The organism is Achromobacter sp. 2789STDY5608621 (assembly GCF_001299375.1).
In the GTDB taxonomy this organism is placed as follows: Bacteria; Pseudomonadota; Gammaproteobacteria; order Burkholderiales; family Burkholderiaceae_B; genus Achromobacter; species Achromobacter insuavis.
This window is the reverse complement of sequence record NZ_CYTU01000017.1, coordinates 56,250-97,913: the sequence shown is the minus strand read 5'-3', so window position 1 is coordinate 97,913 and position 41,664 is coordinate 56,250. Positions and strand designations below refer to the sequence as shown.

42 protein-coding genes (1 of these 42 cut by a window edge) are annotated in these 41,664 nt (G+C 69.5%); 31 read left to right on the top strand and 11 right to left on the bottom strand.

The features are described 5' to 3' along the window. Together AOZ53_RS17590 and tet are read right to left on the bottom strand one after the other, a co-directional pair. Positions 1–756, bottom strand: a 756-nt coding sequence (locus tag AOZ53_RS17590) for a LysR family transcriptional regulator (RefSeq protein WP_054488742.1), incomplete at its 3' end; no start/stop codon positions are given. A gap of 124 nt (positions 757–880) precedes the next feature. Continuing rightward, the gene (gene tet, locus AOZ53_RS17585) at positions 881–2,077 is read right to left on the bottom strand and encodes a Tet(A)/Tet(B)/Tet(C) family tetracycline efflux MFS transporter (protein ID WP_054488740.1); all 1,197 of its coding nucleotides are present in this window, start codon (positions 2,075–2,077) and stop codon (positions 881–883) included. A 78-nt stretch (positions 2,078–2,155) separates the two neighbouring features. On the opposite strand from tet, the gene tetR reads away from it, so the two are divergent. From tetR to AOZ53_RS17565, 4 genes are all read left to right on the top strand, one after another. Beyond that, a complete protein-coding gene (gene tetR / locus AOZ53_RS17580; RefSeq protein WP_054488738.1) occupies positions 2,156–2,749 on the top strand; it encodes a tetracycline resistance transcriptional repressor TetR in 594 nt (197 codons plus the stop codon). Positions 2,750–2,784: 35 nt separating this feature from the next. Beyond that, on the top strand, positions 2,785–3,231 hold the full coding sequence (locus AOZ53_RS17575) for an NUDIX hydrolase (RefSeq protein ID WP_054488735.1): 447 nt from the start codon (positions 2,785–2,787) through the stop codon (positions 3,229–3,231). A gap of 48 nt (positions 3,232–3,279) precedes the next feature. Beyond that, a complete protein-coding gene (locus AOZ53_RS17570; protein WP_054488733.1) occupies positions 3,280–4,089 on the top strand; it encodes an aminoglycoside phosphotransferase family protein in 810 nt (269 codons plus the stop codon). 183 nt (positions 4,090–4,272) lie between these two features. Continuing rightward, complete coding sequence (locus tag AOZ53_RS17565; protein ID WP_054488730.1) at positions 4,273–4,524, top strand: hypothetical protein; 252 nt, start codon at positions 4,273–4,275, stop codon at positions 4,522–4,524. Between the two features lie 82 nt (positions 4,525–4,606). Here the strand turns inward: AOZ53_RS17565 and AOZ53_RS17560 are convergent, their stop codons facing one another. Next, positions 4,607–5,365, bottom strand: coding sequence for an AraC family transcriptional regulator (locus AOZ53_RS17560; protein ID WP_054488728.1), 759 nt, complete (start codon positions 5,363–5,365; stop codon positions 4,607–4,609). A 138-nt stretch (positions 5,366–5,503) separates the two neighbouring features. Between AOZ53_RS17560 and AOZ53_RS17555 the strand changes: the two genes are divergently transcribed. Further along, positions 5,504–7,660 (top strand): TonB-dependent siderophore receptor, encoded by a 2,157-nt coding sequence (locus AOZ53_RS17555; RefSeq protein WP_054488726.1) that lies wholly within the window; start codon positions 5,504–5,506, stop codon positions 7,658–7,660. Between the two features lie 119 nt (positions 7,661–7,779). Further along, positions 7,780–9,174 (top strand): GntP family permease, encoded by a 1,395-nt coding sequence (locus AOZ53_RS17550; RefSeq protein ID WP_054488724.1) that lies wholly within the window; start codon positions 7,780–7,782, stop codon positions 9,172–9,174. On the opposite strand, the gene AOZ53_RS17545 is transcribed toward AOZ53_RS17550, so the two are convergent. Continuing rightward, entirely contained in the window at positions 9,153–10,073 is a 921-nt protein-coding gene (locus AOZ53_RS17545) for a LysR family transcriptional regulator (RefSeq protein ID WP_054432179.1), read from the bottom strand. The two genes, AOZ53_RS17550 and AOZ53_RS17545, sit on opposite strands and share 22 nt — an antisense overlap. Positions 10,074–10,183: 110 nt before the next feature. On the opposite strand from AOZ53_RS17545, the gene AOZ53_RS17540 reads away from it, so the two are divergent. The 3 genes from AOZ53_RS17540 to AOZ53_RS17530 all read left to right on the top strand — a co-directional run bounded on the left by AOZ53_RS17540 (position 10,184) and on the right by AOZ53_RS17530 (position 12,676). Further along, positions 10,184–10,927, top strand: a complete 744-nt coding sequence (locus tag AOZ53_RS17540) for an SDR family oxidoreductase (protein ID WP_054488722.1) — start codon at positions 10,184–10,186, stop codon at positions 10,925–10,927. Between the two features lie 26 nt (positions 10,928–10,953). Next, the gene (locus AOZ53_RS17535; protein WP_054488720.1) at positions 10,954–11,850 is read left to right on the top strand and encodes an SDR family NAD(P)-dependent oxidoreductase; all 897 of its coding nucleotides are present in this window, start codon (positions 10,954–10,956) and stop codon (positions 11,848–11,850) included. Positions 11,851–11,959: 109 nt separating this feature from the next. Then, complete coding sequence (locus tag AOZ53_RS17530; protein WP_156333425.1) at positions 11,960–12,676, top strand: YiiX family permuted papain-like enzyme; 717 nt, start codon at positions 11,960–11,962, stop codon at positions 12,674–12,676. 60 nt (positions 12,677–12,736) lie between these two features. Here the strand turns inward: AOZ53_RS17530 and AOZ53_RS17525 are convergent, their stop codons facing one another. Beyond that, positions 12,737–13,618, bottom strand: a complete 882-nt coding sequence (locus tag AOZ53_RS17525) for a dienelactone hydrolase family protein (protein ID WP_180180045.1) — start codon at positions 13,616–13,618, stop codon at positions 12,737–12,739. A gap of 204 nt (positions 13,619–13,822) precedes the next feature. Between AOZ53_RS17525 and AOZ53_RS17520 the strand changes: the two genes are divergently transcribed. The 4 genes from AOZ53_RS17520 (at position 13,823) to AOZ53_RS17505 (ending at position 17,923) form a co-directional block, all read left to right on the top strand. After that, positions 13,823–14,617: an enoyl-CoA hydratase gene (locus AOZ53_RS17520; RefSeq protein ID WP_054488766.1), complete on the top strand. Its 795-nt coding sequence runs from the start codon at positions 13,823–13,825 to the stop codon at positions 14,615–14,617. Continuing rightward, positions 14,614–15,765 (top strand): CaiB/BaiF CoA transferase family protein, encoded by a 1,152-nt coding sequence (locus AOZ53_RS17515; RefSeq protein ID WP_054432183.1) that lies wholly within the window; start codon positions 14,614–14,616, stop codon positions 15,763–15,765. The genes AOZ53_RS17520 and AOZ53_RS17515 overlap by 4 nt, the downstream gene beginning before the upstream one ends. A 73-nt stretch (positions 15,766–15,838) precedes the next feature. Beyond that, the gene (locus AOZ53_RS17510) at positions 15,839–16,783 is read left to right on the top strand and encodes a LysR family transcriptional regulator (RefSeq protein ID WP_054432184.1); all 945 of its coding nucleotides are present in this window, start codon (positions 15,839–15,841) and stop codon (positions 16,781–16,783) included. A 159-nt stretch (positions 16,784–16,942) separates the two neighbouring features. Beyond that, positions 16,943–17,923, top strand: a complete 981-nt coding sequence (locus AOZ53_RS17505; protein ID WP_054432185.1) for a Bug family tripartite tricarboxylate transporter substrate binding protein — start codon at positions 16,943–16,945, stop codon at positions 17,921–17,923. Positions 17,924–17,941: 18 nt separating this feature from the next. On the opposite strand, the gene AOZ53_RS17500 is transcribed toward AOZ53_RS17505, so the two are convergent. The 3 genes from AOZ53_RS17500 to AOZ53_RS17490 all read right to left on the bottom strand — a co-directional run bounded on the left by AOZ53_RS17500 (position 17,942) and on the right by AOZ53_RS17490 (position 20,879). Beyond that, on the bottom strand, positions 17,942–18,235 hold the full coding sequence (locus AOZ53_RS17500; RefSeq protein WP_231690632.1) for a helix-turn-helix domain-containing transcriptional regulator: 294 nt from the start codon (positions 18,233–18,235) through the stop codon (positions 17,942–17,944). A 7-nt stretch (positions 18,236–18,242) separates the two neighbouring features. Beyond that, positions 18,243–18,596 (bottom strand): type II toxin-antitoxin system RelE/ParE family toxin, encoded by a 354-nt coding sequence (locus AOZ53_RS17495; protein ID WP_054488716.1) that lies wholly within the window; start codon positions 18,594–18,596, stop codon positions 18,243–18,245. A gap of 183 nt (positions 18,597–18,779) precedes the next feature. Continuing rightward, positions 18,780–20,879 (bottom strand): TonB-dependent receptor, encoded by a 2,100-nt coding sequence (locus AOZ53_RS17490; protein ID WP_054488715.1) that lies wholly within the window; start codon positions 20,877–20,879, stop codon positions 18,780–18,782. Between the two features lie 435 nt (positions 20,880–21,314). On the opposite strand from AOZ53_RS17490, the gene AOZ53_RS17485 reads away from it, so the two are divergent. Next, complete coding sequence (locus AOZ53_RS17485) at positions 21,315–22,199, top strand: crotonase/enoyl-CoA hydratase family protein (RefSeq protein WP_054432189.1); 885 nt, start codon at positions 21,315–21,317, stop codon at positions 22,197–22,199. 21 nt (positions 22,200–22,220) lie between these two features. Here the strand turns inward: AOZ53_RS17485 and pdeR are convergent, their stop codons facing one another. Both pdeR and AOZ53_RS17475 read right to left on the bottom strand, forming a co-directional pair. Continuing rightward, complete coding sequence (gene pdeR, locus AOZ53_RS17480; RefSeq protein ID WP_054432190.1) at positions 22,221–24,218, bottom strand: cyclic di-GMP phosphodiesterase; 1,998 nt, start codon at positions 24,216–24,218, stop codon at positions 22,221–22,223. A 304-nt stretch (positions 24,219–24,522) separates the two neighbouring features. Next, positions 24,523–25,518 carry a tripartite tricarboxylate transporter substrate binding protein gene (locus tag AOZ53_RS17475; protein WP_054488712.1) on the bottom strand — a complete coding sequence of 332 codons (996 nt, stop codon included), beginning with the start codon at positions 25,516–25,518 and terminating at the stop codon, positions 24,523–24,525. A 220-nt stretch (positions 25,519–25,738) separates the two neighbouring features. Here AOZ53_RS17475 and AOZ53_RS17470 point away from each other — a divergent pair, with 220 nt between their 5' ends. Next, positions 25,739–27,514 carry an IlvD/Edd family dehydratase gene (locus AOZ53_RS17470; RefSeq protein WP_054488710.1) on the top strand — a complete coding sequence of 592 codons (1,776 nt, stop codon included), beginning with the start codon at positions 25,739–25,741 and terminating at the stop codon, positions 27,512–27,514. Positions 27,515–27,529: 15 nt separating this feature from the next. Continuing rightward, entirely contained in the window at positions 27,530–28,213 is a 684-nt protein-coding gene (locus tag AOZ53_RS17465; protein WP_054488708.1) for a GntR family transcriptional regulator, read from the top strand. Positions 28,214–28,259: 46 nt separating this feature from the next. Here AOZ53_RS17465 and AOZ53_RS17460 read toward each other — a convergent pair whose 3' ends face one another. Then, positions 28,260–29,168, bottom strand: coding sequence for a LysR family transcriptional regulator (locus AOZ53_RS17460; RefSeq protein ID WP_054432257.1), 909 nt, complete (start codon positions 29,166–29,168; stop codon positions 28,260–28,262). A gap of 195 nt (positions 29,169–29,363) precedes the next feature. Here AOZ53_RS17460 and AOZ53_RS17455 point away from each other — a divergent pair, with 195 nt between their 5' ends. The 15 genes from AOZ53_RS17455 to AOZ53_RS17385 all read left to right on the top strand — a co-directional run. Next, positions 29,364–30,326: a 3-hydroxyacyl-CoA dehydrogenase family protein gene (locus AOZ53_RS17455; RefSeq protein ID WP_054432258.1), complete on the top strand. Its 963-nt coding sequence runs from the start codon at positions 29,364–29,366 to the stop codon at positions 30,324–30,326. After that, complete coding sequence (locus AOZ53_RS17450; RefSeq protein WP_054488706.1) at positions 30,323–31,177, top strand: beta-keto acid cleavage family enzyme; 855 nt, start codon at positions 30,323–30,325, stop codon at positions 31,175–31,177. The genes AOZ53_RS17455 and AOZ53_RS17450 overlap by 4 nt, the downstream gene beginning before the upstream one ends. Positions 31,178–31,913: 736 nt before the next feature. Next, positions 31,914–32,072 carry a periplasmic nitrate reductase, NapE protein gene (napE, locus tag AOZ53_RS17445; protein WP_054432195.1) on the top strand — a complete coding sequence of 53 codons (159 nt, stop codon included), beginning with the start codon at positions 31,914–31,916 and terminating at the stop codon, positions 32,070–32,072. Between the two features lie 23 nt (positions 32,073–32,095). Beyond that, the gene (locus AOZ53_RS17440; RefSeq protein WP_054488704.1) at positions 32,096–32,416 is read left to right on the top strand and encodes a chaperone NapD; all 321 of its coding nucleotides are present in this window, start codon (positions 32,096–32,098) and stop codon (positions 32,414–32,416) included. After that, complete coding sequence (gene napA, locus AOZ53_RS17435) at positions 32,400–34,895, top strand: periplasmic nitrate reductase subunit alpha (protein WP_054432196.1); 2,496 nt, start codon at positions 32,400–32,402, stop codon at positions 34,893–34,895. Before AOZ53_RS17440 ends, napA begins: the two co-directional genes overlap by 17 nt. Before the next feature lie 20 nt (positions 34,896–34,915). After that, entirely contained in the window at positions 34,916–35,392 is a 477-nt protein-coding gene (locus tag AOZ53_RS17430; protein ID WP_054488702.1) for a nitrate reductase cytochrome c-type subunit, read from the top strand. 16 nt (positions 35,393–35,408) lie between these two features. After that, a complete protein-coding gene (locus AOZ53_RS17425) occupies positions 35,409–36,041 on the top strand; it encodes a cytochrome c3 family protein (protein ID WP_054432198.1) in 633 nt (210 codons plus the stop codon). Next, positions 36,028–36,765 carry a heme ABC exporter ATP-binding protein CcmA gene (ccmA, locus tag AOZ53_RS17420; protein WP_082385669.1) on the top strand — a complete coding sequence of 246 codons (738 nt, stop codon included), beginning with the start codon at positions 36,028–36,030 and terminating at the stop codon, positions 36,763–36,765. The genes AOZ53_RS17425 and ccmA overlap by 14 nt, the downstream gene beginning before the upstream one ends. After that, positions 36,731–37,396 carry a heme exporter protein CcmB gene (gene ccmB / locus AOZ53_RS17415; RefSeq protein ID WP_054488701.1) on the top strand — a complete coding sequence of 222 codons (666 nt, stop codon included), beginning with the start codon at positions 36,731–36,733 and terminating at the stop codon, positions 37,394–37,396. The genes ccmA and ccmB overlap by 35 nt, the downstream gene beginning before the upstream one ends. Positions 37,397–37,408: 12 nt before the next feature. Next, positions 37,409–38,182 carry a heme ABC transporter permease CcmC gene (gene ccmC / locus AOZ53_RS17410; protein WP_054432200.1) on the top strand — a complete coding sequence of 258 codons (774 nt, stop codon included), beginning with the start codon at positions 37,409–37,411 and terminating at the stop codon, positions 38,180–38,182. Continuing rightward, complete coding sequence (gene ccmD / locus AOZ53_RS17405) at positions 38,179–38,340, top strand: heme exporter protein CcmD (RefSeq protein ID WP_054432201.1); 162 nt, start codon at positions 38,179–38,181, stop codon at positions 38,338–38,340. The genes ccmC and ccmD overlap by 4 nt, the downstream gene beginning before the upstream one ends. Further along, complete coding sequence (gene ccmE / locus AOZ53_RS17400) at positions 38,337–38,792, top strand: cytochrome c maturation protein CcmE (RefSeq protein ID WP_054432202.1); 456 nt, start codon at positions 38,337–38,339, stop codon at positions 38,790–38,792. Before ccmD ends, ccmE begins: the two co-directional genes overlap by 4 nt. Next, complete coding sequence (locus AOZ53_RS17395) at positions 38,789–40,792, top strand: heme lyase CcmF/NrfE family subunit (RefSeq protein ID WP_054488699.1); 2,004 nt, start codon at positions 38,789–38,791, stop codon at positions 40,790–40,792. Before ccmE ends, AOZ53_RS17395 begins: the two co-directional genes overlap by 4 nt. Next, positions 40,792–41,313, top strand: a complete 522-nt coding sequence (locus tag AOZ53_RS17390) for a DsbE family thiol:disulfide interchange protein (RefSeq protein ID WP_054475906.1) — start codon at positions 40,792–40,794, stop codon at positions 41,311–41,313. Before AOZ53_RS17395 ends, AOZ53_RS17390 begins: the two co-directional genes overlap by 1 nt. Further along, a protein-coding gene (locus tag AOZ53_RS17385; protein WP_231690631.1) for a cytochrome c-type biogenesis protein crosses the window boundary here: on the top strand, positions 41,310–41,664 show its 5' portion. 212 nt of this gene lie beyond the right edge of the window; 355 of the gene's 567 nt are visible here — the first part of the coding sequence; it begins with the start codon at positions 41,310–41,312; the stop codon falls past the right edge of the window. The genes AOZ53_RS17390 and AOZ53_RS17385 overlap by 4 nt, the downstream gene beginning before the upstream one ends.

The following is a 41,664-nucleotide window of genomic DNA, read 5'->3' as shown; positions in this document are numbered from 1 at the left end:
CTTGCGCAGGCCGTAGTCGGTCAGCAGCTTTTGCGGGATACGCGATGGCAGGATACAGGCGCCCACCCCCGAGGACACCAGCTTGAGCATGGCGTCGATGGTCTCGGCCTCGGCCACGAATTCCGGCTGCAGGCCGGCGCTGTGGATCATCTTGCGCAGCGCATAGTGCGAGGGAAAGCCCACCAGCCGCAGCGCCATCGCGCCCAGGTCGACGCCATCCTCGGCCGCGACGCCGTCGCGCACGATCAGGCACATGTCGTCGTCGAACAGCGGCGTCGAGGCCAGCGCATCCGACGCCACGGCGGCGTCGTAGACGAAACCGATGTCGGCCTTGCCGCTTTCCACCAGCGTCACCACCTCGGGCGAACTGCGGCCCATGACCGACAGATTGACGTGCTCGCGGCTGCTGACGAACTGCGCCACCACGTCGGCCATGAAGTAGTAGCTGAGCGTGTGGACGGTGGCCAGCCGCACCGATCCCTGCGTCACGCCCTCGCGCTGGCGGACGGCTTCCAGCGCCTGGTCGATGGCGCGGTAGGCCGGCTGGATGCCCTCCAGCAGCCGCGCGCCCGCCTCGGTCAGTTCGACCCCGCGGCCGGTGCGCACGAACAGCGGCTTGCCCACGTGGGCCTCCAGCGCGGCCAGCTGGCGGCTCAGGCCGGACTGGGTCTGGTCCAGGTCCTCGGCGGCGCGCGAGAGCGATTTCAATTCGGCAATGCGCACGAAATAGCGCAATTGCCGGTCCGGCGTGTCCATGCGGCTTCCCCAGCGGGCCCGCGCGGGCCCTGTCGTTATCCATCGCGCCCATGGCGGGCGCCTGCGACAGTGTGCACCAAGGCCCCGGCGGCCACTACCGGGATTTGCGCTAGGCGGGGCGGCGCTAGCGCGCCTGGGCCGCCGCGTCGCGGCGCGGGTCCGGCCGGGCCAGCACCGGCACGCACAACAGGTAGAGCGCGGCGCCCGCCACCCACGGCCAGCCGGTCCAGCCGCCCAGGCTGGCCGCGTACAGCGCGGTGAACGCCAGCGGCCCGGCAATGGCGGCGGCGCTGGCCAGGCTGTTCATGGCGCCCTGCAATTGCCCCTGGCTGCCCGCGCCCGCGCGCGCCGACAGCAGCGCCTGCAAAGCCGGCGCGCCGACGCCGCCCGCCGCCAGCAACAGCATCAGCGGCGCCACCATCCAGTTGTGCGTGGCCCAGGCCAGCAGCACATAGCCCGACGCATCCGCCGCCATGCCCACCGCCAGGGCGCCGCGCTCGCCCAGCCGCGCGCTCAGCGGCCCCGGCAGCGTCGCCTGCATCAACGCGTGCAAGGCGCCGAACCCCGCCAGCGACAGGCCCACCGCCGCCGCGTCCCACTGGAATCGGTCCTGGCCGTAGAGCACCCACAGCGACCCCGGCACCTGCCCCGCCACCTGCATCACCAGGAACACCCAAAGCAATCCGCCCAGGCCCTTGCCGCTCAGCGCCTGACGCAGCCCCGCCACCGGATTGAGCGTGCGCCACGACCAGGGCGGCCGCTCGCCCTGGCGCGATTCCGGCAGCCACGCCAGCGCCAGCAGGCAGGCCACGCCGTTGGCCAGCGCCGCGGCCACGAACGGCATGCGCGCGCCGGCCAATCCCGCCAGCCCGCCCAGCGCCGGACCGACGATCAAGCCCAGGCCGAAACAGGCCGACAACTGACCGAAATGGCGGGCGCGCCGCGACGGATCGCCGGCATCGGCGATGCTGGCGGCGGCCACCGCGCCGGTGGCTCCCGTGATGCCCGCCAGGATGCGGCCCGGATACAGCACCCACAGCGCCGGCGCGGCCGCCATCACCACGTAGTCGACGGCCGCGCCCGCCAGCGACGCCAGCAGCACCGGCCGGCGCCCGTAGCGGTCGGACAGCGCCCCCAGCACAGGCCCGGCCACGCATTGCGCCAGCGCGTACAGCGACAGCAGCAGGCCGTAGTGGGCGGGGGTCGAGGCCGGGTCGCTCAACTGATCGAGCAGGCCGGGCAACACCGGCATGATGAGTCCGATCCCGGCAGCGTCCAGGGTGACGATGAAAAGCAGCAAAGCGATGGCGCGGTCCGGCATGAGGATGGAATTTATCAATGATAAGTTTTCGCATGATAAATTGATCACTGATAAATTATCAAGCCGGATCGGAGTTCCATGGCCAAATTGCAACGCGACGCCGTCATCGCCAGCGCGCTCGAACTGCTCAATGAAGTGGGCGTGGACGGCCTGACCACCCGCAGGCTGGCCGAGCGCCTGGGCGTGCAGCAGCCGGCGCTGTACTGGCATTTCAAGAACAAGCAGGCGCTGCTGGACGCGCTGGCCGATGCCATGGCGCGCAACCACGTCCATTCGATGCCCCCGCCCAGCGCGCCCTGGAAGGACTTCCTGTACGCCAACGCGCGCAGCTTCCGCCAGGCGCTGCTGGCCTACCGCGACGGCGCCCGCATCCACGCCGGCACCCGCCCCACCGAGCCCCAGTACGATCGCGTCGAGGCGCAATTGAAGCTGCTCTGCGACGCCGGCTTCAAGCCGCTGCAGGCGGCCAACGCCCTGGTTGCCATCGGCCACTACGTGGTCGGTTCGGTCATGGAACAGCAGGCCGCCGAAGCCGCCGCGCCCGAACGCGACGCCCCGCCCACGCCGCCGCCCGCCCTGGCCCGCGCCATGAAAGCGCTGGACAGGCAGGGACCGGACGCCACCTTTGAATACGGCCTGGCGATGATGCTAAACGGCCTCGCGCCCGACTGAATGCCGCCGGCCCACGCCCCCAAGGACACCCCGACATGACCACCCCACCCTCGCGCCCCATTCCCGCCACCATCGCCGCCGTGGTGCGCGACGGCCAGGTGCTGCTGGTGCGGCGCGCCAACCCGCCCGACCAGGGCCGCTGGGCCTTTCCCGGCGGCAAGATCGAGGCCGGCGAACGGCTCGAGGATGCCGCCGCGCGCGAACTGTTCGAGGAATGCGGCGTGCGCGCCGAGCCGCTGCGCGTCTTCGACGCCGTCGACGTGTTCGACCACGACGAGACCGGCGCGCTGCGCCGGCACTACATCCTGATCGCGGTGCTGTGCCATTGGCAGGCCGGCGACCCGGTGGCCGGCGACGATGCGCTGGACGCGCGCTGGGTGCCGCTGGCCGAGCTGGAGGACCAGGCCCTGGCGACCAGCTTCGGCGTCGCGGCGCTGGCGCGCAAGGCGGCGGCGCTGGCGGCCGACGCGGGCGTTCTCTGATACCGTAACCGTTCCCCACCCTGGCGGGCCAGGCCTGCCCCCGCGCCCATGTTCGAACCCTACCTGTCCCGCTGGAACCTCGTGCCCGACGGCGCCCCCATCACGACCCACGCCGCCCGGCTGCTGCCGGTGCGCCAGGCCGGCGTGCCCGCGATGCTGAAGGTCGCGGTCGAGGAAGACGAGCGCCAGGGCGGCGTGCTGATGACCTGGTGGGACGGCCACGGCGCCGCGCGGGTGCTGGCGCACGAAGGCGACGCCATCCTGCTCGAACGCGCCACGGGCGCGCGTTCGCTGGCCGAGTATGCCCGCAACGGCCGCGACGACGAGGCCACCCGCATCCTTTGCGGCGTGCTGCGCGAACTGCACGCGCCGCGCGCCAGACCGCTGCCGCCGCTGCGGCCGCTGGAGGAATGGTTCGTCGAGCTGTGGCCGATGGCGCGGGCGCGCGGCGGCATCCTGGCGCACAGCGCGCGCCACGCCCGCGCGCTGCTGGACGATCCGCGCGACCCGGTGGTGCTGCACGGCGACGTGCACCACGACAACATCCTCGACTTCGGCGCGCGCGGCTGGCTGGTGATCGACCCCAAGCGGCTCCACGGCGAGCGCGCCTTCGACTACGCCAACATCTTCTGCAACCCCGATCTGGCCGACCCGGAGCCGCCCGTGGCCATCGTGCCGGGCCGTTTCGAGCGCAGGCTCGGGATCGTGCTGGAGGAATCGGGACTGGACCGCCGCCGCCTGCTGCAATGGGTGGTGGCCTGGTGCGGGCTGTCGGCGGCGTGGTTCATGGGCGACGGCGACGACGCCGCCATCGACCTGGAGATCGCGCGGCAGGCGCTGGCGCTGCTCGACGGCTAGCGTGATGGCCCGCCAGCGGCGCCGCGCCGGCGCGAACCGCATCGCCGGCCGCCGGACCGTGCCGGCGCGGAAATACCGTGATACGACGGGCCGGTGGGATCCGCCTCGTATTGCGAGTAAGGTAATGAATAATGCGGCCTGGATCGACGGGCATGTCGACCGCCGCCAGCGGAAACCCAAATCATGAAGACCCTTTGTTCAATCCTGCGGCCGAGCCTTGCCGCCCTCGCCTGCGCGTCGATCGCCGCCTGCGCCAGCCAGCCGCCCACGCAAACCGACCTGCAGTACCGCAGCCGGCCCGCGCCCCAGGCGCAGGGCGCGAACGGCGCCCCGGGTTCGTCGGACCGGCGCCTGACCATCCAGTCCGGCGAAGGCGAACGGCTCAACCTGCCCTGGTTCATCCGCGACACGCAGGAATGGATCAACACCAACTGATCCCGGCCCGCCTGCCCGCGCCGGCCTGAGGCGCGCACCGGCCACGCCCGTTCACGCGCAGCGCCGCCGTCTTCTCTCAGGCTCATGCGCCCGCGATCTGCTCCAGATACCGCGTCGGCGACACCCCCATCACCTTGCGGAACATATAGACGAAGGCGCTGGCGCTGGCATATCCCAGCGCCCGCGCCACGTTCACCACCGGCTGCCCCTGCAGCAGGCGGCAGATGCCTTCGTCGATCCGCACCTGCAAGCGCCAGTTGTGAAAGCTCATGCCGGTCTCGTCCTTCATGCGCCGCGCCAGCGTGCGCGCGCTGGCGCCCATGCGCTCGCCCCACTGCTCCAGCGTGTCGTCGTTGCCGGGCGACTGCAGCACCGCCGCGCAGACCTTGCGCAGGCGCCGGTCGAACGGCAGCGGCAATTGGCGATGCTGCCGCTCGGTGCCGGCCAGCAGGTTCAGCAGCAGCTCGGCGCTCAGCCGCTGCACCGGCCCGTGGCGCGCCACCGGCTGGTTCAGCGCCAGGATCAGTTCGCGCATCAGCGGCGCCACGTCCAGCGCGCAGGTATCCTTCCACAGCCAGGGCGCGGCGTCGGGCGCGATGAAGGCCGAGCGCATCGTCACCTGGCCGACCATGCGCACCTCGTGGGCCACGCCGGGCGGAATCCACAACGCGCGCATCGGCGCCAGCAGCCAGGCGCCGTCCTCGGTCATGACGCGCATGATGCCGGTGGGCGAATACATCAGCTGGATGCGCTCGTGCGAATGCGGCTCTTGCCGCTGGCCATCTTCGTAGTGGAACGAGCGCGCCACCACCGGCGGCGCCTCGACGGGAAACTCATGCATTGGCGGGATTTCGATAGCAAGGGTTGAAAGAACCGCGATCCAGCCAGTTATGTCCGTTTTTCGACATTTTCTGTCCAGCAAACAGGGAACTTGCTTTTTATCATTAATGCAAATGATTCCCATTGTTTTCAAAAGAAAATGACGCCCGCCGTATCCTCCCCTGTCGCATTTGTCCCACGCCACCCCTTTTCGTTCCGCCTGACTCTCGCCGCCGCCCTGCTGGTCCAGGCCTGCGCGCCCCTCGTGGCGCGGGCCGACGACGTCCCGCAGCTGAGCCCCGTGCGGGTCACCGGCGCGGCCGAGAAACTCTCCGACCCCGGCCAGACCGAGGGCTCGCAGTCGTACACCGCCAATACCGTCACCGTCGGCAAGACCGGCGCCAATGTGCGCGACATCCCCAACTCGGTGTCGGTGGTGACGCGCCAGCGCATGGACGACCAGAACATGGTCACGGTGGAAGACGCGCTGCGCGAAACCACCGGCGTCAGCGCCATGACCTACGGCGACGGCACCGCCTACTTCACTGCGCGCGGCTACGAGACCGACGTGCAGTTCGACGGCGTGCCCGCCAACGGCGCGCTGCAATACCTGCCCCAGTTCGACCTGGCGCTGTACGACCGCGTCGAGGTGCTGCGCGGCCCGGCCGGCCTGCTGCAGGGCTTCGGCAGCCCCGCCGGCACCGTCAACCTGGTGCGCAAGCGGCCGCTGGACACCTTCAGCCTGACCGGCGCGGTGATGGCCGGCTCGTGGAACAACTACCGCACCGAACTGGACGCGACCGGCCCGATCACGGCCGACGGCCGGGTGCGCGCCCGCGCCGGCTTCGCCGCGCAGGACCGCGACTTCTTCTTCGACAAGGCCCACAACCGCCAGGGCCTGGCCTACGGCTCGCTCGAATTCGACCTGAGCGCCAATACCACCCTGACCCTGTCGGCGGCCTACCAGCGCCAGCACGAGGCGCCGTTCGACTACGGCCTGTCGATCTACTCGAACGGCCACATCATCGATTCGCCGCGCAAGGGCTTCTACGGCACCGACTGGTCGCGCGGCGACACCACCATGTCGGAAATCTATTCGGAACTGAGCCACCGCTTCGCCAATGGCTGGACCGGCCAGGTGTCGATGAACTACCGCTCGACCGACATGGACAGCCGCTACGGCTACGTCAACGGCCCGGTCAATCCCGTCAACGACCGCGCCGGCTACCGCCTGCAGGTGCAGAAGGACCAGATCCGCTGGATGGGCTTCGACACCCATGCCTCGGGCCCCTTCAGCCTGCTCGGCCGCACCCACCAGGCCATGATCGGCGCCAACTACGCCGAGCGGCGCCAGGACAGCCGCTCGGGCGGCATGAACCTCAGCAGCGTGTCGATCTACGACATCGACGTGCCCAACCCCGACCTGCCCTACACCTCGGGCGACGACTCCAAGACCAGCCAGATGGGCGTCTACGGCCAGTTGAGCTTCAACGTGGCCGACCCGCTGACGCTGATCGTGGGCGGGCGCCAGAGCTGGTACCGCACCTCCACCCAGGCGATCCTGCCGGTGGCCGGCGACACGCGGCGCGATCCCGAGGTGCGCAAGTTCGTGCCCTACTACGGCGCGGTGGCGCAGTTGAACTCGTGGCTGTCGGCCTATGCCAGCTATTCGGACATCTACGCCTTCTCGGAAGCCTGGCAGATGACGGCCGACGGCAAGCCGCTCAAGCCGCGCACCGGCAAGCAGTACGAGATCGGCCTGAAGGGCCAGTTCCTGGACGGCGCGGCCAACGCCTCGCTGGCGCTGTTCCGCATCCGCGACAAGGACCGCGCGGTGCCCGACGACGCCAACCCGGGCCGCTACCTGGCGCAGGGCGAGGCCCAGAGCCAGGGCGTCGAGGCCGAGATCAGCGGCCGCCTGCTGCCCAACTGGGACCTGTACGCCGGCTACACCTACCTGCAGACCCGCTACCTGTCCGACCCGACGCAGGAAGGCCAGATCGTCAACCCGGAAACGCCCAAGCACCTGTTCAAGGTCTGGACCACCTACCGCTTCACGCCCGACGTGCTGCCGGGCTGGCGCGTTGGCGGCGGCGTGCGCACGCAGAGCCGCACCAGCCGCAACAACGTCTCGTGGCAAGGCGGCTACGCGGTGGTCGACGCGCAGATCGGCTACAAGGTGAACCGCAACCTGGACGCCTCGCTGACGCTGAACAACGTCTTCGACCGCCACTACTACGCCCGCGTGCCGTCCAACTTCTACGGCATCTACGGCGAGCCGCGCAACGTGATGCTGACGCTGCGCGCCACGTACTGAGGCGCGCGTGGGGTCCGGTCCGACAACGGGCCGGCGCCCCGTCCTGTCAAACGGACGCCGGGATCGATCGGTTAAGGTGTAGCCCCACACCCCTTAACCCTTCATTCCTGGAGTAATGAATGACCGGATTGATTATCGTGGTGGCGGCGCTGGCATTCCTGATGCTGGCGGCGTATCGAGGCTACAGCGTCATCCTGTGCGCGCCCATCGCGGCCATGGGCGCGGTGCTGCTGACCGACCCGTCGGCGCTGGCGCCGGTGTTCTCGGGCATCTTCATGGAGCGCATGGCGGGCTTCGCCAAGCTCTATTTCCCCGTGTTCCTGCTGGGCGCGGTGTTCGGCAAGCTGATCGAGCTGTCGGGCTTCTCGCGCGCCATCGTGCGGGCGGTGCTGCGGCTGATCGGCGCCGAGCGCGCCATCGTCGCCATCGTGCTGGTGTGCGCGGTGCTGACCTACGGCGGCGTGTCGCTGTTCGTGGTGGTGTTCGCGGTCTATCCGTTCGCGGCCGAGATGTTCCGCCAGGGCGGCATCCCCAAGCGGCTGATGCCGGGCGCGATCGCGCTGGGCGCGTTCACCTTCACCATGACGGCGCTGCCGGGCACGCCGCAGATCCAGAACATCATCCCCACCACCTTCTTCGAGACCACCACCTGGGCCGCGCCCTGGCTGGGGCTGATCGGCGCGGCCTTCACGCTGAGCGTCGGCGTGGCCTACCTGGAATGGCGCCGCAAGCGCGCCGCGCTGGCGGGCGAAGGCTACGGCACCGAGCTGCGCAACGAGCCGGACACGCCGGCCGGCGGACGCGAGCATCACCCGTTGGTCGCGCTGCTGCCGCTGGTGGTGGTGGGCGTGGCCAACTACCTGCTGACGCGCTGGATTCCCGGCTGGTACCCGGCCGGCTCGCAGGTCGACCTGCCCGGCCTGCCGCAGCCCATGCCGGTCAACGCCCAGGACCAGGTGGCGCTGTGGGCGGTGATGGGCGCGCTGATCGCCGGCATCGTCACCATCCTGCTGTTCTCGTTCTCGCACATCAAGGCGCACTTCGCCGAAGGCAGCAAGAGCGCGGTCTCGGGCGCGCTGCTGGCGTCGATGAACACCGCGGCCGAATACGGCTTCGGCGGCGTGATCGCGGCGCTGCCCGGCTTCCTGATGGTGGCCAGCGCGCTCAAGGCGATTCCCGACCCGCTGGTGGGCGAGGCGGTGGCGGTGACGTCGCTGGCCGGCATCACCGGCTCGGCCTCGGGCGGCATGAGCATCGCGCTGGCGGCCATGGCGCAGACCTTCATCGACAGCGCCCAGGCGGCCGGCATTCCCATGGAAGTGCTGCACCGCATCGCCGCCATGGCCAGCGGCGGCATGGACACGCTGCCGCACAACGGCGCCGTCATCACCCTGCTGGCCGTCACCGGCCTGACGCATCGCCAGTCCTACGGCGACATCTTCGCGATCACGCTGATCTCGACACTGTCGGTGTTCCTGGTGATCGCCGTGTACTACCTGACCGGCATCGTCTGACCGGCCGGCCCGAAGGCCTGGCCGAAGATCTCGGCCAGCCACTGGCTGAACACCCGCACCCGCGCCGACACCTGGCGGTTCTGCGGGTACAGCACCGACACCGGCATCGGCGCCGGCGGCAGGTCGGGCAGCACCACCCGCAACCGGCCCGACGCCAGTTCGTCGGCGACCCGGTAGCGCGGCACCTGCGCCAGCCCCAGGCCGGCCAGCGCCGCGCTGGCGTAGAGTTCGGCGCCGTTGACGCTGACCACCGAGCCGGGCCGCGCCAGCACGTTTCGGCCATCCACCATGAAGTCCAGCGGCAGGCTGCGGCCGGTCGATGACGAGATGTAGTCCACCGCCCGGTGGCCGTCCAGGTCGTCCAGCGTGGCCGGCTCGCCGAAGCGCGCCAGATAGGCCGGGCTGGCCACGGTGACCTGCGGCATCAGGGCGATCTGCCGCCCCACCAGCGACGAGTCCTGCAGCGTGCCGGCGCGCAGCACGCAGTCCACGCCCTCGCGCACCAGGTCGATCAGCCGGTCGTCTTCGCCCAGGTGCAGCACGATGTCGGGATAGCGTTCGAGAAAGGCCGGCAGGCCCGGCATGACGAACACCCGCGCCAGCGTGCCTTGCAGGTTGACCCGCAGCAGGCCCTTGGGCGCGGTGTTCAGGAAAGCGCCATCCGCCTCCTCCAGGTCGGCCAGCAGGCGCACGCAGCGCCGGTAATAGGCCTCGCCGTCATGGGTCAGCCGCACCTGGCGCGTGGTGCGTTCCAGCAGGCGCGCGCCCAGCCGTTTTTCCATGCGCTTGATCAGGTTGGTCACGGTGGCGCGGGGAATCTGCAGGTCCTCGGAGGCCTTGGAGAAACTGCGCCGTTCGGCGATGCGCACGAACACCTGCATTTCCTGGAAGCGGTCCATGCGCCCCCCTATTATTAACGTAGATGAAACTATGTTAGCAAAAACAGAATAATTATCTTTTGTTTGGAATAGTCCATGATTCGTCTCACCCACTCACCCAAGGACAATCCATGACTTCCCAAGCTTCCCAACGCGTCGCCCTGGTCACCGGCGCCTCGCGCGGCATCGGCGCCGCCATCGTCCGCCGCCTGGCCGTCGACGGCTTTGCCGTCGCCATCAACTATGCCTCCAGCGCCGCCGAGGCCGACGCCCTCGCCGCTGAACTCCGCCAGGCCGGCGGCCGGGCCCTGGCGGTGCGCGCCGACGTGTCCAAGGCCGCCGAGGTGCGCGCCATGTTCGACCAGGTCGAAGCCGGCCTGGGCCGCATCGACGTGCTGGTCAACAGCGCCGGCGTGCTCAAGCTGCAGACGCTGGCCGAAACCAGCGACGCGCTGTACGACCAGACCTTCGACATCAACACCCGCGGCACCTTCAACACCCTGCGCGAGGCCGGCACGCGGCTGGCCGACGGCGGCAGCATCGTCAACGTCTCCAGCACCACGCTGGCGCTGAACATGCCCACCTACGGCATCTACATCGCCAGCAAGGCCGCGGTGGAAAGCTTCACCCGCGTGTTCGCCAAGGAACTGCGCGGCCGCCGCATCACGGTCAACGCCGTGGCGCCCGGCCCCGTCGCCACCGAGCTGTTCAAAACGGGCAAGAGCCCGGAACTGATCGAGCATTTCGCCAAGATGCCGCCGCTGGAGCGCCTGGGCGAACCCGAGGACATCGCCGGCGTGGTGTCGTTCCTGGCCAGCGCCGACGGCGGCTGGATCAATGGCCAGGTGCTGCGCGCCAACGGCGGCCTGGCCTGAGCGCCGACCCGTTTCCGGAGACTTCCATGGCATCCGTCATCCTCATCACCGGCGCCGGCAGCGGCATCGGCAAGCTGTCCGCCGAAACCCTGGCCCGCGCCGGCCACACCGTCTACGCCACCATGCGCGACATCGCCGGCCGCAACGCCGGCCGCGCCCAGGCCATGCGCGACTGGGCCGCGGCCCACGGCGCCGATCTGCATCCGCTGGAACTGGACGTGCTGTCGCAGGCGTCCGCCGACGCCGCGGTGGCCGCCATCGTCCAGGCCCAAGGCCGGCTCGACGTGGTCATGCAGAACGCCGGCCACCTGGTGATCGGCCCGACCGAGGCGTTCACCGCCGAAGACATGCAGCACGCCTTCGACACCAACTTCTACGGCGCCCAGCGCGTCAACCGCGCCGCCCTGCCGCAGCTGCGCCGGCAGCAGTCGGGCCTGATGCTGTGGATCAGCAGCACCACCACCAAGGGCGGCTTCCCGCCGTTCATGGGGCCGTACGGCGCGGCCAAGGCGGCGATGGATTCGCTAGCGGTGAGCCTGTCGTACGAACTGGCGCGCTTCGGCATCGAGACCTCGATCGTGGTGCCGGGCGCCTTCACCCGCGGCACCGAGCACTTCCCCAGCGCCGGCAAGCCCAGCGACCAGGCCCGCGTGGCGGCCTATGCGCGCTACGACGGCGTGATGGACCAGGTCGGCGTGCGCCTGAGCGCGCTCACCCCCGACGACGCCACGCCGCAGGCGGTGGCCGACGAGATCGCCCGCATCGTCGGCCTGCCGGCGGGCAGCCGGCCGGCGCGCTCGGTGGTCGACTTCGTCGGCGATGGCGCCGAGGAAGTGCTGGCGCTGGCCGAGGAACTGCGGATCGCGTTCGCCGAGCGCATCGGCATCGCCGACCTGCTGCATCCGTCGACGCCGCGCGCTTGAAAAAAGCGGCGCCCTTGCCGCGCGGCAACCCGGGCGGGAACGGTAGAATCCGCCATCCCTCGCGCTCGCTCGACGACGCGCGACGAATGGCTTTTCATGGGGAACCGCCATGCCCGCACCGCAGCCTTCAGCATTGCCGCAAGACCGCCGCGCCGCGCGCGACGGACGCCAGCAACAAGCTCCCGCGTGGACACGCGTCGGACGACGCAAACCGGCCGGCGCGTGGGCCGGCGCCTTCGCCGCAGCCGCGCTGTGCGCCGCGTCCTGGACCGCCCGCGCCGCGCCGGACGTGCAGACCGGCGACCTGATCTTCCAGCAATCCCGCTCCGCCCAGAGCCAGGCGATCCAGCAGGCCACCCACTCGCCCTACAGCCACATGGGCATGATCGTGATGCGCCAGGGCGCGCCCTACGTGCTGGAAGCCGCCGCCACGGTCAGCTACACGCCGCTGGCCCAGTGGACGGCGCAGGGCGAAAACGGAAAATACGTCGTCAAGCGCCTGCGCGATGCCTCGCGGCTGACGCCCGAGACGCGCGAACAGCTGGCCCGCACCGGCGCGCGCTATCTCGGCAAGCCCTACGACGCGGCCTTCGGCTGGTCGGACGACCGGATCTATTGCTCCGAGCTGGTCTGGAAGATCTACCAGCGCACGCTGGGCCTGCAGATCGGCGCGCTGCAACCCCTCAAGCAGTTCGACCTGAGCTCGCCCACCGTGCGCGCCACGATGCAGGCGCGCTACGGCAAGGACATCCCGTGGGAGGAACCCATCATCTCCCCGGCCGCGATGTTCGACTCGCCGCTGCTGGCCACGGTCCCGGACCGCTGACGCGGCGGGCGGCGCTACCGGTCGCGCAATCGGCGGCGCCGCCGGCCGCTCGGGCCACGCCTATTGCGGCATGTCGAAGCCCTGCTCGCGCAGGTACTTCGCCACCACCGGCTGCCACTTTTGCGGCGCGTGGGTGAACAGGCTGTGGCCGTTCTCGCCGTCGGGCCCCATGGGCACGAAGGTGGCGTGGCCGCCGGCCTGGTTGTAGGCCTCGACCCAGCGCTTGGGCCAGTCCGGCCCCCAGTACAGGTCGTTCTCGGTATAGATCCACAACATCGGCAGCCGCGTGGCCTGGCCATAGCCCGCGTACGTGGCCTGCAGGCGCTCGGGGCCGCACGGCTTGCCGGGCGAGCGCACCGGATCGCCGCCCGAGCCGCCGGCGAAGTTGATGGCGGTCTTCACCCCCGCGGGGTTCTGCGCCGCCAGCGCCACGGTCGAGCCGCCGCCCACCGACTGCCCCAGCACCACCACCCTGGCCGGGTCCACGTCCGGACGCTGCGCCATGACCCGCAGCACCTGGTCGATCTGGCTGGCGGCGCGGTCGAACATCGGGGTGAAGCGGCGCTCGCCGCAGGGGCCGCTGTTCTCCAGGTCCGGCCCGCCGGTGACGCCATAGCCCAGGCGCACCGGCAGCGCGACCACGAAGCCGGCATCGGTGAAGAACCTGGACGCCGCCGCGTAGCGCGCCCGACCCAGCTTGGCGCGGCCGGCGGCGTCGCCGGCCCGGCCATGGTTGATCACGATCAGCGGATGACGGCCCTCGCCCGCCGGCGTGAAGACGGTCACCACGACCTCGCCGGTGGCGGCGCCGCCGTTCTCCAGCGCCACCCGCACCGGCACCTTCTGCACGCTTTCGTTGGCGGCCAGCTTGGGCGGCGGCGCGGCGCACGCCGTCAAGAGTCCCAGTCCGCCGATCATCGTGATTCTTGCCAGAACACCCATGTTGCCCCTCGTCAGGAATAGGCTCGCCGCCCGGGTGAGCGCAAGATACTCCGAGTGCGCCCGCCCCGCCATCGTCGCGAACCCGGCCCGCGGCGATTTATTCCAGGCCGGACTCATTCCATGAAAATTACTTGTTTGTCGTGATCAACGGTCGGGCCTAGCATGACCGGCATCGCCCACGATTCCAATGGAGACAGCAAGCTCATGAGCGCCCCGATTCCCGCCTTCCCCCACAGCCACATCGAGCGCGATGCGCGCGGCGTCTATATGCTGCGGATCGACGACGCCAAGAGCCTGAACATCCTGGCCTCGCCGGTCACGCTGGGCCTGACCCAGGCGGTGCGCTGGATCGCGGCGCAGGCCGACGCCCGCGCGCTGGTGCTGCGCGGCAGCGGCGACAAGGCCTTCGTCGGCGGCGCCAACATCTATGAAATGGCCGAGCTGGATCCGGACGGCGGCCGCGCCTTCATCACCCGCCTGCGCGACCTGTGCGAAGCGGTGCGCGCGGTGCCGGTGCCGACCATCGCCCGCCTGCCCGGCTTCTGCCTGGGCGCCGGCATGGAACTGGCGGCGGCCTGCGACATCCGCCTGGGTTCGCGCGACGGCGTCTTCGGCATGCCCGAAGTGCAGGTCGGCATTCCGTCGGTGATCCACGCCGTGCTGCTGCCGGCGCTGATCGGCCCGGGCGCCACCCACTGGCTGCTGCTGACCGGCGCCACGGTCGATGCCGAGCAGGCCCTGCGCTGGGGCTTCCTGCAGTTCCTGTGCGAGGCCGGCGAGCTGGACGCGCTGGTCGAGCGCACCGTCGCCCCCATCGCCCACAGCGGGCCGCTGGCCGTGCGCTCGCAGAAAGCGCTGCTGCGCTATTGGGAGACGTCCACGGTGGAGGCCGGCCTGGACCGCAGCGTCGATGCCTTCGGCGCGGCCTTCACTACCGACGAACCGAGCCGCTACATGGCGCCGTTCCTGGCCCGCAAGCGCGCGCGGGAGGCGCAATGACGGCGGCGGCCGCGGCCACCGGCCCGCTGGCCGGCGTGCGGGTGGTCGACATGACCTCGGTCGGCATGGGCCCCTACGCCACCCAGATCCTGGGCGACATGGGCGCCGAGATCATCAAGATCGAAGCGCCCGAGGGCGACGTGTTCCGCGCCTCGGCGCCGGCCGCCTCGCCCGGCATGGGCGCCGTCTACTTGAACCTGAACCGCAACAAGCGCAGCCTCACCCTGAACGTCAAGGAGCCGGAGGACCTGCAACGCCTGCTGCGGCTGATCGACGGCGCCGACGTCTTCATCTCTAACGTGCGCCCGCGCGCGCTGGCGCGGGCCGGGCTCGACGCCGCCAGCCTGCGGGCGCGCAACCCGCGCCTGATCACCTGTTCGGCGGTGGGCTTCGGCCAGGACGGCCCCTACGCCGCGCAGCCGGCCTTCGACGACATCATCCAGGCCATGAGCGGCCTGGCCGACCTGCAGGGCCGCAACAGCGGCGCGCCGGCCTATATCAACACCATCATGGCCGACAAGGTGGCCGGGCTGACGCTGGCCTACGCCATCCCGATGGCGCTGTACGAGCGCGAGAAATCCGGCCAGGGCCAGGCGATCGAGGTGCCGATGTTCGAGACGCTGGTGTCCTTCACCCTGATCGAGCACATGGGCGGGCGCACCTTCGACCCGCCGCGCGGCGGCATGGGCTACAGCCGCGTGCTGTCGCCCGAGCGCCGGCCCTACCGCACCCGCGACGGCTTCCTGGCGCTGCTGCCTTATACCGACGCGCAATGGCAGCGCTTCTTCACCCTGGCCGAACGCGCCGACCTGGCCGCCGATCCGCGCTACGCCAGCGCCCAGACCCGCGCCCGCCACTTCGACGCGCTGTACACCGACCTGGCGGCCATCGTCGCGCTGCGCGGCACCGACGACTGGCTGGCGCTGCTGGCGGACGCCGACATCCCGCACTCGCGCGTCAATCCGCCCGAGGCGCTGTTCGACGACCCGCACCTGGCCGCGACCGGCTTTTTCCAGCGGGTCGAGCATCCGACCGAGGGCGCGCTCACGGCCACCGCGATCCCGGTGCGCTTCTCGCGCACGCCCGGGTCGATCCGCCGCCTGGCGCCACGCCAGGACGCGGATCGCGATATGCTCGATCCGGATTGAGTCCCCGGGGCGCGGCGGATGCGGGCTTGCGCGCGCCGGCCCCCGGGGCGCCCGCCCCCTTTCCGCCCCGATCATGAACATCACCCTGAAGCAGTTGCGCGTGTTCTGCGCGCTCTACGAGTTGCGCAGCTTCACCGCCGCCGCCCGCGCCGCCTTCGTCACGCAATCGGCGGTCAGCAAGCTGTGCGCCGAACTCGAGGCCGAGGTCGGCCAGCCGCTGTTCGAGCGCTCGACCCGCAGCGTCACGCCGTGCGAGGGCGCGGCCGACTTCTATGCCTATGCCCAGGAGATCCTGGGCACGGTGCGCGCGGCCGAGCGCAGCATGTCCGGCCTGCGCTCGCTGGAACGCGGCGTGGTCGGCGTGGCCAGCTCGCCGATGATGATGGTCGGCCTGCTGGGCGGCGTGATCGCGCGCTACCACCGCCGCCATCCGGGCGTGAAGCTGGACCTGTTCGAGCTCAATACCGACGAGACCATCGAGCACGTGCGCCACGGCCGCGCCGACTTCGGCATCGTCTCCACCGACATCGAGGGCGACGAACTGGCCGCGCGCGTGATCTACCGCGACACCATGCATGCCGCCTTCGCGCCCGACCATCCGCTGGCGCGCCGCAAACAGGTCCGCTGGGCCGACCTGGCCGCCCACGAACACATCACGCTGCGCAACGTCTACAGCGTGCGCCGCGCGGTGGACCGCATCAGCGGCGAACTCGACCTGCAATTCCAGTCCGGCATCGAGGCCGGCATGCTGACCTCGGTGCTGAACCTGGCGCGGGCCGGCCTGGGCATCACCGTGGTGCCCGGCTACGTCTGCGCCTTCGCGCGCCAGCTGGGCCTGGCCACCGCGCCCATCGGCGGCGCCGGCCAGCGCGGCCACGCGCTGTGGCTGATCCAGCGCCACAACGCGCGCCTGTCGCGGGCGGCGGACGCGTTCCTGGCCGACCTGGAGACGACGCTGCGGGCGCGCGAGGCGGCGCCCGACCCGACCCGCTACGACGAGGACGCCGCCGGCCAGTAAGGCCGCGCCGGGCCGACGCGCGCGGCGCGGGACTTATCCGGATACGGAATAGGTCTATGAAAATTAGTCCCTTGTTGCGATAAGCCGCGCGGCCGCATCATGGCGGAAATCGCGGCCGCCACATGCCATCGCGGCCGGAGAAAAACACAGGAGACTTTCATGACCCGATCCCCGGAACGCAGCCGCATGCGCCGGTTCGCCGCGTGCTGCGCCCTGGCCCTGGCCGCCACCGGCGCCGCGCAGGCCGACGATGCCTACCCCAGCAAGCCCATCACCATCGTGGTGCCGTTCTCGCCCGGCAGCGCCACCGACACCAGCGCCCGCATCCTGACCGAAAAGCTCGGCCCGCGCCTGGGCGTGCCGATCGTGATCGAGAACAAGCCCGGCGCGTCCGGCACCATCGGCTCGTCCACCGCCGCGCGCGCCGCGCCCGACGGCTACACCCTGATCCTGACCAGCAGCTCGACGCACTCGGCCACGCCCGCCCTGTTCCGCAAGCTGCCTTACGATCCCACCGGCGATTTCATCCACGTCATCCGCATCGCCACCATTCCCATGATGCTGGTGGTGCGCGCCGATTCGCCCTACGGCTCGGTGTCCCAGCTGGTGCAGGCCACCCGCGCCAAGCCGCTCAACTACGCCTACGGCTCGCCCACCAGCCAGATCGCCGGGGCCACCTTCAACAGCGTTGCCGGCGCCGCCGCCAACGCCGTGCCCTACAAAAGCCAGCCGCCCGCCGTCACCGACCTGCTGGGCGGCCACGTCGACTACCTGTTCGCCGACCTGTCGGTGGTGACGTCGTTCATGCACAGCGGCAAACTCAAGGGCATCGCCTTCACCGGCCAGGCGCGCTCGAAGGACTTCCCCGACGTGCCGACGCTGGCCGAACTGGGCTACCGGAATTTCGACCTGGTGGTGTGGGTGGGCGTGGCCGCGCCCAAGGACACGCCGGCGCCGGTGGTAGAGCGCCTGAACCGCGAGATCACGCGCATCCTGAGCGAGCCCGACAGCATCGCCAAGTTCGAGACGCTGGGCATGCAGGTCGCGCCCAACACGCTGGCCGAACACCAGGCCTTCGCCCAGTCGCAGCGCCAGATCTGGACCCAGCGCGCGATCGACGCGAAGATCGAGCCGCAATAAACGCCCCGAGGCGCGGCCTCAGCCCATCCGGACCGGGGCCGCCGCATCCGCCCGCGGCACCACGGCCAGCCGCAGGCCCATCGCCCTGAGAATCGCCAGCAGGCTGGCCAGCGACGGATTACCCTTGGACGACAGCGTGCGATAAAGCTGCGTCGGATTCAGCCGCGCCTGCTCCGCCACGGCCTGCATGCCGCCGAACGCCTGCGTCATCTGGCGCAGCACCACCAGCAATTCCCCCTGGTCGCCATCGGCGAGAATGCTGTTGACTGTCTCCAGCGCGAGGGCGGGGTCGCTGCGATAGACCTCGACCATTGCTTCATCATGGGGCTTGCTTCTCATCATCCGTTCTCCGTTGCCAGTCATGCCAATACTCCACCGCGCGATGGATGTCGGCATCCTGCGTGCGCTTGCTGCCTCCGGCCAGCAACAGCACCAGCCGTTCACCGGACAGCGCGTAGTGGACGCGCAGGCCCGGCCCTGAATCGATACGCAATTCCCACACGCCCTCGCGGCAGAAGCGGTGATCGCCGAAATTGCCGGACGCCAGACGCGCCACACGGCGAATGACCGCCACCTTGTCGCGCATGCCGCGCAGGCCGCGCAGGCCGCGTAGCCAAGTGGCATAGGAATCCTTGAGTTTTCCGGGGGTGAGGTAGTGTTCGATTCGGTACATACCATATTCGTCAAAAGACGAAGTCCAGTCAAGTCAGCACAGTCAGTCCGCCAACAAGATAAGACACTCCCTTGGTTCCTGCCGGGCGGTGCGTGACCGTTTCCTCCCCACTCGCGCGTCTTCCTGCAAAGAGAAAACGGGCGCCGCAGCGCCCGCCCGTCCTGCCTGGATCGTGTCTACCCGTCAGAACCGGTACTGCGCCGTCGCCACCACCGTGCGCGGTTCGCCCACGCGGATCTGGGCGGCGCTGGTGGCGGAGGCGTAATAGGTCTTGTCGGTGATGTTGCGCACCGCCAGGCGCCAGTCCCATTGGCCGGCGCGGTAGCCGACCAGCGCGTCCCAGGTGGCGTAGCCGGGCAGCACCGCCGAGTTGGCGTTGTCGGCATAACGCTGGCCGACGAAGGTCAGGCCGGTTTCGCCGTACAGGCCCTCGGCCGGCTTGTAGGTCAGGAACACGCTGCCGTTGCGCCGCGCCACGTTGCTGACGCGGTTGCCCGCCAGGCCGTTGTTGTCCTCGACGATGGAGGCGTTTTGCAGGCCGATGCCGCCGCGCAGGTACCAGTTGCCGGTCAGGCGCCCGGCCGCCGTCAGCTCGATGCCGCGCGAACGCTGCTTGCCGGTCAGCAGCACGATGGTCGGATCGACCGGGTCGGAGGTGCGGCGGTTGTAGAGTTCCAGCTGGTACAGCGCCAGCGTGGTGCTCAGATTCCCGTCCAGCCAGTCGCTCTTGACGCCCACTTCGTACTGGCGGGTCTGCTCCGGATCGACCTCATTGGTGTTGCCGCGCGCGTTCGGCGTAATGCCGATGAGGCTGCCGCCGACCGGCGAGAAGGTCTTGCTGTACGACGCGTAGAACGAGTGGTCGCGCACCGGCGTCCACACCACGCCGGCGCGCGGGCTCAGGCCATGGCTGTCGCGGCGGGCCGAGAGGTCCAGCAAGCGGTTGGTGGAATCGACGCTGAAGCGGTCCATGCGCAGGCCCAGCAGCACCTGCCAGGCATCGTCCAGCTTGATCTGGTCCTGCACGTAGTAGCCCTGGCTGCGGGTCTTGTGGCGGGCGGAACTGTTGAGCGCCATGGCGCCGTTGTGCTGTTGGGACAGGTCCGGGTCGTACAGGTCCAGCGTCGGCACCGGCTGCGCGCCCGGCCCGCGCGCCAGCGTGGTGTAGAGGTCGGGCGTGCGCGTCTGGTTGGCCACGTCCACCCCGAACAGCACCCGGTGCTCGATGGCGCCGGTATGGAACAGGCCCTCGGCTTCCAGGTTGTTGCTGATGCTGCGGGTGGTCAGGTCCTGCTGCCAGCGGGTGCGGGAGACCTTGCCGGTGGCGGCGTTGTAGCCGGTCAGGTAGGTGTTGTCGAACTTGCTGTCGAGCGCGAACACGCCCAGCGTGTAGCGCAGCTGCCAGCCCGGCGCCAGCGTGTAGGCCAGGCGCGAGCGGAACGATTGCGCGCGGTCGTCGATGTAGTCGCGGTCGGGGTCGCCGTAGACGGTCGAGCGGCCGACGTCGGCGGGCCGGCCGTTGACGCTGGGAATGCCGCGATCCGGCGTGCGGTCATAGCGGCTGTATTCGTATTGCACCAGCCAGTCCAGGTCGGGCGTGATGCGCCAGTTCAGCGACGGCGCCACCAGCTGGCGGGTGCCGCCGATCTTGTGGCGGAAGCTGTTGGTGTCTTCCTGGCCGACGTTCAGGCGCACGCTGACGTTTTCACCGGGGTCGGCGCTCAGGTCGCCGTAGAAGCTGCGCAGGTCCCAGCTGCCGGCCTGCGCTTCCAGGGTGGACTCGCGGCCCGGCTGCGGCGCCTTGCTGACGCGGTTGACGATGCCGCCCTGGCTGCCGCGGCCGTACAGCACCGCGGCCGGGCCCTTGAGCACCTCGATGCGTTCGATGTTGTGCAAGTCGCGCACGTACTGGCTGTCGTCGCGGATGCCGTCCAGGTAGAAGTCGTTGCTGGCGTCGAAGCCGCGGATGCGCAGCGAGTCGAAGCGGGTGTCCGAGGCATTGCTGACGTTGGGGATGCCGGACAGGGCCTCGCCGAGAGTGCTGATGCCGTAGTTCTGCAGGCTCTCGACCTTGACGCTGTCGATGGCCTGCGGCACGTAGCGCGCGGGGGTCTGGGTGCGGGTGGCGGTGGTGACTTCCGGCACGCGCGGATCGTCGGCGCTGGCGCCTTCGACACTGATGACGGGGAGGTGGGTGGGGTCGGCGTGGGCGGGAACGACAGGGGCCATCAGGGCCAGCGCGGCCCCCAGGGTCAGGGTGCGCGGGACGGGAAAAACGGGCATCGCAAGCTTTCTGTAAGTTTTATCGAGCCGCGATAATATCGAGAATGAAACTTATTTGTAAATGAGAATCCTATCATTTACATAGACCCCGCCTGCGCTGTTGCAACGTCACAACGGCGGGCGCGCGCCAGCCCCCCATTCATCGTTCCGGGCGCCCTGCCCCCCGCCATTCGCATGAGTCGATCATGCCGCTCGCGCGCATCGTTAACCTCGCGAATTTGCGACGGTCCTCGTCCGCATCGGCGAGGCGCGCGTCCTCCATGCGGACGACGACACGACACACAACGCAATGTTTTTCAAACAATCACTCCGATATCCGCACTAGGGAGAACTCTGGCCGATCGGACGAGGTTTGCATGAGCGGAACGAGGCGCCGGCTGTATTAGGCTGGCCCCGCAGTACTCCGACTCACCTTGACCGATTGGACGAAAGCAAATGAATCAACTCATTCATCCGGACTGCCATCCCTTTACCGCCGCAGGCAATATGAAGCAAGTCTCCGCGTTCTATGAAGAAGGACGACGTGTCATGTGGATGATGCTGCGCGCCCAGCCGCGCCCCTGCTTCAATCACGAACTGATCGACGAAATCATGACCCTGGCGCGCGCCGCCAAGGACTTCGGCCTGCCCATCGACTTCTGGGTCACGGGCTCGCTGGTGCCGCAGATCTACAACGTCGGCGGCGACCTGAACTTCTTCGCCGAGGCCATCCGCACCGGCCGCCGCGAGGCGCTGCGCGCCTACGCCCGGGCATGCGTCGATTGCGTGCACGCCGCCACCCGCGGCTTCGATACCGGCGCCGTGTCGCTGGCCATGATCGAAGGCACCGCGCTCGGCGGCGGCTTCGAGGCGGCGCTGGCGCACCACTTCGTGCTGGCGCAGAACAACGCCCGCATGGGCTTCCCCGAGATGGCCTTCAACCTGTTCCCCGGCATGGGCGGCTATTCGCTGGTGGCGCGGCGCTCGGGCATGAAACTGGCCGAGGAACTGATCAGCAGCGGCGAATCCCACACCGCCGAGTGGTTCCAGGCGCGCGGCCTGGTGGACGTGGTGTTCGAGCCGGGCGACGCCTACAAGGCCACCCGCACCTTCATCGACGTGATGCGGCCCAAGCTCAATGGCATGCGCGCCATGCTGCGGGCGCGCCAGCGCGTGCTGCAGCTGACCCGCTCCGAGCTGATGGACATCACCGAGGACTGGGTCGACGCGGCCTTCTCGATCGACCCGAAGGACCGCGCCTACATGGAGCGCCTGGTGATGGCGCAGAACCGGCGCGCGCCGGCCGGCCCCGAGGGCCTGATGGACGCGACCATGCATTGAGCGCGGCGGGCGCCGGCGGTGTCAGGCAATCAGATGCAGCCGGCGCCGCTGCGCCAGCCAGGTGGTCAGTTCGGCTGCGGGCATGGGCTTGGCGTACAGGTAACCCTGCTTGGCGTCCACGCCCAGTGTGTCCAGGAAGGCGGTTTCTTCCTGGGTCTCGACGCCCTCGGCGATCACCTTTAGTTCGAGCGTGCGGGCCACCGCGACGATGGCCCGCGCCAGCGCCTGCGACACCGGGTTCTCGTTGACGCCGCGCACGAAGCTGGCGTCCAGCTTGATCGCGTCCAGCGGGATGCGGGCCAGTTGCGACAGCGATGAATAGCCGGTGCCGAAGTCGTCCAGATGGACGCGCGCGCCCAGCTGGCGGAACTGCTTCATCAGCTCGATCGCGGCGACTTCGTCCTCGATCAGGCAGCTTTCGGTGAGTTCGATGTCGAGCAGGCAGGGATCGAGGCCGGCATCGTTGACCGCGCGCATGAATTCGCTGACCACGCCCTTGTCGTCCAGCTGCCGCGCCGACATGTTGACGGCGACCCGCAGGTCCAGGCCCTCGCGCTTCCAGGCCGCGGCCTGGCGCGCCGCTTCGCGCATCACCCACACGCCCAGCTGCGAGATCAGGCCAGATTCCTCGGCGTACGGAATGAAGACGCTGGGGCAGATCATGCCGCGCTCGGGCGAGCGCCAGCGCAGCAGCGCCTCGACGCCGTCGACCTCGCCGCCGCGCCCGGCCAGCTTGGGCTGGTAGTACAGCATCAGATGGCCTTCGGCCAGCGCCTTGCGCAGGTTGGTGTCGAGCCAGACGTAGTCGGCGTTGCGCCGGTCCATCTCGGGCTGGAACACGCGGTAGGTATGGCGCCCCGCTTCCTTGGCCACGTACATGGCGATGTCGGCGCTGCGCACCACGCTGTCGAGGTCGTCGCCATGCTCGGGGTACATGGCGATGCCGATGGAGCAGCTGGTGTAGACCTCGATCAGTTCCTGGCGGAACGGCTCGCGCAGGCGCTCGATGATGCGCGCGGCGGTCGCTTCCAGCTGCCAGGCCTCGGCGCCTTCCTGCAGCACCAGGAATTCGTCGCCGCCCAGCCGCGCCAGCGTCTGGCCGGGCGACAGGCAGCTGGAAATCGCCACCGCCACCGACTTGAGCAGGCGGTCGCCGAAGCCGTGGCCATAGTGGTCGTTGATGCGCTTGAAGTTGTCCAGGTCCAGGAACAGCACGCCGCCGCTGGCGCCCTCGCCTTCGGCCAGCGCCGCCTTCAGGCGGGTGGTGATGGCGTGGCGGTTGGGCAGGTTGGTCAGCACGTCGGTGTTGGCCAGCACCCGCAGGCGTTCCTGCGCCTGGCGTTCCTCGGTGATGTCGGTGCCCGAGCAGATCAGGTAGACGCGCTTCTCGCCGCTGCCGCTGGTGACGAACTTGTTGCGGAACAGGAACAGCCGCGGACCCTTGACCGTGTTGATCAGGCGCTCGACCTCGTACGACTGCCCGCGCTTGTAGAACTCGGCGATGTTGCGGCGCGAGGCCGCGGCCTCTTCGCGCGTCATGAACATCTCGAACACGCTGCGCCCGACGATGTCCTGCTCGCGCTTGCCGGTGTATTCCTCGCTGACTTTGTTGAAGCGCTGCACGCGGCCGTGCTGGTCGACGATGACGATGACCGAGTTGGCCTCGGACACCACGGTCTCGGCGAACGACAGGCCTTCGACCAGGTCGCGCGCGACCGAGTCGGTGTCGGTGTGGGCCGACGCGGTGCCGGCCCATTCGGTGGGGTTGATCTTGCGGCCGACCAGCCGCAGCTGGATCGGGTCGCCATACAGCACGATGTCGATGCGCAGGCTGGCCGTGATGCCGGTCAGGGCGCGGATGGCCTGCGCCTGGTCGGGCTGCAGCGCCAAGGCAATGTTGGTGGCGCCCTTGACGGCGGCCAGTTCGATCGCGTTGCTGTCGGCTGCCAACCGCCAATAGGGGCTGGACGTACCGAAATGCAGGTACAGGATCGATTTTTCGTCCTGAGTCTCAGTCATTGGTGTCCCCCGCCATCCTAGGAAGGCCTGCGAGAAACATACGGCCTAGTCAGTTCGGGGTCAACCACCCGCGTGAACAGCGTTTCAGCTGTATTGCGGATTATTTCAACAGACTTGGCAACTGTCTCCCGCCACCCGGATCCGGCGCTACGGATCTTTCGCGGGAGGTATGCAGGCTTCGAGATTGTTGCGCATCTGGCGGCGCAGCATGCAAACAATAACGTCGAAAATTTGTGACCATTTCCTGCGTGTGGCGTAAAAGAAGCAACAAGGGGGGACATATGTCCCCCCTTGCCCGCATCGCTTACTCCGGTTTGACCCCGGCCTCGTCGATGACCTTGGTCCAGCGCGCCAGTTCGGCGGACACGCGGGCGCCGGCATCGGCGGGCGTGGTCCACTCGGCGATCGCGCCCTGGTTCAGCAGCGACGCCTTGACCGTCGGCTTGGCCAGGATCTTCTTGAGTTCGCCGTTCAGGCGCTCGACGACCGGGGCCGGCGTGCCGGCCGGCGCGACGATGCCGAACATGGAGCTGACCTCGAAGCCCGGCAGGCCGGCCTCGGCCGCGGTCGGCACGTCCGGCAGCGCCTCGACGCGTTGCGCCGAGGTCACCGCCAGCGCGCGCAGCTTGCCCGCCTTGATGCTGGCCTGGGCCGCCGGCACGGTCTCGATCATGCTGAGCACCTGGCCGCCCATCAGGTCGGTCATGGCCGGGCCGCTGCCCTTGTACGGCACGTGCAGGATGTCCACGCCGGCGGCGCGCTTGAACATTTCGCCGGCCAGGTGCTGCGGCGAGCCGTTGCCGGCCGAGGCCATCGTGATGTAGCCGGGTCGCGACTTGGCCAGCGCGATCAGCTGCTTGAGGTCATTGGCCTGCACCGTGGGATTGACCACGAACACCAGCGGCACCGTGCCGACGATGGACACCGGCGCGAAGCTCTTTTCCACGTCATAGGTGACGCGGCCGCGGTACAGCGCCGCGTTGATCGAATGGCTGGTGAGCGCGCCCATCAGCAGCGTGTAGCCGTCGGGCTGGGCCTTGGCGACCTGGTCGGCGCCGATGTTGCCGGCGGCGCCGGCGCGGTTCTCGACGATCACCGACTGGCCCAGCGCGCCGGTCAGCTCCTGCGCCAGCACGCGGCCGATCACGTCGGTGGCGCCTCCGGACGGATACGGCACGATCAGGCGGATGGGCTTGTCGGGATAGGCGTCGGCGGCCAGGGCGGGCGCGGCGGCGCCGGTACACAAGGCCAACAGGGAAAGCAGCAAGGCGCGGCGGGGCCGCAGACGCAGGTCTGACATGTAGGTCTCCTGCCGGGATGGGTATAGGAATGGAACGGACGCCCGGCTCGTCAACCGCGCCAGTGTAGGAGGCCAATCTTGATTGATGAATCAGAATTTTTCTATCGACTGATCTTTTTTCAAGATCAATAAAACTTTCGACGGAAATCGCTTGCCGGGCATTTCCAAGGGTGGATATGATCACAGCCCTGGATTATCAATAATATTATCGGGAAGAAAAATGGCAGACGAGACCAAGGGCGGCAAGCCCGCCAAGGGCCCCTTCGACAGCGATGGCGACCGCAGCACCGGCGTGGCGCACGGACTCACCAACTACGGCGACACCGGCTTTTCGCTGTTCCTGCGCAAGGCCTTCATCAAGGGCGCGGGCCTGTCCGACGACGCGCTGGCGCGTCCCATCATCGGCATCGTCAACACCGGCAGCAGCTACAACCCGTGCCACGGCAACGCGCCGCAGCTGATCGAGGCGGTCAAGCGCGGCGTGATGCTGGCCGGCGGCCTGCCGATGGACTTCCCCACCATCTCGGTGCACGAGAGCTTCTCGCAGCCCACCAGCATGTACCTGCGCAACCTCATGTCGATGGACACCGAGGAAATGATCCGCGCCCAGCCGATGGACGCGGTGGTGCTGATCGGCGGCTGCGACAAGACCGTGCCGGCGCAGCTGATGGGCGCCTCGTCCGCCGGCGTGCCCGCGATCCAACTGGTGACCGGCTCGATGCTGACCGGCTCGCACCGCGGCGAACGCGTCGGCGCCTGCACCGACTGCCGCCGCTACTGGGGCCGCTACCGCGCCGAGGAGATCGACGCGCCCGAGATCGCCGACGTCAACAACCAGCTGGTGGCCAGCGTCGGCACCTGTTCGGTGATGGGCACCGCCAGCACCATGGCCTGCCTGACCGAGGCGATGGGCATGATGGTGTCGGGCGGCGCGTCCGCCCCGGCCGTCACCGCCGACCGCGTGCGCGTGGCCGAGCGCACCGGCGCCACCGCCGTCGCCATGGCGGCCGCGCGCCTGACGCCCGACCGCATCATCACCGGCAAATCCATCGAGAACGCCCTGCGCGTGCTGCTGGCGATCGGCGGCTCGACCAACGGCATCGTGCACCTGACCGCCATCGCCGGCCGCCTGGGCATCGGCATCGACCTGGCCGGGCTCGACCGCATGAGCCGCGAGACCCCGGTGCTGGTCGACCTGAAGCCCTCCGGCCAGCACTACATGGAAGACTTCCACCACGCCGGCGGCATGCTGGCGCTGCTGCGCGAGCTGCGGCCGCTGCTGCACCTGGACGCGCTGACCGTCTCGGGCCGCACCCTGGGCGAGGAGCTGGACGACGCCCCCGCCCCGTTCAAGCAGGACGTGATCCGCAGCGTCGCCGCGCCGATCTATCCGGTGGGCGGCCTGGCCGTGCTGCGCGGCAACCTGGCGCCCGGCGGCGCCATCATCAAGCAGTCGGCCGCCAATCCCAAGCTGATGGAGCATGAAGGCCGCGCCGTGGTGTTCGAGGACGCCGAGGACATGGCCCGCCGCATCGACGACGAGGCGCTGGACGTGACCGCCGACGACGTGCTGGTGCTCAAGCGCATCGGCCCCACCGGCGCGCCCGGCATGCCCGAGGCCGGCTACATGCCGATCCCCAAGAAGCTGGCGCGCGCCGGGGTCAAGGACATGGTGCGGATTTCCGACGGCCGCATGAGCGGCACGGCGGCCGGCACCATCGTGCTGCACGTCACCCCCGAGGCCGCGATTGGCGGACCGCTCGCCTACCTGCAAAATGGCGACCGGATCCGCCTGTCGGTGGCGCGGCGCGAAATCGCCCTGCTGGTCGAGGATGCCGAGCTGGCGCGCCGCATGGCGGCCGGCCCGGTCGAGCGTCCGGCCGCCGAGCGCGGCTACCGCAAGCTGTTCCTGCAGACCGTGACGCAGGCCGACCAGGGCGTCGACTTCGACTTCCTGCGCGCCAGCGCCACCCGCGACACCGTGCCCAAGCAATAACGCTTCCCCTTGCCCATGAACGCCATCACCCCCGCCGCCCTCGAACCGCAAGCGCCCGACGCCCTGGCGACGGCGGTCGCCGCGCTAGAGGAAGACATCGTCTTCGGCCGGCTGCATCCACGCGAGCGGCTGACCGAGGACGAGCTGATGGCGCGCTTCGACATGAAGCGCCACGCGGTGCGCCAGGTGCTGGTGGAGCTGGAGCTGCTGGGCGTGGTCGAGCGCAAGCGCAACATCGGCGCGGTGGTGCGGGCTTTCTCGGCGCGCGAGGTGATGGAGCTATACGCGCTGCGCGAAGTGCTGGAGGTGCACGCCGCCAGCCTGATGCCGCTGCCGGTGCCGCCGGCGCGGCTGGCGGCGCTGACCGCGGTGCAGCGCGAGCATGACGCCGCGGTGGCCGATGGCGACGCGCGCCGCGTGTTCCGCAGCAACCAGCGTTTTCACCGCGAGTTCTTCGGCCTGCTCGACAACGCGGTGCTGGGCCAGGCCATCGAGGAATACGCGCGCCGCACCCACCCGATCCGCTTCGGCTCGCTGGCCGCCGCCAATTACCGCGAACGCGCCCGCCAGGAACACTGGGCCATGATCCACGCGCTGCGCGACGGCGATCGCGCCACGCTGATGACGCTGTGCCGCGAGCACCTGCTGCCGTCGCGCGACGCCTACCTGGCGTCGGAACAGGCGCGCCGCGGCGCCTGAACGGCGCACGACCTGGCGGCCGCCTTGCCTTGCCAAGGTCACGGCCTCAGCGGGCCTCTTCGGCCAGGTACTGCCGCAACATCGCCACCAGCGCCGCGGCGGCCGGCGGCAGGCTGCGGTTGCGCGCCGTCACCAGCCCGATCGAGCGTTCGGCCACCGGGCCGATCAGCGGCCGCTGCACGATGCCGTTCTGCGCCACGGCGCCCGCCGCGATCTCGGGCAGCGCCGCCACCCCGAAGCCGCATTCCACCATGGCCACGATGGTGGTCAGGTGCTCGGCCTCGAAGGCCGGCGTGAAGCGGATGCGGTTCTGCAGAAAGGCCCATTCGGTGTACTGGCGCACGCTGCTCGGGTGCACCATCGACACATGCGCTGCGCTGGCCGTGTCGGCCCAGCGCAGCGGCCCCCTGGCTCGCGCCAGCGGGTGCGCCTCGGGGATCAGCAGCAGGAAACTGTCCGACATCAAGGGCTGGTAATGCAGGTCGGCGTGCTGCGGGTCGGCGGCGGTCAGCGCGAAGTCCACGTCGCCGGCGCGCACCAGGTCGAAGGCCGGTCCCGACAGCGTGTCGCGCACCTTCAGGGCCACCTGCGGGTGCGCCTGGCGATAGGCCATCAACACCCGCGGCAACAGGCGCGCGGCCAGCGACGGCAACGCCGCCACCGACACCTGGCCATGCTCGGCGCTGGCGATGCCGCTGACCGCGGCGATGGCGTCGCGAAAGGCCACCTGCAGGGCCGCGGCCTGCTGCATGAAAACCTCGCCCGCCGCCGTCAGCCGCACGGTGCGGGTGGTGCGGTCGAACAGCCGCACGCCCAGCGCGTCCTCGATGCGCTGGATCTGCGTCGACAGCGCCGATTGCGACAGGTGCAGCTGCGCCGCCGCCTGGCGGAAGTTAAGGGTGCGGCCCAGCACCAGGGTGGTGTCGATATCGCGCATCGAGAGATTGATCTGCATGCCGCCGGGCGCCTTGTCCATTGATCCGATTTGTCGATCATTCTATCCAAAAAATCTGATTCATCAATCAAACAAGCTTCTCTACACTCGGCGCCGAATTGGACACAAGCGCGGACACGAGCGCGGACACACGCGCGGATACAGACGCAAACACAGACGCAGATGCAACAGCGGTTTCAGAACAAGGAGCAAACCATGCAGACGGACGCGAAGGCCCTGCCCAATCCGGGCGCGGCGCATGCGGTGGTGGTGGGCGGCGGCACCATGGGCGCCGACGTGGCGGTGGTGCTGACGCGCGCCGCCTGCCGCACGACGGTGATCGAGCCGGACGCGGCGCGCGCGGCCGCCCTGCCGGCGCGCGTGGCCGACAATCTCAAGACCATCGGCCGCGAGGCCCAGGTGGCGCAACTGGCCACGGCCGCCAGCCTGGATCAGGTGGACTGGGCCAGCGTCGACCTGGTGATCGAGTGCGTGCCGGAACGGCTCGACATCAAGCAGGCGCTGTTTGCGGAACTGGTGCAACGCGCGCGGCCCGACGCCATCCTGGCGAGCAACAGTTCCAGTTTCCCGATCAGCGCCATTGGCCAGGGGCTGGCCACGCGCGAACGCATGCTGGGCCTGCACTTCTTCATGCCGGCTCACCTGGTGCCGCTGGTCGAGGTGGTGATGGCCGAGACCAGCGACGAGGCCCGCGCCGACGCGCTGATCGCCTTCATGCGCCGCTGCGGCAGCGTGCCGGTGAAGGTGCGCCAGGACCTGCCGGGTTTCCTGGCCAACCGCCTGCAGCACGCGCTGTCGCGCGAGGCCTTCAACCTGATCGACCGCGGCATCGCCTCGCCCGAGGACGTGGACGCGGCGGTGCGTTTCGGTTTCGGTTTCCGCTTCCTGGCGGCCGGGCCGGTGATGCAGCGCGACCACGCCGGCATCGACGTGCACGCGGCGGCGGGCGCGACCATGTACCCGACGTTCTGCAATGACGACCATCCGGCGCGCTGCCTGACCGAGCGCGCCGCCGACGGCCGCTACGGCATGAAGGCGGGCGAAGGCTTCTATGCCTGGACGCCGGAAACCATCGCCGCCGAGCGCGCGCGCTATGACCGCCTGTTGCGCGCGGGCCTGGACCTGATCGCGCCGGAACTGCCGGAGATCCAGCCGTGAACGCCGTGAACATTCCCCGTCCGGCCCTGGCCGAGTCGCCCGTCATCGTGACGGTGGCGCCCAACGGCGCCTACAAGAAAGCCGCCGACCACCCGGCCGTGCCGCTGACGGCCGAGGCCCTGGCGCTGGAGGCCCGCGCCTGCCTGGACGCGGGCGCGGCGATGATGCACATGCACGTGCGCAAGCCGGACGGCAGCCATCTGCTGGACGCGCAGGCCTACCGCGACGCGCTGGCGGCGGTGCGGCGCGCGGTGGGCGACGAGCTGCTGGTGCAGGTGACGAGCGAAGCGGCGGGCGTGTACCAGGCGGCCGAGCAGATGGCGCTGGTGCGCGAGCTGCAGCCGGAGGCGGTGTCGATCGGGCTGCGCGAGATCGCGGTGCCGGAGATCGCGGAGGCCGAGCTGGCGGCGTTCCTGGCCTGGGTGGCCGAGCGCCGCATCATGACGCAGATCATCCTGTACGACGAGGGCGATGTGCGGCGCTGGCTGTCACTGCGCGCGCGCGGGCTGGTGCCGCCGGGCGCGTGGTCGGTGCTGTTCGTGCTGGGGCGCTACAGCGTGGGGCAGACGTCGTCGGCCTATGACCTGCTGCCGTTCCTGGCGGCCTATGACCATTCGCTGCCCTGGGCGGTGTGCGCGTTCGGGGCGCAGGAGAATGCCTGCGTGACGACGGCGGCGGCGTTCGGGGGGCATATGCGGGTGGGGTTCGAGAATAATTTGAAGCTGCGGGATGGTTCGGTGGCTTCGGGGAATGGGGAGTTGGTGCGGCAGGCGGTGGAAGGGGCGATTGCTTTGGGGCGGCCGGTGGCGGATGCTGCGCAGGCGCGGCGGATCTATGGGGCGGTTGCCTAACGGTCGCGGTTGGCCGGCGGAGTCGTTCCGCGGTTGTTGGGCGTTGGTCGCCGGTCATGATTTGCCTGGCTTTGATTGGCCGTCGTTGATTGTCTGCGTTTGATTGCTCGTTTTTGATTGCTCGTCTTTGATTGCTCGTCTTTAATTGCTCGCTCTGGGCAATTTGCTTGGGCCGCCAGGGGCGTCGGCCCCCCGGCGGGCGCGGCCTCCGGGGGTGGTCCGGCCCGCGGGGGCCGGACTGCCCCGCGCTCATCCTCGTTGGCGCCTGCGGCGCCTGCCTTCGGATTCCGCCGGGCACCCCCTGGACGGCCGCGCCCGCCGGGGGGCCGACGCCCCTGGCTACAGTTCTTGCTGGCCTTGGGGAGCTGGGACGACGGGGGATCCTGGCGTTCTTTTGGCGGGATTTTTTTTGTTGGAAGACTTTGTATTGCCCGTCATCGAGGGCCGCCCTGCGCGGCCCTCGGTGACTTACACGCTGACTTACGCGGTGACTTGCGCGGTGGCTTGCGCGGTGGCTTGTTCGGTGGCTTGTTCGGTGACTTGTGCGGTGGCTTGTGCCGGGGTGTTTTTAGGGGGGTGTTTCTTTCTTGCCTGGGTTGCGCAATATATATAAGTACATAGCGGCGGCGCGGGGTTTTGCGCTGTGCTGCAACATTGCGTGTTGAAAAGGCATCTGCTAAAAACTTCGACATCCGCACGTTAAACGCAATACCCCGACTGTCTGGTGAGGTGGTGTGTGTCAAACGAGTCTGATGGCTACACGAAGCCGCAGGAGCTGCGCAGTTTTCTGTTCCTGACGGCGGTCATGGCCCCCGTTCTTACGGTGATCATCGTCGCGGGCTACGGTTTCATTGTCTGGTTCTATCAGTTGTTTGCCGGTCCTCCGGGCAGCTGATGCGTACCGACGGAACCGCCCCCATGTCCGCGCATCCTTCCCCCCCGGCCGCTGCGCCGGTTTCCCCTGAATTGCATATCGCCAGCCTGGTCGTGCATGCGACGCCGCGTCGGCTGGACGAGGTGCGCCGCGCGGTGCTCGCGATCGCGGGCGCCGAGATCCATGGCGCGTCCGAGACCGGCAAGCTGGTGGTGACGCTGGAAGCCCCCTCCACTGACGACATGATGGCGCGGATCTCGCAGATCCAGCGCCTGGATGGCGTGCTGGCATCGGCGCTGGTGTACCAGCACGCCGACACGCTGGCCGCGATGAACGAGGAGATCGACGATGGCAATGGCCCGTAGGGAGTTCATCAAGCAGTCCGCCGCCGCCGCGGCCGCCACGGTGGCGGGGATTCCGGTGGTGGGCTACACGCAGAACATCGTGACGGAGTCGGAGGCGGCCAAGCTCAAGTGGTCGAAGGCGCCCTGTAGGTTCTGCGGGACCGGTTGCGGCGTGAACGTCGCGGTCAAGGACAACCAGGTGGTGGCCACGCATGGCGACTTCAATGCCGAGGTCAACAAGGGGCTGAACTGCGTCAAGGGCTATTTCCTGTCGAAGATCATGTATGGCAACGACCGGCTGACGACGCCGCTGTTGCGCATGAAGGACGGCAAGTACGCCAAGGATGGCGAGTTCGCGCCGGTGTCGTGGGACCAGGCCTTCGACGTGATGGCCGAGCAGTTCAAGCGCGTGCTCAAGGACAAGGGGCCGGAGGCGGTCGGCATGTTCGGCTCGGGCCAGTGGACGGTGTGGGAAGGCTACGCCGCGCTCAAGCTGATGAAGGCGGGGTTCCGCTCCAACAACCTGGATCCGAACGCGCGCCACTGCATGGCGTCGGCGGCGGTGGGGTTCATGCGCACTTTCGGCGCCGATGAGCCGATGGGCTGTTATGACGACATCGAGAACGCCGACGTGTTCGTGCTGTGGGGCTCGAACATGGCGGAGATGCATCCGATCCTGTGGACCCGCGTCACCGACCGGCGCCTGTCGGCGCCCAAGACGAAGGTGGCGGTGCTGTCGACCTTCGAGCACCGCTCGTACGAGCTGGCCGACCTGACGCTGACCTTCACGCCGCAGACCGACCTGGCGATCCTGAACTACATCGCCAACCACATCATCCAGACCAAGCGCGTGAACCGCGAGTTCGTCGACAAGCACACGGTGTTCCGCGAGGGCAACACCGACATCGGCTATGGCCTGCGGCCCGACCATCCGCTGCAGAAGGCGGCCAAGAACGCCGGCGATGCCGGCGGCTCCAAGCCGATGACGTTCGACGAATTCGCCAGGTTCGTGTCGCGCTACGACCTGGACTACACCGCCAAGCTGACGGGCGTGCCGAAGAAACAGCTGGAAGACCTGGCCGAGCTGTACGCCGACCCCAAGCTGCGGGTGACCTCGTTCTGGACCATGGGCTTCAACCAGCACACGCGCGGGGTGTGGGCCAACAACATGGTCTACAACATCCACCTGCTGACGGGCAAGATCTCGACGCCGGGCAACAGCCCGTTCTCGCTGACCGGGCAGCCCTCGGCCTGTGGCACGGCGCGCGAAGTCGGCACGTTCTCGCACCGGCTGCCGGCCGACCTGGTGGTGACCAATCCCAAGCACCGCGCCCACGCCGAGGACATCTGGCAGTTGCCGGCCGGCACCATCCCCGAGAAGGTCGGCGCGCACGCGGTGCTGCAGAACCGCATGCTGAAAGACGGCAAGATCAACGCCTACTGGGTGATGGTCAACAACAACATGCAGGCGGCCGCCAACCTGATGAACGAGGGGCTGCCGGGCTACCGCAATCCGGACAACTTCATCGTCGTGTCCGACGCCTACCCGACCGTCACCACCATCTCGGCCGACCTGATCCTGCCGGCGGCGATGTGGGTGGAGAAGGAAGGCGCCTACGGCAACGCCGAGCGCCGCACGCAGTTCTGGCACCAGCTGGTCAACGCGCCGGGCCAGGCGCGCTCGGACCTGTGGCAGCTGATGGAGTTCTCCAAGCGCTTCAAGGTCGAGGAAGTGTGGCCGGCCGACCTCCTGGCCAAGAAGCCCGAGTACCGCGGCAAGACGCTGTTCGACGTGCTGTTCGCCAACGGCAAGGTCAACCGCTATCCGAATACCGACCGCGACAAGGACTACGCCAACCAGGAGGCCGAGGCCTTCGGCTTCTATGCGCAGAAGGGCCTGTTCGAGGAATACGCCGAGTTCGGCCGTGGCCACGGCCATGACCTGGCGCCGTTCGACACGTATCACGAGGTGCGCGGCCTGCGCTGGCCGGTGGTCAAGGGCAAGGAAACGCTGTGGCGCTATCGCGAGGGCAGCGACCCGTACGTGAAGCCGGGCGCCGGCTTCGAGTTCTACGGCAACCCGGACGGCCGCGCCATCATCTACGCCCTGCCCTACGAGCCGCCGCCGGAGTCGCCGGACCAGGAGTATCCGTTCTGGCTGTCGACCGGACGGATTCTGGAGCACTGGCATTCCGGCTCCATGACGCGGCGGGTGCCGGAGCTGTACCGGGCCTTTCCCAACGCGGTCTGTTTCATGCACCCCGATGACGCGCAGGCCATGGGCCTGCGGCGCGGGGTCGAGGTCGAGATCATCTCGCGGCGCGGCAGGATGCGCACCCGGCTGGAGACCCGCGGGCGCGACAAGCCGCCGCGCGGGCTGGTGTTCGTGCCGTGGTTCGATGCCGGCCAGCTGATCAACAAGGTCACGCTGGACGCCACCGACCCGATCTCGTTCCAGACCGACTTCAAGAAGTGCGCGGTCAAGATCGTCAAGGTCTGACGCGCGCACCGGAGACAGCCATGAACCGACGCGCTCTCGCTTTCGTATTGTGCGCAGCCTGTAGCATCGCGGCCTGGGCCGCGCCGCCGTTCGAGGTGCAAGACCCGATGCGCGGCCCCACGCCCATCGCCGACGAGACCGACCCGCCGCTGATCAGTCCGATCGAGAACAAGGACATCAAGCGGATGCGCACCTATTCGATGCAGCCGCCCACCATCCCGCACAGCATCGACGGCTACCAGATCGACAAGAACTTCAACCGCTGCCTGGCCTGCCACGCCCGCGTCAACACCGAGGAGACCCAGGCGCCGCCGCTGAGCGTGACCCACTACATGGACCGCGACAGCAACGTGCTGGCCGAGGTCTCGCCACGGCGCTATTTCTGCGTGCAATGCCATGTGCCGCAGGCCGAGGCCAAGCCGCTGGTGTCCAACACCTACCAGGACATCGACGTGATCCTCAAGCGCCTCTCCGCCCCGGCGTCCGACAAGAAGTAAGGCACGGGGAACCGCCATGGTCAAACTCATCAAGCGCTACTGGAACATCATCCGCCGGCCCAGCGTGCACTTCAGCCTGGGTTTCCTGACGGTGGGCGGCTTCATCGGCGGCATCCTGTTCTGGGGCGCCTTCAACACCGCCATGGAGTTCACCAACACCGAGAAGTTCTGCACCGGCTGCCACGAGATGCGCGACAACGTCTACGCCGAACTGAAAGGCACCATCCACTTCACAAACCGTTCCGGCGTGCGCGCGCTGTGCTCGGACTGCCACGTGCCACACAACTGGACCGACAAGATCGCCCGCAAGATGCAGGCCTCCAAGGAGGTCTGGGGCAAGATCTTCGGCACCATCGACACGCGCGAGAAGTTCGTCGACAAGCGGCTGGAACTGGCCAGGCACGAATGGGCCCGCTTCAAGGCCAACGATTCGCTGGAATGCCGCAACTGCCACAACTACGACTACATGGATTTCACGCGCCAGAGCGTGCGCGCGCAGAACATGCACTCGACCTACCTGGCCGACAAGAGCAAGACCTGCATCGACTGCCACAAGGGCATCGCCCACAAGCTGCCCAACATCCCGCCCGGCGAACTGTCGTCGGTGCCCGGCCTGAACGGCCCGGACGGCCCCCATGCGGCCCGTTGAGCCGCCCTTCGCCGCCCTGGCCGGCGCCGCGGCGGACAGCGCCGGCGCCGGGACGGACAGCGCCAACGCCACGGCGGACGCGGGCCTGCGCGCGGTCGGCCTGATCGGCCGACGTGGCGCGGCGGCCCCGATCGACCTGGCGCTGGCCCCGGGCCAGCTGCTGCGGGTGCGCGGCGCCAACGGCAGCGGCAAGACCAGCCTGCTGCGCATGCTGGCCGGCCTGCTGCGGCCGCTGGCCGGCGGCGTGCAATGGCGCGGCCGCGACATCCGCCGCGACCCCGCCGCCTATCACGCGCGGATGGCCTTCCTGTCGCACGGCAACGGCCTGTGCGGCGAGCTGAGCGCGGCCGACAACCTGCGCTATGCGCTGGCGATCGCCGGCGCGCCCGCCATCGACACCGGGCCGGCCCTGCGCGCCTGGCGCCTGGAAGCCTGCGCCGACCAGCCGGCGGCGCGGCTGTCGCAGGGCCAGGGCCGGCGGCTGGCGCTGGCGGCCACGGTGCTGGCGGGCAAGCCGCTGTGGCTGCTGGATGAACCCGACGCGGGGCTCGATGCCGCCAGCCTCGACCTGCTGGACCAGGCGCTGGCCGCGCACCTGGCCGGCGGCGGCCTGGCCGTGGTGGCCTCGCACCGCCCGCCCGGCCTGGCCTTCGCCGATATGCAAACCCTGGACATGGATGACTACGCCGATGCTGGCAACGCTGTGGCAGTTGGCGCGCCGTGAACTGCGGCTGGCCTGGCGGCGGCCGGCGGAAACGCTGGGCGCGACGCTGTTCTTCGTGGTGGCGGGCTCGCTGTTCCCGCTGGCCATCGGCCCCGACCCTGCGCTGCTGGCCGCCATCGGCCCCGGCGTGCTGTGGGTCTGCGCCCTGCTCGGCATCCTGCTGACGCTGCAGCGCCCCTTCGCCCAGGACTACGACAACGGCGCGCTGGAACAGTTGCTGGTGTCGCCCCATCCCCTGCCCCTGCTGGTGGCCACCAAGCTGGCCGCGCACTGGTTCAGCAGCTGCCTGCCGCTGATCCTGGCCAGCCCGGTGCTGGCGCTGCAGTTCGGCCTGACGCCGGGCGCCATCGGCGTGCTGGCGCTGTCGCTGCTGCTGGGCACGCCGACGCTGGCGCTGATCGGCGGACTGGGCGGGGCGCTGACCCTGGGCCTGCGCGGCGGCGCGCTGCTGCCGCTGCTGGTGCTGCCGCTGTACGTGCCGGTGCTGATCTTCGGCAGCGGCGCGGTGGCGGCGGTGCATGCCGGCTTGGGCGCCGGCCCGCAATTGTCGTTGCTGGGCGCCGGCCTGTGCCTGGCGCTGCTGCTCTGCCCGTGGAGCGCCTCGGCCGCGCTGCGCGTGGCGCTGGACTGAGGACCGGCCATCATGCACTCGCCCCCGCATCTCACCCTGCTGCCGACCCCGCCCGCGCGCCCGGGCTGGCTGCGCTACGCCGCGCCACAACGCTTCTATCCGCTGGCCGGCCGGCTGATCCCGTGGCTGGCGCTGGCCGCGGCGCTGTTCGCCGCCGCCGGGCTCTACGTGGGCCTGGTCAAGGCCCCGGTCGACAGCCAGCAGGGCGAGGTCTACCGCATCCTCTTCATCCACGTGGCGGCGGCCTGGATGTCGATGTTCCTGTACCTGGTGATGGCGCTGTACGCCGCGCTCGGGCTGATCCTGCAGACGCGGCTGTCGTTCATGATGATGCGGGCGTTGGCGCCCACTGGCGCGCTGTTCACCTTCCTGACGCTGTGGACCGGCGCGCTGTGGGGCAAGCCGACCTGGGGCGCCTGGTGGGTGTGGGACGCGCGCCTGACCTCGGAGCTGATCCTGCTGTTCCTGTACCTGGGCTTCATGGCGCTGCAGGCGGCCAGCGACGATCCGCGCCGCGGCGACCGCGGCGGCGCCATCCTGCTGCTGGCCGGCGTGGTCAACGTGCCCATTATCTATTTCTCGGTGCGCTGGTGGAGCACGCTGCACCAGGGCGCCTCGATCAACCTGACCACCGCGCCCAGCATGGCGCGCGTCATGCTGGCGGCGATGCTGCTGATGGTGATCGCGTTCTGGCTGTACAGCGCGGCCGCGTCGCTGGCGCGGGTGCGCGGCATCATCGCCGAACGCGAACCGGCCGCCACCGAACCCGCCCGGGAGCGCCGATGAGCTGGGACACGCTGTTCTCGCTGCAGGGCCACGGCCCCTATCTGCTGGGCGCCTATGGCGTGACGCTGGCGCTGATCGGCTGGGAGGCCGGCTCGCTGTGGCGCCGGGCGCGGGCCCGCCGCCGCGCCGCCCGGCTGCGCGCCGGGGACGGCCGATGAGCCCGCGCCGGCGCCGCGTCCTGGCGCTGCTGGGCGGCCTGGGCCTGCTGGCCGCGGCCGTCGCGCTGGTGCTCAACGCGCTGCAATCGAACCTGGTGTTCTTCTTCACGCCGACCCAGGTGGCGGCGCGCGAGGCGCCGACCCATGGCAGCTTTCGCGTCGGCGGCCTGGTGCAGGAAGGCTCGGTGCAGCGCGACGGCCTGAAGCTGCGCTTCATCGTCACCGACACCGCGCACGCCGTGCCCGTGACCTACCAGGGCCTGCTGCCCGACCTGTTCCGCGAGGGCAAGGGCGTGGTGGCCGCCGGCAAGCTCGACGCCGACGGCGTGTTCCATGCCTCCGAGGTGCTGGCCAAGCACGACGAGAACTACATGCCGCCCGAAGCCGCCGACGCGCTCAAGCGCGCCGCCGCCGGCGCCACCGCCAACACGGCGCGGGCGGACGCGCGATGATCCCGGAGATCGGCCTCTTCAGCCTGATCCTGGCGCTGCTGGCGGCGCTGGCGCAGGGCACGCTGCCGCTGGTCGGCGCGGCCACCGGCTGGCGGCCCGGCATGGCGGTGGCGCGGCCCGCCGCCGTGGCGCAGTTCGGCCTGGCCACGGTGGCCATCGGCTGCCTGGCCTGGTCATTCCTGAAAAACGACTATTCGGTGCTGTACGTGGCCGCCAATTCGCATGCCGACCTGCCCGCCGCCTACCGCTTCGCCGCCGTCTGGGGCGGCCACGAAGGCTCGCTGCTGCTGTGGCTGTATCTGCTCAGCGCCTGGACCCTGGCGGTGGCGCTGCGCAGCGGGCGCCTGCCGCTGGCCTTCGTCGCCCGGGTGCTGGCGGTGATGGGCTGGATCAGCGCCGGCTTCCTGCTGTTCCTGCTGTTCCTGTCCAACCCCTTCGAGCGCCTGATGCCGCCGGCCATGGCCGGCCGCGACCTCAACCCGCTGCTGCAGGACCCGGGCATGATCGTGCATCCGCCCATGCTGTACATGGGCTACGTCGGCTTCTCGGTCGCCTTCGCCTTCGCCATCGCCGCGCTGCTGTCCGGCGAACTGGACGCGCTGTGGGCGCGCTGGGTGCGGCCGTGGACGCTGGCGGCCTGGACCTTCCTGACCCTCGGCATCCTGCTGGGCAGCGCCTGGGCCTACTACGTGCTGGGCTGGGGCGGCTGGTGGTTCTGGGACCCGGTCGAAAACGCCTCCTTCATGCCGTGGCTGGCGGGCACCGCGCTGATCCATTCGCTCATCGTCACCGAACGGCGCGGCGCGTTCCGCAGCTGGACCGTGCTGCTGGCCCTGTGCGCGTTCTCGCTCAGCCTGCTGGGGACTTTCCTGGTGCGTTCGGGCGTGCTGACCTCGGTCCACGCCTTCGCGGTCGATCCGGGACGCGGCCTGTACATCCTGGGCTTCATGACGCTGGTGGTGGGCGGCTCGCTCACGCTGTACGCCTGGCGCGCGCCCAAGGTCGGCCTGGGCGGCGGCTTCGCGCTGCTGTCGCGCGAATCGCTGCTGCTGGCCAACAACGTGGTGCTGACCGTGGCGGCCGCCTCGGTGCTGCTGGGCACGCTGTACCCGGTGGTGCTGGACGTGCTGGACTGGGGCAAGATCTCCATCGGTCCGCCCTACTTCGAGGCCGTCTTCGTGCCGCTGATGACGCCGGCCATTTTCCTGATGGGCGTCGGCCCGGTGGCGCGCTGGAAGCAGGCGCAGGCGCCCGACCTGGGCCGCCGGCTGCGCGTCGCCTTCGGCGTCAGCGTGGCCACGGCGGTGCTGCTGCCGCTGGCCATGCCGGGTCCGGCGCGGCTGGGCTCGCCGCTGGTGATCCTGGGCCTGTGGCTGGCGGCCTGGTCGATCGCCAGCGCGGCCGCCCATGCCTGGCAGCGCCTGACCGACGGCGACGGCCACTGGCTGCGGCGCCTGGGGCGCCAGCCGCGCGCCTGGTACGGCATGCTGCTGGCGCACGCCGGCATCGGCGTCTTCATCGCCGGCGCCACCCTGGCCAACGGCTACGAGGTCAAGCAGGAACTGCGGCTGGACCTGGGCGCGGTGCAGGAGGCCGGCGGCTACCGCTTCACCTTCGCCGCGCTGGCGCCGGCCACCGGCCCCAACTACAGCGCGCAGCGCGCCGAATTCCGCGTCACCCGCGCCGACGGCCGGCCCGTCACCACGCTGTATCCGGAGAAGCGCCTCTACACGGTGCAGGACATGCCGCTGAGCCAGGCCGCGATCGACAGCGGCTTCACCCGCGACCTGTTCGTGGCCCTGGGCGAACCGGCCGGCGGCAGCGCCTGGACGGTGCGCATCCAGGTCAAGCCGTTCATGGCGTGGATCTGGTCCGGCTGCCTGCTGATGGCGCTGGGCGGCCTGCTGGCCGCGGGCGACAGGCGCTACCGCCAGCAAGCAGCGCGGGCCGCCCACCCCCGCGCCGGCGCCGTGCCGGCCACGCCGCGCGAGGGCTACTGATGCTGCGATACCTGGTGCCGCTCGCGGTCTTTCTCGCCATGGCGGTGTTCCTGGCCATGGGGCTGTCGCGCGATCCGCGCGCCGTGCCCTCGGCCATGATCGACAAGCCCGCCCCCGCCATCGGCCTGCCGCTGCTGCACGCGCCCGGCGAGCGGCTGGACGTGCAGGCGATGCGCGGCAAGGTCTGGCTGCTGAACGTGTGGGCCTCGTGGTGCGCGCCCTGCCGCGAGGAACTGCCGGTGCTGCGCGAGGTGGCGCGGCGGCACAACGTGCCGCTGTACGGCCTGAACTACAAGGACAAGCCGGAGGACGCGCTGGCCTGGCTGGGCCGTCATGGCGATCCGTACATTGCGTCCGCCAGCGACGTCGACGGCCGCGTCGGCATCGAATACGGCGTCTACGGCGTGCCCGAGACCTTCGTCATCGACGGCGCCGGCCGCATCCGCTACCGCCAGTTGGGCCTGATCACGCCGGATATCTGGCGCACCCGGCTGCAACCGATGATCGAGGCGCTGCAATGATGACGCGGTCCCGCCATCCCGCGCCCGCCCCGGCCTGGCGCCCGGCGCAATCGCCGGGCATCCAGGAGGGTCACGGCGGCCAGCCGCCGCGGCGCCGCCCGGGCCATGGCCTGGCCGCGCCGCTGCTGGCATTGCTGCTGGCGCTGGGGTCGCTGGCGCCGGCCCGGGCCCAGGTGCCGTCGCCCCCGCTGCCGCCAGCGCTGGAGCAGCGCGCCGAGCACCTGGCCCATGGCCTGCGCTGCCTGGTGTGCCAGAACCAGTCGCTGGCCGAATCCAACGCGCCGCTGGCGCACGACATGCGCAACCTGATCCGGAGCCAGCTGGCCGAGGGCCGCAGCGACGCGCAGATCA

Bases quoted from the DNA above. Each gene is read 5' to 3' on its own strand.
- AOZ53_RS17475 (WP_054488712.1), bottom strand. From the start codon at position 25,518: ATGTCAGACCTGCGTCTGCGGCCCCGCCGCGCCTTGCTGCTTTCCCTG.
- AOZ53_RS17500 (WP_231690632.1), bottom strand. From the start codon at position 18,235: ATGGTCGAGGTCTATCGCAGCGACCCCGCCCTCGCGCTGGAGACAGTC.
- AOZ53_RS17555 (WP_054488726.1), top strand. From the start codon at position 5,504: ATGACGCCCGCCGTATCCTCCCCTGTCGCATTTGTCCCACGCCACCCC.
- AOZ53_RS17425 (WP_054432198.1), top strand. From the start codon at position 35,409: ATGGTCAAACTCATCAAGCGCTACTGGAACATCATCCGCCGGCCCAGC.
- AOZ53_RS17550 (WP_054488724.1), top strand. From the start codon at position 7,780: ATGACCGGATTGATTATCGTGGTGGCGGCGCTGGCATTCCTGATGCTG.
- ccmB (WP_054488701.1), top strand. From the start codon at position 36,731: ATGCTGGCAACGCTGTGGCAGTTGGCGCGCCGTGAACTGCGGCTGGCC.
- AOZ53_RS17570 (WP_054488733.1), top strand. From the start codon at position 3,280: ATGTTCGAACCCTACCTGTCCCGCTGGAACCTCGTGCCCGACGGCGCC.
- AOZ53_RS17515 (WP_054432183.1), top strand. From the start codon at position 14,614: ATGACGGCGGCGGCCGCGGCCACCGGCCCGCTGGCCGGCGTGCGGGTG.
- ccmC (WP_054432200.1), top strand. From the start codon at position 37,409: ATGCACTCGCCCCCGCATCTCACCCTGCTGCCGACCCCGCCCGCGCGC.
- ccmE (WP_054432202.1), top strand. From the start codon at position 38,337: ATGAGCCCGCGCCGGCGCCGCGTCCTGGCGCTGCTGGGCGGCCTGGGC.
- AOZ53_RS17485 (WP_054432189.1), top strand. From the start codon at position 21,315: ATGAATCAACTCATTCATCCGGACTGCCATCCCTTTACCGCCGCAGGC.
- AOZ53_RS17455 (WP_054432258.1), top strand. From the start codon at position 29,364: ATGCAGACGGACGCGAAGGCCCTGCCCAATCCGGGCGCGGCGCATGCG.
- AOZ53_RS17440 (WP_054488704.1), top strand. From the start codon at position 32,096: ATGTCCGCGCATCCTTCCCCCCCGGCCGCTGCGCCGGTTTCCCCTGAA.
- pdeR (WP_054432190.1), bottom strand. From the start codon at position 24,218: ATGACTGAGACTCAGGACGAAAAATCGATCCTGTACCTGCATTTCGGT.
- AOZ53_RS17510 (WP_054432184.1), top strand. From the start codon at position 15,839: ATGAACATCACCCTGAAGCAGTTGCGCGTGTTCTGCGCGCTCTACGAG.
- AOZ53_RS17460 (WP_054432257.1), bottom strand. From the start codon at position 29,168: ATGCAGATCAATCTCTCGATGCGCGATATCGACACCACCCTGGTGCTG.
- AOZ53_RS17540 (WP_054488722.1), top strand. From the start codon at position 10,184: ATGACTTCCCAAGCTTCCCAACGCGTCGCCCTGGTCACCGGCGCCTCG.
- tet (WP_054488740.1), bottom strand. From the start codon at position 2,077: ATGCCGGACCGCGCCATCGCTTTGCTGCTTTTCATCGTCACCCTGGAC.
- AOZ53_RS17560 (WP_054488728.1), bottom strand. From the start codon at position 5,365: ATGCATGAGTTTCCCGTCGAGGCGCCGCCGGTGGTGGCGCGCTCGTTC.
- tetR (WP_054488738.1), top strand. From the start codon at position 2,156: ATGGCCAAATTGCAACGCGACGCCGTCATCGCCAGCGCGCTCGAACTG.
- AOZ53_RS17430 (WP_054488702.1), top strand. From the start codon at position 34,916: ATGAACCGACGCGCTCTCGCTTTCGTATTGTGCGCAGCCTGTAGCATC.
- AOZ53_RS17390 (WP_054475906.1), top strand. From the start codon at position 40,792: ATGCTGCGATACCTGGTGCCGCTCGCGGTCTTTCTCGCCATGGCGGTG.
- ccmA (WP_082385669.1), top strand. From the start codon at position 36,028: ATGCGGCCCGTTGAGCCGCCCTTCGCCGCCCTGGCCGGCGCCGCGGCG.
- AOZ53_RS17490 (WP_054488715.1), bottom strand. From the start codon at position 20,879: ATGCCCGTTTTTCCCGTCCCGCGCACCCTGACCCTGGGGGCCGCGCTG.
- AOZ53_RS17525 (WP_180180045.1), bottom strand. From the start codon at position 13,618: ATGGGTGTTCTGGCAAGAATCACGATGATCGGCGGACTGGGACTCTTG.
- AOZ53_RS17470 (WP_054488710.1), top strand. From the start codon at position 25,739: ATGGCAGACGAGACCAAGGGCGGCAAGCCCGCCAAGGGCCCCTTCGAC.
- AOZ53_RS17535 (WP_054488720.1), top strand. From the start codon at position 10,954: ATGGCATCCGTCATCCTCATCACCGGCGCCGGCAGCGGCATCGGCAAG.
- AOZ53_RS17520 (WP_054488766.1), top strand. From the start codon at position 13,823: ATGAGCGCCCCGATTCCCGCCTTCCCCCACAGCCACATCGAGCGCGAT.
- napA (WP_054432196.1), top strand. From the start codon at position 32,400: ATGGCAATGGCCCGTAGGGAGTTCATCAAGCAGTCCGCCGCCGCCGCG.
- AOZ53_RS17545 (WP_054432179.1), bottom strand. From the start codon at position 10,073: ATGGACCGCTTCCAGGAAATGCAGGTGTTCGTGCGCATCGCCGAACGG.
- AOZ53_RS17575 (WP_054488735.1), top strand. From the start codon at position 2,785: ATGACCACCCCACCCTCGCGCCCCATTCCCGCCACCATCGCCGCCGTG.
- AOZ53_RS17505 (WP_054432185.1), top strand. From the start codon at position 16,943: ATGACCCGATCCCCGGAACGCAGCCGCATGCGCCGGTTCGCCGCGTGC.
- AOZ53_RS17395 (WP_054488699.1), top strand. From the start codon at position 38,789: ATGATCCCGGAGATCGGCCTCTTCAGCCTGATCCTGGCGCTGCTGGCG.
- AOZ53_RS17465 (WP_054488708.1), top strand. From the start codon at position 27,530: ATGAACGCCATCACCCCCGCCGCCCTCGAACCGCAAGCGCCCGACGCC.
- AOZ53_RS17530 (WP_156333425.1), top strand. From the start codon at position 11,960: ATGCCCGCACCGCAGCCTTCAGCATTGCCGCAAGACCGCCGCGCCGCG.
- AOZ53_RS17565 (WP_054488730.1), top strand. From the start codon at position 4,273: ATGAAGACCCTTTGTTCAATCCTGCGGCCGAGCCTTGCCGCCCTCGCC.
- AOZ53_RS17495 (WP_054488716.1), bottom strand. From the start codon at position 18,596: ATGTACCGAATCGAACACTACCTCACCCCCGGAAAACTCAAGGATTCC.
- ccmD (WP_054432201.1), top strand. From the start codon at position 38,179: ATGAGCTGGGACACGCTGTTCTCGCTGCAGGGCCACGGCCCCTATCTG.